The sequence below is a fragment of the Devosia sp. LjRoot16 genome, from assembly GCF_964252795.1.
Classification (GTDB): Bacteria; Pseudomonadota; Alphaproteobacteria; order Rhizobiales; family Devosiaceae; genus Devosia_A.
In genome coordinates this window covers 57,155-112,624 of the sequence record NZ_CAXUPH020000004.1, presented here as the reverse complement: position 1 = coordinate 112,624, position 55,470 = coordinate 57,155, and the positions used below count along the sequence as shown (strand labels likewise).

Sequence of the window (55,470 nt, the reverse complement as noted above, 5' to 3'; positions counted from 1 at the left end):
GTCGGTGCGGAACTGCCCGACGAAACCGGTGATCGCCAGCGGCACCGTCTTGAGGTTGTTGTCGAAGATGAAGATCAGCGGGAAGAAGAAGTCATTCCACACCGCGATGGTGGTGAAGATGGCGACGATCGATACCGCCGGCGCCACCACCGGCAGGATGATGCTGAACAGGATGCGCAACTCGCCCGCTCCATCCAGCCGCGCTGCCTCCTCCAGCTCGCGCGGCAGCACCCGCATGAAGTTGGCGAAGATGAAAATGGCGAACGGAATGCGGATCGCGACATAGACCGAGATCAGCCCGAGATGGCTGTCCAGCAGCTCGAGGTCGCGCATCAGCGTGAACAGTTCGACCGAGGCGAGGCGGATCGGCAGCATGATGCCGGCAAGAAACAGCGCCAGCATCCAGACGCCCCATTTGAGGCCGTAGCGGCTCAGCGGGTAGGCCGCCATCGCCGCGACGACGATGGTGACGATCACCGCGCCGCCGGTGACAATGAGGCTGTTGATCAGGTTGCGCCCCAGGTCGGCGCGCTGCCAGGCGTTGATGAAGTTGTCGAGGATCAGGCTCTGCGGCAGGCCCAGCGGATCGGCATAGATCTGCTGCGTGGTCTTGAAGCACGAGACTACCAGCGCATAGAGCGGCAGCAGCACCACCACGGTCCAGCCGAGCAGCACCAGCCAGCGTGGCAGGCGGGCGAGGAAACCGGCCGGAGTCATGGCTGCACCGTCGCGCGGTCGAAGGCGCGCAGCAGCAGCAAGGTGCCGACGCTCAGCAACAGGAACAGCATGGTGCCGAGCGCCAGCGCCAGACCGATATCGGTGATGCCCACCGCGCCCTCGGCGCCGAACGCCAGGCGGTAGAAATAGGTGACCAGCGTGTCGGTCGAAAAGTTCGGGTTCCCCTGCACGCCCTGCATCACATAGACGATGTCGAACTGGTTGAAAGTGTTGATGAAACTCAACGTCGTCACCGACGAAATCGATGGCACCAGCAGCGGCAGCGCCACCGTGGTCAGCATGCGGGTGGAACCGGCGCCGTCGAGCTTGGCGGCCTCGAACACCTCGTAGGAGATCTGGCGCAGCCCGGCGGTGAAGATCAGCACCGGCAGGCCCATCCAGTTCCACGCATCGATGGCGATCAGCACCCACAGCGCCCAGCCGGAATCGCCGAGCACCGTCAGCCGGCCCTCATGCAGGCCAAGGCCGTTGAGCATCCATTCGACCACGCCGTTCGGCGCCAGCAGCAGCCGCCACAGCGCGCCGACGATCACCGGGCTCAACACCGCCGGAAAAAAGAATACCGACTGGAAGAAGCTCGCGCCCTTCCGCGACCAGAACAGCAGGTAGGCGAGGATCAGCCCAAAGCCGTTCTGGAACAGCATGATGCCGAAGAACCACGCCACGTTGTGCCAGAGCGCCCCGAACAGCTTCTCCGAATTGGGAAAGGAAAGCAGCCGCAGGTAGTTGTCGAACCACGAGAAATCGAGCTGGCGCAGCCCGCGCCACTCGAACAGGCTGCCCCACAGCGAGGTCAGCAGCGGGTAGAGCACGAACAGCCCGTAGATCAGCAGCGCCGGCAGCACGAAGCCGAGCGCGGCAAGGTGCCGTGACAGCCTGGCTGGTTCGGTGCGGTTGGCGGCGTCGCTCATCGTGCGGAGGTCCGGAAGAGGGGAGGGCGGCCCGCCGGGGCAGGCCGCCAGTCTTGGTTACGGCTTGGGCTTGAACCAGGTGCTGACCGCCGCATTGACGTCGGCGGCGAGCTTTTCGGGCGTGATGTTGCCCTCGACCATGTCGATCACTTCGGCCTGGATCACCGACGAGGCTGTCGGGGTTTGCCAGCGGTAGCCGACGAGGCTGAGATAGGGCGTGGTGTTGCCCTGCATCGCGATCATCGCCTTGAGCACCGGATCTTCCGAGGTCACATCGGGACGGGCCGCCGGCCAGCCAAGCTCGTCGGCGAACAGCTGCGCAAACTCGGGCGAAGCGATGAAGTTCAGCACCTTGGTCGCCGCCTCCTTCTTCTCGCTATCGGCCACCAACCCGTACGAGCCGTCCGAAAAAGCCGCGACCAGCGGCTTGTCGGTGGCGGCATCGCCCGGGAACGCGAACACCGAGAACTTCAGGTCGGGGTTCTGCGCCTTGAAGCTGCCGTTCTCCCACGAGCCGCCGAAGAACATCGCGGCCTGGCCGTTGATGAACTGCTGCGTCGAGGTGGTGTAGTCGATGCCGGCAAAGCCATCCGAGTAATAGGGCTTCAGCTCGGCGAAGCGCTTCAGCGTCGCGATGAAGCGCGGATCCTCGAAGTTCGCCTTGCCCGACATCATCTCGCCGTAGAAGTCGGCGCCGTAAATTGTCGGGCCGATCATGCCGACGCCGATCTCGAGCGCCCAGGCCGAGCCCTGCGCCCCACCGCTGGCGATCGGGGTAATGCCGGCGGCCTTCAGCTTCTCGCAGGCCGCGAGGAACTCGGCGTAAGTGGTCGGCACCGCAACGCCATTCGCTTCGAACAGGGCGGTGTTGTAGAACACGCCGAGCACCGGCACCGAATACGGCACGCCGTAGAACTTGCCGTCGGCAACGCTGATCACGCCACCGGTGGCGGTCTCAGGCATCTCGGCAATAGCCGGCACGCTGTCATTCAGCGGCTCGAGATAGCCGGCCTCGACCAGCGGCTGCAGCTCGCCATAGGCCTTGAGCTGGGCGATGTCGGGGCCCTTGCCGCCGCGCAGCGCGGTGGCCAGCCGGTTCTGGTAGTCGGCGTCGGGGGTGAACTGCAGGTCCACCTTGATGTCGGGGTTGGCCGCCTCGAAGGCCGCGAAGATGCGACCCATGGCGGCCTGGTCCTCGGTGCGCCAGCTCCACAGCGTGACGGTTTCCTGTGCGGCGGCAAAGGACATGAACGGGGTGCTGGCGGCGAGCGCCAGCCCGATGGCGAATAGTCTGCGAGACAACGGCATCTATCAAAGAGCTCCCTGGACTCATTGGGTGAGATCGGCGGAACGCAAACCGACCCGGAAAGCTAAGCAGCAATGCTGAAACAGGTAAAGAGGTTATAACGTCATTTCGTTATATCCACATGCAGCCACTCATCCCTTCACCCCCGAACTGACGACGGAATCGACGAAAAAGCGCTGCAGGATCACGAACAGCAGCACCGGCGGCAGCACCGCGAGTGTGGCTCCGGCCATCACCAGGCCGGTATTCATGGCGCCGCGGTTGTAGCTGAGGAGCCGCGAGAGCGAGATGACGATCGGGTACTGGTCGGCACTCCCCTGCAGCACCGTCAGTGGCCAGAGATAGCTGTTCCAGTGGTAGACGAAGGCGAACAGCACCAGCGCTGCGATGGCCGGCATCACCGCTGGGGCGACGATCTGGAACAGCACCCGCAGCTCCGAGGCGCCATCCACCCGCGCCGCCTCGATCAGTTCATCGGGCACACCCTTGATGAACTGCCGCATCAGGAAGATGCCGAAGGCATTGGCGAGGTTGGGGACGATCACCCCGGCGAGGCTGGCGTTGAGCCCGAGATAGCCGGTGATCCGATAGAGCGGGATCAGCGTGACGATCGGCGGCAGGAACATCGTCGCGATCAACAGCGCGAACAGTGCTTCCTTGTAGCGGAACTCGTACTTGGCGAAGGCGTACCCGGCCATCAGGCTGGTGACGATGATGGCGACGGTCGTCACCACCGCGATCACTGCCGAGTTGAGGAATGAGCGCCCGAGGCTCACCACTTCGGCGACCTGCGTGTAGGCGTCGAGGTTGGGTGCGCCGGGCAGCCATACCGGCGGCACCTGCATGGTCTCCTGCGGCGTCTTGAGACTCGTGAGGATCATCCAGGCCAGAGGAAACGCTGCGATCACTGCCACGACGATGATCACCAGCACCAGCACTGCACTGGCCGGCGTCGCCTTGAAGCGCGGGCCCTCGAGCCGGCGGCGGTCTGCAACTGCGGTGGTCATGCGGACTTTGCCTCCCGCGAACGGGCGAAGGCGAACAGCAGCGCGATCGCCACGACCAGCGCCAGCATCAGCGTCACCGCCATGGCCGAGCCGAGCCCGCCCTGCGCTCGTTCGATGCCGACGCGACGGATGTGATAGGTGAGAACGTTGGTGGCATTCACCGGCCCGCCCTGGGTGATCAGCGCCACCGGCTCGAACACCTGCACGGCGTTGATGATGGCGATCACCGACGAAAACAGCAGCGTATTGCCGAGCAGCGGCAGGGTGATCGAGAAGAAGCGCTGGATCGGGTTGGCGCCGTCGATCTTGGCTGCCTCGTAAAGTGAATCCGGGATCTGCGTCAGCCCTGCGACCGCCAGCACGGTGAAGTAGCCGACCTGCTGCCAGACATTGAGGATGACGATCGCGAACAGCGCCGTCTGCGGCGCACTCAGCCAGGTCTGCGGCGGAATGCCGACCCAGCCGAGGATCTGGTTCAGCGGCCCTTCGGTCGGCGAGTAGAGCTTTGAGAACACCAGCGCCACCGCGATCATCGGCACCATGTAGGTGGAGAACAGCACGGTGCGGAGGAACACCCCGCCTGGCGCGATCTTCTGGTGCACCAGCAGCCCCAGCAGCACCGACAGCGGCAGGATGATCGCCACCGAGCCCACCGTGTAGAGCGCGGTATTGACCAGCGCCGCCTTGAAGTCGCGGCCCACCGAGTTGTTGGCGAAGATATCGATGAAGTTCTGTACGCCGACGAACGTCGCCGTCTCGAACCCGGTCTGCGTCGACCAGTTCTGGAAGCTGAGCCAGATCGTCAGCAGCATCGGGATGATGATGAAAACTGCCAGCAACCCGGTCGCGGGCGCCAGCATGAAGACCGCTGATCGGTGCTGAGTGTTGGTCATAGGCAAGAGTTCGTCTCTAACGGTGCTCAAAGATGCCCCCACCCCTGTCCCCTCCCCGCAAGGGGGAGGGAGACGATAGAGCCGCCGCGACCGCGCCGTTGGCCGCGATGGGAGTGGGAGGGTCTCCCTCCCCCTCAGGGCGCTACCGCGTCCCTTGCGGGGAGGGGACAGGGGTGGGGGTTGTTTCCCGCACCGGTGATAGAGGAGGGCGGGTCGCCCCGCCCCTCCACCATTACTTCGCGTTACGCTCGAGGATCTCGGTGGCGTCGGCCTGGGCCGTCGCCTGCGCATCGGCGGCCGAGAGCTGGCCGAACTGCATGGCTTCCAGCGTCTTCTGCAGCGATTCCGAGAACTCCTGGCCGCCCAGCACCACCGGGAACGGCTTGGCATTGGCCAGCGTGCCGGTATAGCCGGCGAGGAACGGATCGCTCGACAGCCGCTCGGCGAACGCCGTGCCGTCAGAGGTGCGCGACGGCAGGATGCCCATCGACATCAGGATATCGCCCATTGCCGAGGCGCCGTTCGGACCCGATTCCGGCCCGTTGAGCCAGTTGAGGAAATCCCAGGCCGCAGCCTGCTCCTCGGCCGAAGCCTTGGCATTGACCACGGTCATCCACGAGTACGAGATCGAGCGGGCGGTATCGCCCGACGGCCCCACCGGGATCGGAGCGGTGGCGATATCGGCGAAGTTGTCGCCCATGCCGGCCTTCAGCGCCGATTCCCACCAGTTGGCCATGATGATCATGCCGGTCTTGCCGGAAACGAAGCTGTCGAGGAACGGCCCAGTTGTGTTGGCGTCGGCCGTGGCCATCGCCGGGTCGGAATAGCCCGATTTGATCAGCTTCTCGTAGAGCTCGAAGGTCTGCTTGGCTGCCTCGCTGTCGAGCACCGGCTTGCCGTCGACCACCAGATCGCCGCCGTTCGACACCAGCAGCGACGAGAACGGGTGGAGGACGCCCGCCGCCCACGAGTTGATCAGCCCGAAGCCCTGCTGGCCCTTGGATTTGTCGGTCAGCTTCTCGGCTGCGGCGAGGAATTCGTCCCAGGTCTTGGGCGCCTCGGTGATGCCGGCAGCTTCGAACAGCTTCTTGTTGTAGTTGAGCGCATAGACGTCGATCTCGTTCGGGATGCCGTACAGCGTGCCGCCGATCGAGGCCGCGCCGATCACGCCGGCCGGCCAGTTGGCCTTGGTGTCGGCGGCAATCGCGTCCGGCACCGCTGCGACCAGCTGGTCCTTGGCGAGATCCGGCAGCCAGGCATCATAGATGCCGGCAATGGTCGCCCCGCCGGCGCCGCCGCCCGAAGTGCGGAGCGTCGTCAACAGGTCGCCGAACGGCACGGCGCGGACGGTGATCTTGGTATCGGGGTGGGCCTCAGTATAGGTCGCGGCGGCCGCCTCCAGCTTGGCCACCGTATCCGGTGCCCAATGGGTGAGGAACGACACATCCGCGGCCTGGACCAGTGCGGTGCTCGAAAGCAGGACCGCGACCGCCCCCGCGGAGCGCGTGAAAGCCTGGAACAGCTGCATGTTTGAATTCTCCCTGTGGCGCCAGTGAGCTCTATGCCCGCCTGACGTCATAGAGTTATGACGTTATAACGACATTGGTCAAGAGCCATGCCAAGGCTGTGGAAGCGTATGGGTGCGGTGAGGAATGAGGCGAGGATCCTTGCGCCCAGGGTTGAGCTGGTTCGGCTTTGCCGAAGCGCACTTTCCGGGGAGCGATGTCACCTGGTGATGCCCGGTCTGGGCGGCCAACAGAAGCGGCCCCGCGCTGCGCGCCGGGGAGACCGCCGTCGGGCGAGGGGCGACAGGCCGGACAAGCCGGCCCATCGCGGAGTCGTTAATCAGTCGGCAAGCAGCGCGTCGATATACGCCTTGACCGCCGGATCGTCGGACTTGGTGATTGCCGCCAGCGCCGCATCCCGGTCGCCGACCGCCTCGTCCAGCGCCGCCTGGGCGGCTGCCAGCGCCTGCCCCTCTGGGCTATCCAGCGCTTCGGCCTGCTCTTCCTCAGTAAGGTCGTCGAAGTCCGGATAGGCGTCGTCGAAGTCAGTCTGCGCGTCGGTCACGGCCTGCTGCAACTCGCCCGATTCCACTGCGGCGTCGAGGGCCGCATAGGCACGAACCTTGCCGACCATCGATTTGTCGCTGGCATGCGCCAGTCCTTGCTCGGAGGCATGCGCCGCATTGCCGCCGCCGGCCTTGGAGGCGACGCTGCCATTGCCAGTGCCATTGCCATTGCCGTTGCTGTTCTCGCTGCCGGCGTTTTCATGCGCGGATTCCGAGTTGCCGGGGCTTTCGGGGCGGCCGGCGGCGACTGCGCCGCTCAGGTTGGCGGCGACCATCGGCGACAGGGCGAGCAGCCCGACCAGGGCGAATTTCGACAGGGATTTCATGAGTGTGGCCTCATCTGCAAAGGGATGCCCGTTCCTGCGGGCGGCTCTCTGGTACCACTGGCGCCCTGATCTCCGGCTGAGCCGCCGTGTCAGCGCAATTACAGGAACGGCCGCCCGTCACAGGCCCCCGAGCCAATTACACGCTAATCGTCCAGAGGCTTACAGGGTTTCGGCAACTGCGGGCTGCCATGCTGACCCGATCCGGACGCCTCACGCACCCAGCGCTTTCCCGGAACGCCACGCGTGAGGAGACGTTTGATGCGAGAATTCGTCTGCCCCGTCGTTGCCATTCTCGTCGCCGGCCTGCCGCTCACGACACCCGCTGCAGCCCAATACTGGAACAACGACTACAACTACGGCCGGCTCGCCAACCCCAACAACCCGAACTTCGATCCAGCGGCCGCGGCCATCAACGCGCTGAACACCTCGTTCCCGCGCCAGCGAGGCTACTCCACCCCGATCGATTTCAGCCTGATCGACGCCATGGAACGCGGCGACACGCGGACCTACTCCACCCACCGCGGCCGTTGCGCCGCGCGCTTCGTCACCTACAGCCTCCACCGACAGCTATGTTGGCAACGACGGCAGGTCAAAGCGCTGCAAGCTCTAGGGGCACAGCAGTCGAAACATCGGCAGTATCAGAAGGAGAGGGCTGGCTGGGGAACCTGGATTCGAACCAAGATTGACGGAGTCAGAGTCCGCAGTTCTACCATTGAACTATTCCCCAAGCGCTGAGCCTGGATGCTGTCCGGCGGAACCGTCAGCATTCGGTGCGCCTTCTAGCGGCAATCGATCGTCTGATCAACACCCCTTTTCGGCATTCTTCAGCCTTTGCGATCCGGCCCGCCGCCGTTCAAGTTTGCGGCAGATTCAGGGCGTTGCGTTGGCGGGTATCATCCTCTACCCTCATTGGCGACACTGAGATATGCCCGTGTCGGGCGCCCACGGCTTCGGCCGGATGCCGGCGACTGCGCGGGGAAATGGAGCAAGGTTGACCGATCAAGATCGGTCCGCCGCCGCAGCCGGGGCCGAGAGCCTGGAGCGGCACCGTGACGGGCAGGGCCGTAGCCCTGCCCAGACCACCGCGAATCCTGGGGGGCAACCTGGGCCTGGCGGAGCGGAGCGGCGGACGCACCCCGCAGGGAATCCCTCTTCGCGCCGGTCGCGAGGGCCGCTCTATGCGGCGCTCGATCTCGGCACCAACAATTGCCGCCTCCTTATCGCCCGCCCGCACGAGAACAGCTTTCGCGTGCTCGATGGCTTCACCCGCATCGTGCGCCTCGGTGAGGGCCTGTCGACCACCGGAAAACTGTCCGTCGCCGCCATGGAGCGGACCATGGAGGCGCTCCGCCTCTGCCGCAACAAGCTGCGCGAGCACGAACCGACCCGCATGCGCCTCATTGCCACCGAGGCCTGCCGCTCGGCCTCGAACGGCGCCGAGTTCATCGCCCGAGTCGAACGCGAGCTCGGCCTCGTGCTCGAGATCGTCGACCGCCAGACCGAGGCCTCACTCGCGGTCACCGGCTGCGCCGACCTGATCGAGGAAGAATCGTCGGGCGCCCTGATGTTCGATATCGGCGGTGGGTCGTCCGAACTCGCCTGGCTCGATTTCCGCGGCGGTCGGCCGCGCCGGCAGGGGCGCATGTCCTCGTCCATCCGCTCCTGGCAGTCGCTGCCGGTCGGGGTCGTTTCGATCGCCGAAAAATTCGGCGGCGTGAACGTCACCCCCGAGACGTTCGAGGATATGGTGGCGTTCGTCGCCGGCCAGCTCCGCCAGTTCCGCGGCCGCGAGAAACTTCGCCAGATGATCGCCGAGCACCCGGTGCACCTGATCGGCACCTCCGGCACCGTCACCACGCTTGCGGGCCTTCACCTCGGCCTCGAGCGCTACGAGCGCCAGAAGGTCGACGGCCTGTGGATGACTCGCGCCGATGTCGACGCCACCATGACGGCGCTGCTCGGCATGAGCTTTGACCGTCGCGTCGCCCACCCCTGCATCGGCAAGGACCGTGCCGACCTCGTGCTGCCCGGCTGCGCCATCTTCGAGGCGATCCGCCGCGAATGGCCGACCGAACGCGTGCGCGTCGCCGACCGCGGCCTGCGCGAAGGTATTCTCATCTCGCTGATCGACGCCGACCGGGCTGATCGCGCCAATAGTCGCAGGAGTCGCTGATGGCCAAGGGAACAGGGCAGGGAGCGGGACGCAAATCGGCGACCGGTCTCAAGGTTCACGTAAAGACCGCCAAGGGCCGCAAGATTGGCTCGACGATCTGGCTGCAGCGCCAGCTCAACGATCCCTATGTCGCCAAGGCGCGGACCGAGGGGCTGCGCTCGCGCGCCGCCTACAAGATCAAGGAACTCGACGAGCGCTACCACCTGTTCAAAAAGGGCATGCGCGTCGTCGATCTCGGCGCGGCTCCCGGCGGCTGGTCGCTGGTGGCGGCGCCCATCGTCGGCACCACAGCGGATAAGCCGCTGATCGTCGGTATCGACTATCTCGAGATGGATGCGATCGAAGGCGTCATCCTGCTGCAGAAGGATTTTAACGACGAGGATGCCCCCCAGGCGCTGATCGATGCGCTGGGTGGGCACAAGGCCGATATCGTGATGTCGGATATGGCGGCGCCGACCACCGGGCACCGCGCCACCGACCATATCCGGATCATGCAGCTGGTCGAACTCGCCGCCGATTTCGCGGTCAAGGTCCTGGCGCCAGGCGGGACCTTTGTCGCCAAGGTGTTCCAGGGCGGCACCGAGCACGAGCTGTTGCACTTGCTGAAGCAGCACTTCACCACCACCATCCACGCCAAGCCCAAGGCCAGCCGCGCCGATTCCGCCGAGACTTACCTGCTGGCCCGCGGCTTCAAGGGCAACGCGCCGGAGTAAGTGCTTTGGTGCGCGGTGGTCGAGCGACCCACTGTGATCACCCCACCTACGATGTCATCCCAGCGAAAGCTGGGACCCAACTACCCACAGGCTCGGGCTGCAAGATGGGTCCCAGCTTTCGCTGGGATGACAGCCGGTGGTAGGTTTAAGGCCGAGCCCTAATCACCGGGTTCGTGCAGCCCAATGATCCGCTGATCACTCGGCCGGCGCGCCGCTCTCGGCCCGGTGGCTGTGCATGTTGGCGCTCCGCGGAACTCGCAGGAAGATCAGCGCCGAGATCAGCGTCACCGTTGCCATGACCCAGAAGGCAACGTGGAAGTCGTTGAGCCCAGGGGCCCCGCCATGCAGCAGGTGGACGCCCTCGAAGATGCCGCCGCCGATCGCGACGCCGAAGGCGAGGGAGAGCTGCACGCTCACCTGGCTCAGCACATTGGCCTGCCCGGCATCCTTGTCGGCGACATCGGCGAAGATGAAGGCATTGGTGGTGGTCCAGAGCAGCGACTGGAAGAAGCCGGTGATCACCAGCAGCGCCAGCATCAGCGGGGTCGGGGTGTCGGGCGTGTAGAGCCCCATCGCCAGCACACCGCCGGCCGTGATGGTGCAGGCGATCACCAGCGCCCGGCGGAAGCCGAGCCGCGCGATGAAGCGCTCGGCCATGAACTTCATGGTGAAGGCGCCCACCGCCGAGGCAAAGGTCACCATGCCGCTCTCGAACGGGTTCAGGCCAAAGGCGAGCTGCAGCATCAGCGGGAACAGGAACGGCATCGCCCCGGTACCGAGCCGGAAGATGGTGCCGCCGATCATGGTCAGGCGGAACAGCGGCTGGCGGAAGATCCTCAGATCGAGCAGCGGGTACTCGGTCCGGCGGAAGTGGAACCAATAGGCGATAGCGGCGACGACGCCGAGGAACAGCGAACCATAGCCAAAGCTAGCTGGCAGGGCCGGCAGCGTCAGCACCGAGATACCGAAGACAAGGCCGGCAAAGCACAATCCGGCCAGCAGGAAGCCGGTGAAGTCCAGCTTGCGCGGCTCGTTCCGATGCCACTCCGGCAGGTACTTGTTGACGAGGATGATTCCAAGGATGCCGATCGGCACGTTGATCAGGAAGATCCAGTGCCAGCTGGCAAAGGTGGTGATGAAGCCACCGATCGGCGGCCCGACGATCGGGCCGACGAGCCCGGGGATCGACAGCCACGCCATCGCATCGACCAGTTGTTGCCGCGGCGTCACCCGCACCAGCACCAGCCGCGCCACCGGCGTCATCATCGCTCCGCCCATGCCCTGCAGGAACCGCGACAAGACGAACGTCAGCAGCGAGTTCGAGATGGCGCAGCACACCGATCCCAGGATGAACACCACGATCGCCCAGGCAAACACCCGCTTGGCGCCGAACTTGTCGGCCATCCAGCTCGACACCGGGATGAAGATCGCCAGCGCCACCATGTAGGTGGTCAGCGCCAGCTTCAGCGCGATCGGCTCGGTGCCGATATCGTGCGCGATGGCCGCCAGCGACGTCGCGATCACCGTCGAATCCATGTTCTCCATGAACAGCGCCACGGCGAGGATCAGCGGGGTCAGGCGGAGCGCGGACATCGGAGCTTTCGAGGCGTCAGAGTGTTGCCGGAACCGGCTTGGCGATGGGCTTTGCCTTGTGGCCCGACACGTCGCTACCTGCGTCGGGTGGCAGCCGCATGAACGGGATAGCGCTGCAGATGGCGACCGCAGCGACGACGAACCAGGCGATGTGGAAATCGGCCAGCACCAGCTCGCCACCATGCATATTCGAGGCGATTTCCAGCGCGCCACCCGCTACCGCGACACCGGCCGCGACGCTGAGCTGCTGGCTCACCGCGTTGATCGCCGTGGCCTGGCTGGCATGCGCCTCGTCGACATCGGCAAACACCAGGGCGTTGACGCCGGTAAAGAAGAACGAGCGGGTGAGGCCGCCGAACAACAGCGAACCCATCAGCAGCCAGTGCGGCACGGCGGGGGTGAAGAAGCCGTTGATGGCGAGAAAAGTGCAGCCGAGCAGCGCCGTGACCATCAGTGTCCGCGGGAAGCCGAAGGCGGCATAGAGCTTTTCAGCGCCGAACTTCGAGAGGATCGCCCCGATCGCCGCGATGAAGGTGGTGAGGCCGGATTCGAATGGTGTCAGCCCGAAAGTCAGCTGCAGCATCAGCGGCATCAGAAACGGGAAGGCGCCGATGCCGATGCGGAACAGGGAGCCACCGATGATGGCGTTGCGGAACAGTGGCAGCCGGAACATCCTGGGGTCGAGAATCGGAAACGGCGTGCGCTTCGCATGCCGCAGGTAAAGCAGCCCCGCGATCACCCCGACGACAATCGAGCCATAGCCGGCGACGGTCGGGATGGCGGGGAGGCTGATCACCGAGAAGCCGAACATGATACCGGCAAAGGTGATGGCCGAAAGAATCAGCCCCGGCACGTCCACCGGTCGCTCGTTCCGGCCATCGGCCGCATTGAGGTATTTGGTGACGAGGACCAGCCCGATAAGGCCGATCGGGATATTGATCCAGAAAATCCAGTGCCAGCTGAGATAGGTGGTGAGGAAACCGCCCAGCGGCGGGCCGGTGATCGGGCCGATCAGCGCCGGGATGGTGAGCCAGGCCATGGCCGAGACCAGCTCATTGCGCGGTGTGGCGCGCACCAGCACCAGCCGCGCCACCGGCGTCATCATCGAGCCGCCAATGCCTTGCAGGAACCGCGACAACACGAAGGTCAGCAGCGAATCCGAGAAGGCGCAGCAGATCGAGCCGGCCATGAACACCACGATGGCGACGCGGAAAATGTTCTTGGCGCCGAACCGGTCGGCCATCCAGCCCGACAGCGGGATGAAGATGGCGAGCGCCACGAAGTAGGCGGTCAGCGCCAGCTTCAGCGAAATCGGCTCGGCCCCGATATCCGCCGCGATCGCCGGCAGCGAGGTCGCAATAACCGTCGAGTCCATGTTTTCCATGAACAGCGCGACCGCGAGGACGAGGGGGATGATGCGCACGGAGGGGAGCCTCGATCGAGGCACTGTTAGGATTGAAACTATCGGCGTGAGCTTTACGGCGCGTGGGACCGCAACGCAACACGTCCCTTAGTCGTTAATCGCTTGGGGCCTAACCGATTGACCCCTCAAGCCAACACGTGGCTTATTGAGGCCACATTTTGTTTGGGTTGAATCATGAAGAGCTTTTCGTCGTCGAGCTTCGCCAGCAATCATGCCGAGGCGCTCGACCTTGCCTTTGCAGCAGTGCAGAAGAACCCACAGGCGCTGTTCACCAATTTCCAGTGGTTCCTCTACACCGGCAAGGACACGATCTTCTTTACCGCCTTCTCGAAAGAGAAGTTCGATAAGCAGAAGCTGAAGGAACTGGTGGCGCAGGTGGTGGCGCTGGCGCCGCAGCTGACGCACGGCTTTGTCGGGGCGCGTCCGGGGCACCCGTTCACCGAGAGCCAGCTCGACGCCATCACTTCGGTGGAGCTGGTTGACAGCTTTGACGGCTACCCGGACAAGTGGCTCGGTAAAAGCGCCGACATCTTCGATCACCCCGACCTGCCGCTGTTCCGCTTCATGGCGGCGACGCTGAAGGACGGCCCGGATGCCGAGGGGCGCATCTCGGTGATCCAGGTGCGCGCCGCGCACTGCGTGCTCGAGGGTTCGGATTCGGCGCTGCTGTCGCGCTCGCAGACCGCCAATCACGGCATCCAGTCCAACAAGGACAACAAGGTCAGCTTCGGCGCCCGCTTCAAAGGCGCGCTACAGGCCGGTATCGGCGTGTCGCTGCACCTGTTCTTCGCCCACATCATGTCGCCGCCCGACAAGCCGTTCGGCTTCAAGACCCTGCCTTTGCGCCGCGACCGGCTGCGTCGCCTCGCCAATCGGCTGGGGGTGCGGCAGCGCTCGCTCTACTTTGCCATCGTCACGCATGCACTTCATTCCGATACCGACCGGCGCCTCAACGAGGCGGTGATCGCCGCGGCTTACACGATGCTGGATACCCGGCGCACCGATGCCGACGACGACTTCTTCCGGGTGCGCGCCCTGCAGGCGAAATTCCCCTACAAGGAGGATTTCGTCGAGTATGTGCGCTCGGTCGACGATGTCGTCAGCCAGATCGAGAACAAGGACATTACCTCGTTCCAGACCCAGATCATGGCCCTGTTCGCCATGCACCGGAAGCTCCATAGCTGGTTCCCGTTCCTCTATGGCCCGCGCTTCTGGCGCTTTTCGGGCCGCGTCGACACCGTGCTGACCCTGGTACCGCCGCACCGCACACTGGGTCCGGTGACCCAGTGGATGATGGAACCGATCTATTGCGGCGCCTACCACCCCGCCTCCAACATCGCCACCTTCTGCCCCGGCCGCGAGTTCATGACGGTGAACTTCGTCATGGAACAGCGCCACATCGACGCGGTCGAGCGGATCGAACCGCTGATCGCGAGGATCGAGGCACTGGATCTGCCGGAGCCGGTGAAGGGCGCAAGCGTCGAGGCTTGAGGCTCGCCACGGCCCCCTCTCTTGCGAAAACTAGGGACTTAGCTGCGCTAAGCCCAAGTTTTCGCTTTCTCCCCCGCCGAGGGGGAGAGTCCCGACTGATGCTCCGATGCGAATGGAGGCCACCGATCATCTCCCCCTTGGCGGGGGAGAAAGCGATTTCTAGGTTTAGCCGTTTGGCTAAGCCTTAGAAATCGCAAGAGAGGGGGCCGTGGAGGGCACTGTGTCTCCCCACGCCCCGCTGTGCCACCCTAAGCCACCTGCCTCCCATACTTGCTCGCCACTTCCTCGGCCAACCGTCCGCCGATCTCCGCCAGGTGGTCGAACTCCTGTTCGAAGCTGCCGACCCCCGCTGTCGCTGACCGGAGTTCGATGATCAGGTCCTGCATTTCGGAAGCCGGGACGTAGGCGTGGATGTCGTCCCAGCCGTCCCAGCCCTCGCGGGTGTCCGAGCCGACGATCTGGCCGCGGCGGCGGGGCAGGATGGCGTTGATGCGGGCCGTGGCCTCGCTCGGGCAGTGCACCGTCACCTCCATCACCGGTTCCAGCAGCACCGGCTCGCATTGTGGCATGCCTTCGCGCATGCCGATCTGCGCCGCCTGCCGGAACGCCATGTCGGAGGAGTCGACCGTGTGGTACGAGCCGTCGGTCAGCGTCACCGCCACATCGACCACCGGGAAGCCCAGCGGGCCGCCCATGCCGAAATACTCGCGGACGCCGGCCTCCACCGAGCTGATATACTGCCGTGGCACCACGCCGCCGGTGATCTTTTCGTCAAAGCCCAGCCCGCCGCCGCGCGGTAGCGGCTTGATGGTCAGCACCACGTCGCCGAACTGGCCGTGCCCGCCAGACTGCTTCTTGTGCCGGCCGCGTACATTGGCCGACTTCTTGATCGTCTCGCGATAGGCGATACGCGGCACCGAGGTGGTGACCGGCACGCCGTAGCGTCCGGTAATCCGCTCGACGACCACCCGCAGGTGCATCTCGCCATGCCCTTCGAGCACGGTCTCGCCGGTCTCGGGCACATGCGTGAGATGCAGTGAGGGATCCTCCTCGAGGATGCGTTGCAGCGCCGTCGACAGCCGCACGTCGTCCTTGCGCTCCTTCGGCGACACGGCGATCGCCATCATCGGCATGCTCTCGGGCGGCGGCATCAAGTCCGGCACCATGCGGCCGGCCGAAAGCGTATCGCCGGTGCGGGCGGCTTCGACCTTGCCGAGCGCTACTGTTTCGCCCTCCTGCGCCGCCTCGCGCTTCTGCGTTTCCTGGCCCATCACTCGGAAGATGCCCGACACCTTGCTTTCGCGACCGTCGGCAGAGCGGAGCGTCGCGCCATCGGCAACGCTGCCACTGAGCACCCGTGCGACGCACATCTTGCCGCTGCGCGCGGTCTGCATGGTCTTCATGATCTGCACCACGGTGCCGGTTCCGTCGGCGAGCCCGAGCCGGGCTCGGGTTTCCTTCACCGTCGGCGCCTCGTGACGGATCGCCTTCAGCAGTCGGGTGATGCCGTTGCCGTGCTCGGCCGAACCGATGAACACCGGACAGATCTTGCCGGCCCGCATCTCCTCGACCAGGTCCTTGAAGATCAGGTCCTTTTCCGGCTGCACATCCTCGAGCAGCTGCTCCATCAGCACGTCGTCGAAATCGGCGATCTGCTCGAGCATGGCAGTGCGTGCAGCAACTTCGTCAGCCTTTTCGCCATCGGGCAGGGCGATGATCTCGCTCTCCTTGGCCTCGTGGTAGACATGCGCCCGCTCGAGCGCCAGGTCGATGCAGCCGGTCACCACGCCGGCCTTGGTCATCGGCAACTGCCGCAGCACCAGTGGCACCCGGCTCGCCGGCTGCAGCATGGTGAGGATGTCGCGGACCTGGCCCGAGAGCTTGTCGATCTTGTTGAGGAAGATCAGGTGCGGAAGTTTCCGCGCTTCGAGATCCCTGAGGATCAGCTGCAGCGCCGCGACCTTTTTGGGGTCGGCTTCCGCCACCACCACTGCCATGTCGCAGCCGGCGAGGACGGCGAGGGATTCATACTGGAACTCGACTGAACCGGGGCAGTCGATAAAGCTGTAGCGGTCGCCCATGAACTCGGTCTCGGCGACGTTGACCTCGACGCTCATGCCGTTCGAGCGGGCTTCCGGTGCGGCATCGCCCACCATGTTGCCATCCCTCGCGTGGCCTTGTCGGGTAATGGCCCCAGTGCGCATGAGGATCGCTTCGAGCAGCGAAGTCTTGCCGCTCGCGAACGGCCCCACCAGCGCGATGCACCGGGGCCCGGCTTGTCTGCCGTTGTCGTTTGCCATCTACTCCTCCTCGTTCGTGATTTGTTCCTCTGGCGACGTCCTCCCCGGTGCGTGGTCCTCGCACCGTTGAGGCGCGTCCGCCGCGATACTGTAGCGCTCTGGGAGAGCGGAGCCAATCGGGCGATGCCGCCTGTGGAAGGTGCTGAAGCCGGTGGCTGCGGACCCCCACGCTTGATCGCTCCCCGCAAGGGGGAGGGAGACGCATACTGAGGTGCCGGTGGTTTGGTCTCCCTCCCCCTCGGGGCGACATCTTGTCGTCCCCTCGCGGGGAGGGGACAGGGGTGGGGGGCGGCGCACACCAGCTTTGCTGCGATCGCCCTTCCCAAACCCGGGGGGCGGTGGTAATCACCCTCGCCAACCCGTGAGCCGGCGACGAGTCGTTCCGCTCACGGGCTTCCGTTTTTCTGATGCTCAGAAGGGAAGGGCCCGACCCTTGGCGAAGATCATTACTTCCATCACCGGCGATAGCGCACTGACGTTCGACGACGTGCTGCTGCAGCCTGCGCGCTCCGATGTGCTGCCGACCGATGTCGACATCCGCACCCGGGTGACCAAGGATATCTCGCTCAATATCCCGATCCTGTCGTCCGCCATGGACACGGTGACCGAGAGCCGCATGGCCATCGCCATGGCGCAGGCCGGCGGCATGGGCGTGATCCACAAGAACCTCGATATCCTGGTGCAGGCCGAGCATGTCCGCGCCGTGAAGAGCTTTGAAAGCGGCATGGTGGTGAACCCCATCACCATCGGACCTGACGCAACGCTCGCCGACGCGCTGGCGCTGATGGAAGCCAACCACATCTCTGGCATTCCGGTGGTGGAGAATGGTGGGCAGGGCGGACGCAAGATCGGCAGGCTGGTCGGTATCCTCACCAACCGCGACGTGCGCTTTGCCAATAACCCGCGCCAGCGCATTGCCGAACTGATGACGCATGAGAACCTGGTAACGGTGCGTGACGGTGTCAGCAAGGACGAGGCCAAGCGCCTGCTGCATGCCCACCGCATCGAAAAGCTCCTCGTGGTCGATGACGATCGCCGTTGCGTCGGGCTGATCACCGTCAAGGATATCGAGAAGGCCCAGCTCAACCCGCATGCGGTGAAGGATGCGCAGGGTCGCCTCCGCGTCGCGGCGGCCACCGGTGTCGGCGACGCTGGCTTCGAACGCTCGCTGGCGCTGATCGATGCCGGCGTTGACCTCCTGGTGATCGACACGGCGCACGGTCACTCGACCGGCGTGCTGAAGTCGGTGGAGCGGGTGAAGCGCGAGAGCAATTCCACCCGCATCGTCGCCGGCAACGTGGCGACTGCCGAAGCCACCCGTGCGCTGATCGAAGCGGGCGCGGATTCGGTGAAGGTCGGCATTGGTCCCGGCTCGATCTGCACCACCCGCATCGTCGCCGGCGTCGGCGTGCCGCAGCTTGCGGCGGTGATGGCCTGCGCCGAAGAGGGGGACAAGCACGGCATCCCGGTGATCGCCGACGGCGGAATCAAATTCTCAGGCGACCTGGCTAAGGCATTGGCCGGCGGTGCGTCTTGCGCCATGGTCGGCTCGTTGCTGGCCGGTACCGACGAGAGCCCGGGCGAGGTCTACCTCTACCAGGGCCGCTCCTATAAGTCGTATCGCGGCATGGGCTCGGTGGGCGCCATGGCCCGCGGTTCGGCCGACCGCTATTTCCAAGAGGAAGTGAACGACAGCCTGAAACTGGTGCCCGAGGGCATCGAGGGCCAGGTGCCGTACAAGGGCGCCGCCGGCAACGTGCTGCACCAGCTGGCCGGCGGTCTTCGCGCCGCCATGGGCTATACCGGCGCGCCCAACCTGCAGGCTTTCCGCGACAATTCGGTGTTCGTGAGGATCTCCGGCGCCGGCCTCAACGAAAGCCACGTCCACGACGTGTCGATCACCCGCGAGAGCCCGAACTACCGCGGCGGCAACTAAGGCCGGCCTGTCACGTTGCTGCCAACTCCACCGGGTCATTCCCGCGAAAGCGGGAACCTCCGTTGGGGATGGCGCAGCAGGCGCAAAAACCGAGGTTCCCGCTTTCGCGGGGATGACTCCGTGGTTCCCGGAAGCAGCGAGGCTATCGGTTGACCTCATTCTGGCTGATCGCCGCCATCCTCGCCCAGGGCGCGCTCGCCCTGGGGCTGCTCTGGTACCTCGGCACCATTCGGCTCCCGATGGTGATGAAGGGCGAGGTGCGGATCGACGACATCGCGCTCGAGCGTAAGGCTTGGCCGAAGCGCGAATGGCAGGCGTCCAACGCCTTCGACAACCAGTTCCAGCTGCCGGTGCTGTTCTATGTCGGGGCTGGGCTGGCGCTCTACTTCGGCCCGACCCCTTTCGAGATCGTGCTGGCCTGGCTGTTCGTCGCGTCCCGCTACGTACATGCCTTCGTGCACATCACCGACAACCATGTGGTCCGGCGCTTTGCCGCCTACCTGGTCGGGCTGCAGCTGCTCTGCGTGTTCTGGCTCGACCTGGTGGCGCGGCTGCTCCTCACACTGTAGCGAGCTTGATCCGCGTGCCGCATCGTGGCACGGACGCGGCTGACGAGAAGAGGATCTTCGCATGAGACTGCCCGGCCGGATTGCCGCCGCCATCGCTGTGCTCGCCGATATCGATGCGCACAAGCGCCCGGTGGCCGAGGCGCTGAAGGCCTGGGGGCTCAACAACCGCTTTGCCGGCGCCGGCGACCGCGCCGCCATCGGCAACCTCGTCTACGACGCGCTGCGCCGCAGGAGTTCGCACGCCTTCGCCATGGGTACGGACGCACCGCGCGCCCTGGTGCTGAGCGTCGTGGTGCGCGAGTGGGGCGAGAACATCGATGAGCTCAACCAGAGCTTTGGCGGCGATCGCTTCGCCCCTGCGCCGATAGATGCCGAGGAGGCGGCAAAGCTTACCGCCGCCGATCCGCTCGCTGGTGCGCCCGACCACGTGCGCGGCGATGTGCCCGAATGGGTCGCGCCGCACCTCGCCGAGAGCTTTGGGGAGGACTGGGTCGCCGAAGCGCACGATCTCTCCGGCCGACCGCCGCTCGACCTGCGCGTCAACACGCTGAAGGCCAACCGCGACAAGGCGCTGCGGGCCCTCGGGCGCTTCGCTCCCGATGCCACCGTCACCATCCCCGAGGGCATCCGCTTTCCCGCCGGCGAGCGCGACAGCCGCACGCCGAACGTCCAGAGCGAGGAAGGCTACATCAAGGGCTGGTTCGAGGTGCAGGATTTCGGCAGCCAGATCGTCGCCGCGCTGGGCGGCGCGCGCGGCGGCGAGCAGGTGCTCGACCTCTGCGCCGGAGCAGGGGGCAAGACCCTTGCCATGGCCGCCGCGATGCAGAACCGCGGCCAGATCTTCGCCTATGACAGCGACCGCACGCGCCTTGCTCCGATCTATGACCGCCTGAAGCGCGCCGGCGCCCGCAACGTACAGGTCCGCGCCCCGGGCGAGGGCGTGCTCGATGATCTCATCGGCAAGCTCGATCGCGTCGTGGTCGATGCGCCATGCACCGGCTCGGGCACCTGGCGCCGCCAGCCGACCGCCAAATGGAAGCTGACGCCCGACCAGCTTGCCCTCCGCGTCGAAGAGCAGCGGGCCATCCTCATCGAGGCGGCGAAGTATCTGAAACCAGGTGGCACACTGGTCTACATTACCTGCTCGGTGCTGCCCGAGGAGAACGCCCGGCAGGCCGCGTCCTTCCTCGAAGCCAACCCGGAATTCAAGGCTGTTGCCGGCAACAAGCTCTGGATGAGCCACTTCTCCGGCGCCAGGCTGCGCGCCCGCTTCTCGCCCGAAGGTGGCGTGTCCCTCACCCCGCACCTCACCGGCACTGATGGCTTCTACATCATCGCCATGCAGCGAGGCTGAGGATGATCCGCGATGATGCCGGCGGCTTGTCGCCCCTGTTCATCTTCACCGTCGGCTCGATCGCCTTCCTGCTGATCGTCGGGGCAGTGGTCTGGTTCGCCATTCCGGGCGTCAGCGCCAAGCACCATTTCGTCTCGCCGTCGGGGCGCGTCGCGCTCGACATCGGCGAGACGTGTGGCGAGGCGAGCTGCGAGCGCCGGATCATCGCCGAGACCATCGCCGCTGACGGCAGCAAGTGGCGCCGCGGCTGCCGGGTCCCACTGACCGATACACATCTCGTGCTGCTCAACGCCTTCCCGCTCTGGGCCGCCGACGAGCAGACGGTTGAGATCGTCTATGCTGATGCCGCGGGGCAGGGCGGCAAATTCCCGCTGAACTTCGCCGCCGACTGTACCGCGACCGAGTGAAACTTGCCTTCGCCTCGCACGTTACTCGAGGCATGAGCACCCTAACGATATCCGACCTCAAGACGCCGCGCGCATTAATCCTGCTGGCGGTTTTCCTTGCCGTAGTGATCGGCGTCGGCGCAGTCATCGGCATCTCGACCGCCCCCGGCGAATGGTACGCCGGCCTCGCCAAGCCGCCGTTCAACCCGCCCAACTGGCTGTTCGGGCCGGTGTGGTTCGCCCTCTATGTGCTGATCGCCATCACCGGTTGGCGCACCTTCCTGAGCGAGCCTGATGGTACCGGCATGAAGCTCTGGTACGGGCAGATGGGGCTCAACTGGCTGTGGTCGCCGGTGTGGTTCTCGCTGCACCTGCTCTGGCCGGCCTTCATCGTGATCATCGCCATCTTCGCGCTGATCCTCATGTTCATCGCCAATCGCTGGGGCCGTGACCGTGTCTCGGCCTGGCTGTTCGTGCCCTATGCGGCCTGGGTCGGCTTTGCCAGTCTGCTGAACCTCGCCATCGCCACGCTGAACTAGCCGGCCTAGTGCAATTCCCGCGAGATCGGCTCACCCAGCGCCAAGCGGGTGAAGCTGACCTCGAGCCCCTCGCCCGTCGGTGAGCAGGTCATCGGGCCGACCTCCACTGTCTCACCCATGCGGAGGAAGCACAGCCGCACCAGTTGCCAGCTGCCATCCGGCTGAAGCAACTGCACCCGCAGCGCTTCGGCATGCCGGGTGAGCCGCAGCGTCACGGCAGCGTCGACCGGTCGATCGAGCTTCAGCACCGACCAATCCGACTGGTCATCGCGGGTCACCACGACCGAAAAGTGCATCGCCCCATCGGTGAACTCGACCCCGCATTTCAGCCAGTTGTCGCCGTCGACGAACAGCATCGCTCCGGCCTGGTCATAGAGGCGCTGGTAGTTGGCGCTGAAACTGAGCTCGAAGCTGAAATCCCCGCTCACCTCGGTGGCGCGAAAATGCCCGTCGGCGTGCTTGAAGCCGTAGAAGGTGTTATTCCAGTAGTCGGTCTCCGGGCCCGTCCGCACCGTCAGCGTGCCGCCGCGCTCCTCGTAGAACGGCGGTTGGTTGCGCCAGAAGGTCTTGCCGGTTTTCATCAGGTCATTCCGCCGCCGCAGTGATTGTCGCCGAACCGGTGCTGCGCCGCTCCTTGCCGCGCGCCCACTGAATCATCGGGTTCTCGACCAGATGATACGACAGGTGCGCCACGGTGAAAGTGATGACCGTGATGATGGTACAGGTAACGATGAAGCGGACGGGATCGGACGACTGCCCGTGGTCGATCTGCGGATCCCAGTAGACCCGCACCAGTTCCAGCACCGGATAGTGCCAGATATAGATGCCGAACGAGATCTTCGCGACATAGCGCGTCACCGGGTTGTCGAGCAGTTGGCCGAGCAGCGCGCTCGATGGCGAGGACGAGAGAAACAGCCCGACCGCCAGCACGAACCAGGGGAAGCCATAGGGCACACCCAGCCAGCCCCAGCCATCGGCGGTCTTGGCCGAAAGCTGCACTTGCATGAGGTAAATGCCCCAGGCGAACGCTGCGAATGCGACAAGGTCGAACAGCGCGTGCCGGTACTTCGCCCAGCGCACCTGTAGTCCGCCGGCCAGCGCGCCGACGGCGAACATGGCGAAGAAGGCGAACGGGTTGAAACGCGGCATCCAGTACTTGGCGCCGCCGATCAGCCCGTAATCCCAGCCGCGCTGGTGCGTGTCGACGCGATAGTAGCGGGCGAACAGCCAGTGCGCGGCGAGCGCCAGCCCGATGACCCCCAACCATATCAGGCGCGATTGCCAGCCCTGGCCGCTCCACCGTCCCAGCAAGAACAGCGCCGCGAAGCCGGCCGGCAGCAGCAGGTATGACGTGACCTCGAAGCTGATCGACCACAGCGGCCCGTTCACCTCGACCGGAAACAGCGTGATCCAGTGCCAATCGGCGACCGTGAAGATGCCGGCGACCAGCCGCAGCACCAGCTGCCCGTCGAGCACCGCGCCGAACACCGTGATGCTGAGGACGAAGGTGACGAGCAGCGCCAGCCAGAAGCCGGGCAGGATGCGGGCAGCGCGCCGCATGGCGTAGACCCGCAGCGATGGCGCCGGCTCACCGCGATCCAGCGCCTGCCAGAACGGCCGCGACAGCAGGAAGCCCGAGAGGACGAAGAACATCGCCACGCCGAACGTGCCGATCTGCGCGAATACCCGAAACCACTCGACGCCGCCGAGCTGATCCTGCCAGCTCATGCGTTGCGCCAGATGGTGGAACAGCACCGTGAGGCACGCAGCCGCGCGTACGAAATCGGCGCCATTCAGGCGGTTATCAGTCATCGGTTCCCCTCGCGTGGCACGCCGCGTCTGCCGCGCGGTAGTTCGTGCAATCGATTTCATTTGGCACCGCCAAGGGTTGCTGCGCAACCCCCTTGCGCTCGCGCAGACGCGTCAGCGACAGGCGCGGCACAAGCGGAGGTAGCGGTTGACGCGAGGCTGTCGCTGCGTCCTACTGGCGCAATACTTATCGTGTAGAGGCCAAATGACTTTTCAGGATTTTGTCACACGGATGATGGATCCAAGTCATCTGCTGACTCACGTGCCGTATGCTCTACTTGTCATCTCTATGCTGATGAACGATATGGGCTGGCTTCGTGCTATTGCCATTGCTGCAGGCATAATACGTATTATCAATCGCGCCTTCTTTGAGATCGACCCGATCATCGTGTTCTGGGAAGTGATCTTCGTCGCGGTGAATGTCGTTCAACTGTTGATCCTCTGGTACTACGCCAGGCGGCATCGGTTTTCCGAGGACGAGCAGCGTTTCGCCTCGATCATGCCCGCCAGCATCGATCGACGAACCGTCCGCCGCTTGCTGCGCCTCTCCAGGCTTCGCCATGCCCACGAGGGCCAGAAGCTGACTGAAGAGGGCAGGGCCGTTAGCGAGCTGGTGTTCATCGCCGATGGCGTGATGCAGATCGAGCAGGCCGGACGAATCGTCGCCGTGTGTGGACCGGGGGATTTCGTCGGCGAGATGAGCTTCGTCACCGGCGCCCCGGCTTCGGCCACTGCCATCGCTGCCAAGCCGGTGCGCTACCTCGCTTTCGAACAGACGAGGCTGCGCGCCGCTGTCGAGGCCGACAGTGATCTTCGCCAGGCGCTCGACGCCAGTCTCAACCACAACCTCGTCGGCAAACTGGCCAAGGCCAACGCCGCCCGTCCTGAGCAGGTCGCTGCAGCCTAGAACATCGAGCCCCTTGTTTGTGACAGTGGGACCGGGCTAGGCCCTCGGTCTCAGTGTTTCCTTTTGTGGTGCACCATGTCGGGCCTGGTTGATCAGTTGTTCGTGGGTTTCACCAACCCGGTCATCCTGTTTGGGCACTTCACCTACTTCCTGCTGATCGTCTCGATGCTGATGCGGCGCATGGTGTGGCTGAGAAGTTTTGCCGTAGCGTCGGGCGTCGCCAAGATCGTCTACCGGGCGTTCTTCGTGTTCGATCCGGTGAGCGTCCTGTGGGAAACAGTGTTCGTGCTGGTGAACATCGGCCAGCTCCTGCTGATCTGGTACTACGAGCGCCACCACCGCTTCACCGACGAGCATCGCCATTTCGTCGACAGCATGCCGCCCAGCGTGGAGCGGCGCGCCCTGAAGCGCCTGCTGGCCTTTGCCACAGTGCGTGAGATCCCAGCCGACGAAGTGCTGGTGCGCGAAGGGGAGGTGGTCAAGGACCTGCTCTATGTCGCCAGTGGCGTCGCGCGGATCGAGAGCGCCGGCCGGATCATCGCAGTGTGCGGGCCGGGCGATTATCTCGGTGAGATGAGCTTCCTCAGCGGCGAGCCGGCGACCGCCACCGTAGTGGCATCCAGGCCGATGCGCGTGCTGGCCTTCGACCAGCAACGGCTGCACGTCGCGGTGGCCTCCGACGCCGCCATCCATCGCGCCATGGAAGCCGGATTGAACCGCAACCTCGTTGGCAAGCTGGTGCGCGCCAACACGACCAGGGTGGCACCCCTCTCGGCATAGGTGCCTTGACCGGGAGGAGGCTTGCACAATCCCCGTCCGGGCTTTATTTCCCCGCCATGACAGACATCGCCGCCGCCCCCGCCGAGTCCATTCTCATCATCGATTTCGGGTCCCAGGTGACCCAGCTGATCGCGCGCCGCCTGCGCGAGACTGGCGTCTACTGCGAAATCCATCCGTTCCAGAGCGCCGCCGAGGCCTTCGCCCGGCTGCAGCCGCAGGGCGTGATCTTTTCGGGCGGTCCTGCCTCGGTGACCGACGAGGGCAGCCCCCGCGCGCCGCAGGAAGTGTTCGATTCGGGCGTGCCGATCCTCGCCATCTGCTATGGCCAGCAGACCCTGGCGCTGCAGCAGGGCGGCAAGGTCGAGGGTGGCCACGCCCGCGAGTTCGGCCGCGCCGATGTCGAGATCAAGGAACAGAGCCCGCTGTTCGATGGCTTCTGGAAAGTCGGCGGGCGTTATCCGGTGTGGATGAGCCACGGCGACCGCGTCACCGAGCTGCCCGAGGGCTTTACCGTCATCGGCACCTCGGAGAACGCGCCGTTCGCCATCGCGGTCAACGAGCGCAAGCGCTACTACACCACCATGTTCCACCCCGAGGTGGTGCACACTCCCGATGGCGGCAAGCTCCTCCAATCCTTCGTGCACAACATCGTTGGGCTCAAGTCCGACTGGACCATGTCGGCCTATCGCCAGCGCGCTGTCGACAAGATCCGCGCCCAGGTCGGCAAGGGCAGGGTGATCTGCGCGCTCTCGGGCGGCGTCGACAGCTCGGTTGCGGCGATCCTGATCCATGAGGCGATCGGCGACCAGCTGACCTGCGTCTTCGTCGATCATGGCCTGATGCGGATGAACGAGGCCGACGAAGTCGTCTCGATGTTCCGCGACCACTATAATATCCCGCTCGTCCATGTTGACGCTGCCGACAAGTTCATCGGCGCGCTCGAAGGCGAGGCGGACCCCGAGACCAAGCGCAAGACCATCGGCCGGCTGTTCATCGAAGTGTTCGAGGAAGAGGCCAAGAAGCTCGGCGGTGCGCAGTTCCTGGCGCAGGGCACGCTCTACCCCGATGTGATCGAGAGCGTCAGCTTCTCGGGCGGCCCGTCGGTCACCATCAAGTCGCACCACAATGTCGGCGGCCTGCCTGATCGTATGAACATGCAACTGGTCGAGCCGCTGCGCGAGCTGTTCAAGGACGAAGTCCGGGCGCTCGGCCGCGAACTCGGCCTGCCCGACCGCTTCGTCGGCCGCCACCCGTTCCCCGGCCCCGGCCTCGCCATCCGCCTGCCGGGCGGCGTGACGCGCGAGAAGCTCGATATTCTCCGCCGCGCCGACGCTATCTATCTCGACGAGATCAGGAAGGCCGGGCTCTACGACAAGATCTGGCAGGCCTTCGCCGTGCTGCTGCCGGTGCAGACCGTCGGCGTGATGGGCGATGGCCGCACCTACGAGTTCGTCTGCGCGCTGCGCGCCGTCACCTCGGTCGACGGCATGACGGCGGATTTCTTCCCCTACGACATGAACTTCCTCGGCCGCGCCGCCACGCGCATCATCAACGAAGTGCGCGGCATCAACCGGGTGGTCTACGACGTGACGTCGAAACCGCCCGGCACCATCGAGTGGGAGTGAGTTCGCTAAGCCGCATCGCCGCGGCCTCCGCCGTTCGGCCGACGCCGCGGCAACTGGCCTGGCAGCAGCTGGAATTCTACGGCTTCATCCATTTCGGCATGAACACCATGACCGATCGGGAATGGGGCCTCGGGCACGAGGATCCCGCCCTGTTCGATCCGGCGCAGCTGGATGCGGACCAGTGGGTCGAGAGCCTCGCCTCGGCCGGCATGCGCGGGCTGATCCTGACCTGCAAGCACCATGACGGGTTCTGCCTGTGGCCGAGCGCGGTCACGCGACACTCGGTGGCGTCCAGCCCATGGCGAGGCGGTCAAGGGGATCTCGTCGCAGAAGTCTCGGCGGCCTGCGCGCGTCGTGGCATGAAGTTCGGCGTCTACCTGTCCCCATGGGACCGCACCGAGCCTGCGTACGGCACCGGGGTCGGCTACGACGACTTTTTCGTCGCGCAACTGCGGGAACTGCTCTCGGGCTATGGCCCGATCTTCTCGGTCTGGTTCGATGGCGCCAACGGCGAAGGCGCGGCCGGGAGGAAGCAGTACTACGACTGGGACCGCTACTTTGCCGTGGTCCGGGAGTTGCAGCCCGATGCGGTGATCAGCGTCTGCGGTCCCGACGTGCGCTGGTGCGGCAACGAGGCCGGACACACCCGGCCCAATGAGTGGAGCGTGGTGCCTGCCTCGCTGCGCGATGCCGAACGCACCGCGTCCAATTCGCAGCAGGTCGATGACGGGAAGTTCTCGCGTCAGGTCCGCTCGGACGAACAGGATCTGGGGAGCCGGGCGGCCATCGGCGCCTCGAGCGATCAGCTCGTCTGGTACCCCGCCGAGGTGAATACGTCGATCCGGCCGGGCTGGTTTCACCACGCCAAGGAAGACGCCGAGGTCCGATCCGCCGGCGAGTTGTTCGACATCTACCGCGCATCCGTCGGCGGCAACGCCACGTTCCTGCTCAACGTACCTCCGGACCGCGCCGGCCTCGTCAGTGCGGCAGATCGGCTCGTACTGTCGCAATTGGGAAAGCGCATCGCGGGCCTCTACGATGCCGATATCGCCCCAGCGGCCACCGCGTCGCCCGCTGGTGCGCTGGACCAGGAAGGCGCATGGATCATCGACTCCACCGGCGCCAGCCTCGTTCTGTCGTGGCCGGAGCCGAGGCGGATCGCTGGCGTGATCGTCGATGAGGACATCGCCCTGGGCCAGCAGGTCGAGCATCTTCTGGTGGAGGTCCGAACATCAGGTGATCGCTGGCTTCCGGTCGCCGAATGCGGCTCGGTCGGCTATCGCCGGATCATCTCGTTCCCCGCCGTGGAGGCCGACGCCGTCAAACTGTCGGTCACCGCCGCGCGGGGGGCGGCACGACTGCGAAGCCGGGTCTTGCAGGCCGGGGAGGCTGGCTGATCTCATGGAGCAGGACCGTCCAGACGGGGTCTCGGCCCGCATGGTGCGCCTAGGGTATCTCGTCGCCGGCTTCGCCCTTCTCGCGCTCGGCATCATCGGCGCTTTCCTGCCGCTGATGCCGACGACCATCTTCGTCATTCTTGCCGCCGGCTGCTTTGCCCGCTCCAATCGCCGGGTCGAGGCATGGTTGCTCAATCACAAGAGTTTCGGCCCGACCATCAAGGCCTGGCGGGCCGAGGGCGCCATCTCGCGGCGCGGCAAGTCGCTGGCCACGGGCGGCATGGTGCTCGGCTATGTGCTGTTCCTGATCGGCGCGCGCCCCGACCTGCCGCTGGCGCTCTTCGTCCTCGCCGTCTTCGGCGCCTGCGCCTGGTACGTGCTGTCGCGGCCGGAGCCGTCGTGATGCCCGAGGGCGCAGCCGGGCTTTAGCACGCGGCCACATAGACAGAGTGTTTCACGGCCCTCGGGGCACCGTGAGGCCTCAGCAGCAGGGGCCATCGTCGGTAGGTGTCCGGCTATGCGTCCTTCCTCATCAGTGTGCGTCCTGGCTCGTCAGCGGCCCGAAAAAGCCGATGACGCGGGTTACTCGCTTCTGGTTGGGGTCGAGGAAGGCGATGTCCAAACCCTCGGGGAAAGACGATCCGTCGGGCATCACAAACTTCCAGGCAAAGCGCGCGACCCCATGATGAGCATCCACATCGCTCGTCCGAACAATCCGGGCGCCGGGATGCCTGGTCTGAATGCTGGCGATATGCGCGAGCAGCTCTTCCGCGCCAGCGGCATGGACCGTGGGATCGGTGTAAGTGGCCCCATCGCCCCATATCGGCAGCAGTAACTCTCGTCGCTGCTGGGCATCTTCTCGAGACCACGCGGCGCAGTACCTATCGATGAGCAGCGGCAACGACATTCTGTGTGCCTCCAGACTTTCCCATGAATTGCGATAACGCCGCGAAATCGTCCTGCAGGTGGCCAGCAGCAATCGCCCTCTGGAACATCGCGTCGTAAGCGTCGACCACCGAGCGGTCGATCGCGCGGGCGTCCATCACCTCCAGCAGGTGCTGGAATGCGCTGTAGTGCGGGGAGATCGACGAGAGCGTCTCGTCGTCGCTGGCAAAGCGGCCGGCTTTCGTCCGCCTGATGAGGTCGGCGACGAGGCCATCGACAACAGGCGCTGTTGCGGTCCACTGCCTCGCCAGCTCGCTGAGGTCGATCTCTTCGGCCTGGCTCACCGCGATTGCATGGAGAGTTCCGAACAGCGCGCCCCACATCAGCGCCAGCAGCGCGCTGTCGAGTGCATTGGCCCGCCCCGGGTCGTCCCCGACATGCTGAACATTGCCGCCCAGGGCACGAAACATGTCCGGGTTCGCGTCGAAGCTCGGCCTTGGTCCCGAGATCAGGATCGTGCCGGCCTCGGTGCCGATGAAATCCGGTGTGGCCATCATCGCGCCGTCGAGGTAGCTGGCCCCGTGCCCAGCAAACCAGTTATGGGCCTCGCGTGCTCCACCCGGCGTTCCGGAGGTGAGTTGCACGATCAGCTTGCCGCGCAGGGCCGAGGCAACGGCATCGTCGCGTAGGAGTGCGGCAGCCGCCTCATAGTCGGTTACGCACACGATGATGATCTCAGCCGCACTGACGACCTCCGGGATGGACGCCGCGACGGTGGCGCCGAGCGCGGCCAGCGCTTCCGCCTTTGGCTTCGTCCTGTTCCAGACCGTAGTCTGGTATCCTGACTGAAGCAGGGCTCGGGCGAGAGCCGATCCCATGCGACCCGTTCCTACGACACTGATTGAAAGCTTCATTGCAACACCCCATCTCGATTGCTTGCCGGTGACGCAGAGCTGGGGTGCGGGGCGATGAGCGCCAATACGCACGGCGGCGTAAGTGGTTACCTCTGGGTAAGGGAGGATGAGATGCCTGCGGAAAATGGATTCTCGACGGCGATGAGGATGGTTTCCGGCAAGTGGAAGATAGATATCCTCTGCGAACTCGGAGCAGCGCCACGCAGGTTCGGCCGGTTGCGGCAGTCGATTCCGGCGATCAGTGAAAAGGTGCTGACGCAGCACCTTCGGGAACTGGAGGCTGACGGGCTGGTGCACCGAACGGTCCATCCCGGATCGTCGATAAAAGTGGTCTATTCGCTGACCGAGAGCGGAGCGGCGCTCAATGCCGGAGCGGCGGGGCTATGCAGCTGGGGTGAGCAATTCCCTTCCCCCACCAGTGTTGCGCAATCCGGCAACGTCGAGGCGCCCTCGAGCTGCTCGGTCCGCTAGCAATCGCATCGGGCAGCGGTGCGTGCACCCGCGCCGACTACTGCGGTCAGCCCTTCACCCGGATGCTCACATTGCCGCTGCCGTGCTGCAGCACCAGGTTGTAGAGCCGGCGGGCGTTCTCGGGGGAGAGGCGGACGCAGCCATGCGAGGCGACGCGTCCCAGGCGCTTGGTGTCATAGGTGCCATGAATGGCGTAGCCGCCGCGAAAGAAGATCGAATACGGCATCGGCGACCAGTCGTATTTCTTGGAATAGTACTCCTTGTACATCCGCTGTACGCCATAGCTGCCTTTGGGTGTGGTGTAGCCTTTGCGGCCGGTAGAAACGTCGAAACTGTATTTCGGGGCGCCGCTTACCGACACCCGCATGTGCTGATCCGATAGGTCGATGACGATGGAGACGTTGGCGGCGGTGGCGGGTGTTGCAATGGCGAGAAAGGCAACAAGCAGTAAAACGCGGCTGAACATCTTGATGAACTCGAACTGGCGCTGTCGAAAGCTTCGCGCCAGCCCGTTGCAGACAGATTAATTTGCTCGCTTGCATCTGCAACTTCACGCGCTCGTGACCCCTGGTGAGCATGGCGTGTCCGTTGGGAACACCCGCGTCTGCGGGTTTGCATTCGCGCGGACGCCTCACTATGGTGCGCCGAAATTCGACCCCGTTTCACTTGAGCTTCATGTCCAACGAAAACATCATTCGCGAAATCGACGAGGAACTGCGCAGCGACCGCGCGCGCAACCTGTGGCGTCGGTTCGGCCCCTATGTGATCGGCGCGGCCGTAGCCATCGTCCTTATCGTGGCGGTGAAAGAGGGCTGGGACTGGTGGCAGAACTCGAACTCGGCCCAGTCGTCGGACCAGTTCTATGCGGCGCTGCAGCTGGCCGACGGCACCGATGCCGAGGCAGCCAAGAAGGCGCTCGACGAGGTGATCGCGGCCAACCACGGCGGCTATCCGGTGCTCGCGCGCTTCCGCGAAGCCGCGCTGCTGGCCAAGGATGGCAAGACCGCCGAGGCGGTGGCGGCCTATGACGCCCTCGCCGCCGGCCAGCCCAACAAATATCTGCGCGAACTGGCGCTGGTGCTCGCCGCGAACCTTTTGGTCGACGGCGGCGATGTCGCCCAGGTCGAGCAGCGCGTCGGCGGCCTCGTCGGCTCCGCCAGCCCGATGCGCAACGCCGCCCGCGAGGCGCTGGGTCTCACCAAGTACAAGGCCGGCGATCTTGCCGGTGCCCGCCAGAGCTTCGAAGATGCGGCCAACGATCCGCAGGCGAGCCAGGAGCTGCGCAGCCGGCTGACCGTCTATCTGGCGCAACTGGTGGCCGAGGGCGTCGCCCCGCCGGTGGCGGAAGCGGCCGCGACCGAGACGCCTGTGGTCGTTGACCCTGCTACCGCCGCGCCGGCTGCGACTTCGGTCGGCGACGGACCGGCGCTCGATACCGCTCCGGCGCCCGAGGCCGCTCCCGCCATGGAGGCGCCGGCGATGCAGGCTGCTCCCGCGATGGAAGCCGTCCCGCCCGCCACTACGGACGCACCCGCGTCCACGGACGCACCCGCGTCCACGGACGCACCCGCGTCCACCGAAGCACCTGCCGCGCCCGCGAACTGAGGTTCGCGTCCGGCTCTAAATACTGGGGTCTCGCTTGACCGTTACCGTCGCCATTGTCGGCCGTCCCAATGTCGGCAAGTCGACGCTGTTCAACCGGCTCGTCGGGCGTAAGATCGCGCTCGTCGACGATACGCCGGGCGTCACCCGCGATCGTCGTGAAGCCGAGGGTCGCATCGCCGACCTGCGCTTTAAGGTGCTCGACACCGCCGGCTACGAAGACAAAACCGACGGTTCGCTCGAAGATCGGATGCGCCAGCAGACCGAGATCGCCATCCGCGATGCCGACGTCATCCTGTTCATGATCGACGCGCGGGCAGGGGTGATGCCGCTCGACGAGCGCTTCGCCCAGGTGTTGCGCCGCGCCGGCAAGGACGTGCACCTGATCGCCAACAAGGCAGAAGGCAAGGCCGCCGATCCGGGCCTGCTGGAGGCGTACAATCTCGGCTTCGGCGAACCCGTGGCGCTCTCTGCCGAACATGGCCTTGGTCTCTCCGACCTGCACGCCATTGTTTCGAAAGCCGTGGATGCGGCCGCCGAGAAGGCTGAGGCCAGGGCGCCGTCACTGGATGTGATGCCCGAAGTCGATGTCGACCTGCCGGTCGATGACGGCTCGACCGAGGAGGGCCCGGTCAAGCGCTGGGATCCCAAGCGCCATCTCAACGTGGCGATCATCGGCCGCCCGAACGCCGGCAAGTCCACGCTGATCAACCGCATGGTCGGCGAAGATCGGCTGCTGACCGGGCCGGAAGCCGGCATCACCCGCGACTCCATCCTGGTGCCGTGGGAGTACGAGGGCCGGACCATCAACCTGGTCGATACCGCCGGCATGCGCCGCAAGGCGCGGATCGAACAGAAACTCGAAAAGCTCGCGGTCAGCGATTCCCTCCGCTCGATCCAGTATGCCGAAGTGGTGGTGCTGCTGCTCGATGCGCAGATCCCGTTCGAAAAGCAGGACCTGACGCTGGCCGATCTGGTTGAGCGCGAAGGCCGCGCCCTGGTGATCGCTGTCAACAAGTGGGACACCATCGAGGACAAGAATGCCAAACTCGCTGAGTTGCGCGAGCAGTGCGAGCGCTACCTGCCGCAGCTCAAGGGCATCCCGCTGGTCACCATCTCGGGCCTGCAGGGCCGCAATATCGACAAGCTGATGTCCGCGATCTTCGCCATCGAGCGCAAGTGGAACAGCCACGTCTCGACGGCGCGGCTCAACCGCTGGCTGAGCGGCATGACCGAAAGCCATCCGCCGCCGGCCGTCTCGGGGCGTCGCCTGAAGCTGCGCTACATGACGCAGGCCAAGATCCGGCCGCCGAGCTTCATCCTGTTCGCCTCGCGCCCCGAAGCCGTGCCGAACGCCTACCAGCGCTACCTGGTCAATGGCCTGCGCGACGCCTTCGACATGCCCGGCACCCCGATCCGGTTGTGGCTGCGGGGCGGCAAGAACCCGTTCGACAAATCCGATAAGTAGCGGCGGCGGTCGCCGTGACGGCCGCCGCCACCTGGCCTAAATCCACTGCGGGACCACACTCGCGTAGCGTGCACCAACGCCGCCGTCCGGGAGGATCTCCCTGATCCGCGCGAGATCTTGGGCGCTTAGGGTCAGATCCGCGCTGGCAACATTCTCCTCAAGCCGTGCGATCTGTCGTGTGCCCGGGATCGGCACAATGTCGTCGCCCTGCGCCAGCAGCCAGGCCAGGGCCAACTGCGATACCGTGGCGCCCTTGCTGGCAGCGAGATCGGTCAGCTTCCGCACCGCCGCGACGTTCTTCTCGTAGTTGCCGGGCTGCCAGCGCGGGTCATGTCGGCGCATGTCGTTCTCCTCGTACTCGGCGGCCGGCTTGACCGCGCCGGTGAGGAAGCCGCGGCCGAGCGGCGAGTAGGGAACAAAGCCGATCCCCAGTTCGCGGGTCAGCGGCAGCAGCGCCTCCACATCGCGCTCGAACACCGAGTACTCGGTCTGCAGCATGGTCACCGGGTGCACCGCGTGCGCCTTGCGGACCGTCTGCGGGCCGGCCTCGCTCAGCCCGAAATACTTGACCTTGCCTTCGCCAATGAGATCGCTGACGGTGCCGGCGACATCTTCGATCGGCACGTTCGGATCGACGCGGTGCTGGTAGAGCACGTCGATGACCTCGACGCCGAGGTTGCGCAGGCTGTTCTCTGCGACCTCGCGGATGTGTTCGGGGCGGCTGTCGGTGCCGTAGGAGCGGGTGAAGCCGAACTTGGTGGCGATGACGATGTCGTCCCGGAATCCCTTGACCGCGCGCCCGATGAACTTCTCGTTTTCGCCCCAACCGTATAGCTCGGCTGTATCGAAGAAGGTGACGCCAAGTTCGTAGGCGCGTTGGATCGTCTGCAGCCCGGCCGTTTCGTCGGCGGCTCCATAGGCGAGGTGGAAGCCCATGGCACCGTAGCCAATGGCGGAAACTTCGGGGCCGTTGGCGCCCAGGGTGCGTTTTTGCATGCTGCGGTTCCTCTCGTGATGGCAGGCCCGGAATGTAGGGTGGCGCAGGGCCGAGCCGATGCCCGATGGTCCCGAATGATTGCCTGATCCTGCCGGTCGCTTGATCTTTCCGGGCAATCGGCGTCCGGTACTCAGATGATCGAACTCGCTGAACTGCGCGCCACCGCCTTCAGGCATGCCGGCTCCATCCATCCCGCGTTGCCGAGGCTGCGCGTCTACCGGCTCGACCAGCCGACCGAACCGGCGGCGCTGGTCTACGATCCCGTGGTTTGCCTGGTGCTGCAGGGCGCCAAGCGCACCTTCATCGGCAACCAGGTGCTGGAGTACGGCGCCGGCGCCTGCATCATCGTCGCCGCCGAACTCACCGCTATGGGCCAGATCAGCGAGGCTTCGCCGGCCGAACCCTACCTTGCGGTCAACCTCAACCTCGACCCGGCGGTGATCTCCTCGCTGCTGCTCGACATGGGCGGGATGGCCGAGCCGACGGCGGCCCCGGGCTTTGGCGTCAGCCAGGCGAGCCCGGCATTGCTCGATACCTGGCGGCGGCTGGTGGACCTGCTCGATCGGCCAGAGGAAATCCGCGTCATGGGGCCCAACCTCGAGCACGAGCTGATGTTCCGCCTGCTGACCGGACCGCAGGGCGCGCTGCTGCGGCAGATCGCCGGCTCCGACTCGCGCCTTTCCCACATCCGCCGGTCGATGGCCTGGGTGCGCCAGCATTTCGCCGAACATCTGAGTGTCGAGGCGATGGCAACAGTCGCCGGCATGAGCGTTTCGGTGTTTCACCGCCGCTTCAAGGCGGTGACCGGGCTCAGCCCATTGCAATACCAGAAGCATATCCGCCTGCACGAGGCGCGCCGGCGCCTCGTCATCGAGCACGCGGAGGCGGGCACGGTGGGGTACGCTGTCGGATACGAAAGCGCATCGCAGTTCAGCCGTGAGTACAAGCGCCTGTTCGGCGCGCCGCCCCGCCGCGACGCTGATGCCCTCCAGACGATCGTCGACGCCAGCCCGTAGTCGAACCGGCGCAACAGAACATCGCATTGCGCCCAACCTGAACGCGGCTATACTCCCGGCCTCTTAAGCGACCCGATGCTGAGTGCGGGGCCGCAACCTTGAAACGACATTGTTCCTCGAAATTCTGATTGTCGCCGTCCTGACGCTGGTCAACGGCCTGCTTGCAATGAGCGAACTGGCGGTGGTCTCGTCCCGCCCGGCACGCCTCAAGGTCCTCGCCGCCGAAGGTAAGCGCGGCGCCACCGTGGCGCTGAAGCTGCAGGAAGACCCCGGCAAGTTCCTTTCCTCGGTACAGATCGGCATCACCCTCGTCGGGGTGCTCTCCGGCGCCTTCTCCGGCGCGACGCTGGGTGAGCGCCTCGGCGACACCCTGATCGGCGCCGGCATCAATCCCACCGTCGCCGCGCCGCTCGGCGTCGGCATCGTGGTCATCATCATCACCTACCTGTCGCTGATCGTCGGCGAGCTGGTGCCCAAGCAGATCGCGCTGCGTGATTCCGAGGGGGTGGCGACCCGAGTTGCGCCGGCGATGGCGCTGATCGCCTCGATTGCGGCGCCGCTGGTCTGGCTGCTCGACATCTCGGGCAAGCTGGTGCTGCGCCTGCTCGGCCAGAGCGGCGAGACCGACGAGCGGGTGACCGACGAGGAGGTAAAAACCCTCATTGCCGAGGCCGAGCATGCCGGCGTGCTCGAGACCGAAGAGCGTCACATGATCTCGGGCGTCATGCGGTTTGCCGACCGTTCGGCCCGCGGCCTGATGACCCCGCGTCTCGATGTCGAGCTCATTGACCTGAGCGAGACGCAGGAAGAAATGATCGAAAAACTCCGCGCCACCCGCCACTCGGTGCTGCCGGTGCAGGACGGGGCGGTGGATACGATCGTCGGCGTGATCGTCCGCAAGGACCTGGTCGAGAACGTCCTGGCCCGCGAGCCGCTGGACATGCGTACGCTGGTCAAGCAGGCGCCCGTGGTGATGGATCGCTCCAGTGCGCTCGATGTGCTCAAGGCCATCCGTGGCTCGCTGGTGCACATGGCGCTGGTGTTCGACGAATACGGCCACTTCGAAGGCATCGTCACGCCCGGCGATATTCTCGAGGCGATCACCGGCGCGTTCCAGGAGGAAGAGGGCGACGAGAAGGCCTATGTCACCCGCGAGGATGGTTCATACCTCGTCTCGGGCTGGATGCAGGTCGACGAGTTCCAGGCGCACCTCGGCGTGCCCGTTCCCAAGGACGCCAAGTTCGAGACGGTCGCTGGTTTTGTGCTGGCCGAGCTTAATCACCTGCCGGCGGTGGGGGAGGTCTTTGATCGCGGCCACTGGCGCTTCGAAGTGCTGGACCTCGACGGTCGTCGCATCGACAAGATCCTGGTGACGCGGCTGAACTAGCCGCCCGCTGGCACGAGCCGTTAGCTCCCCTCCCCCTTGAGGGGAGGGGTTGGGGGTGGGGGTCCATCGGTGATCACAGAACCACCCCCTCCCTCAATCCCTCCCCTCAAGGGGGAGGGAAGCAGGGCCTAGAGCGGCCGCAGTTCCGACTTTTCCCAATCGAACAGCATACGGTTCTCGGTGAACTCCGGCGCGATCATGTCGATCAGCTTGGGGGTCAGCGCCGCGGGGCGGGGCAGGGTGTCGGGGTTCTCGCCCGGCATTGCCTTGGCCCGCATCGCGGTGCGCACGGCGCCTGGGTAGAACACGTTGACCCGCACCGGCGTGATGCCGCCGACTTCGGCGGCATAGCTCTTGGCCAGCGCTTCGACCGCCGCCTTGCTCGCCGCATACGGGCCCCAGTTGGCGCGCGCCGAGCGCGCCGACGACGAAGAGATGATCACCACGCGGCCCGCCACCGACTGGCGCAGCAGCAGGTCGAGCGAGCGGATCAGCCGGTAATTGGCAGTGACGTTGAGGCCCATCAGCTTGTCGAACTCTTTGGGCTCGACATGCGCCAGCGGGCGCAACTCGCTCAGCATCGCCGCATTGGCGACGAACCCGTCGAGGTGTCCCCAGCGCTCGAAGATCGCATGCCCGAGCCGGTCGATGCCGTCGAAATCGCTGAGGTCCATCGGCACCAGCGTGGTGCTGCCGCCGGCTTGCTGGATCTCGTCATCGAGTTCTTCCAGCCCACCGATGGTGCGCGCCACAGCAATCACATGCGCCCCGCGCCGCCCCGCTTCGAGCGCCGCCTGATAGCCGATGCCGCGCGACGCGCCGGTAACGAGGACGATCTTGCCGGCAAGCGAGTTGGTGGTCATGCGTGAGATTCCCTGGAGTTTCGGCCCGGGTTCTAGCGGGGGAGCTGAATGTGGGGAAGGGCAAAGGTGTCACAGCGATGGCCGGTAGGCCGGTGGACCCCACTCTTGTCCCTCCTCGCAAGGGGGAGGGAGACGACAGTCTCAATGTCAGTGTAGGGGGTCTCCCTCCCCTCGGGGCGCTACCGCGTCCCCCTTGCGGGGAGGGAACAGGGGTGGGGGTCAGCGCGGGCCGGATTTCTGGATCATTCCAGAACCCCGTCAGCTCGCTTCCTTCATTAGCGACAGCGTCTTGGGATCGTTCTTGCTGCGGCCATTGAGGTCGGTGAGCTTGGTCGGATAGTCGCCGGTGAAATGGTGGTCGGTGAACTGCGGGCTGAGCGGGTTGCGTTTCACTCCGCCGACCGCGTCGTAGAGCCCGTCGATCGACAGGAACGCCAGTGAATCCGCGCCGATGAACCGGCACATCGACTCGAGGTCGGGGTGCTGGTTGGCGAGCAGGTTCTCGGGGTCCGGCGTGTCGATGCCGTAATAGTCGGAGTAAAAGATCATCGGCGAGGCGACGCGGATATGCACCTCGCGCGCGCCGGCTTCGCGGATCATCTGCACGATCTTCACCGAGGTGGTGCCGCGCACGATGGAATCATCGATCAGGACGACGCGCTTGCCTTCGATCTCGGCACGGTTGGCCGAGTGCTTCAGCTTCACGCCAAAGGCGCGGATCGACTGGGTTGGCTCGATGAAGGTGCGGCCCACATAGTGGTTGCGGATGATGCCGAGCTCGAACGGGATGCCGCTCGCCTGCGCATAGCCGATCGCCGCTGGCGTGCCGCCATCGGGCACCGGCACCACGACGTCGGCTTCGACCGGCGCTTCCTTGGCGAGGTTGATGCCCATGCGCTTGCGCGCCGAATAGACCGGGCGGCCGGCGACGATCGAGTCCGGACGAGCGAAGTAGACATACTCGAACAGGCAGATGCGCTCGGGGCGGGGGGCGAACGGCTTCACCGAGTCGATGGTGATGGTGCCATCCGGCTGGGTCTCGCAGATCACCACTTCGCCGTTCTCGACATCGCGCACGAACTTGGCGCCGATAATGTCGAGCGCGCAGGTCTCCGACGCAAAGATCGGCTTGCCGTCGAGGTCACCCAGCACCAGCGGGCGGATGCCGTTGGCATCGCGTGCGCCGATCAGCTTGGTGCGGGTCATCGCCACCAGCGCGAACGCGCCCTCGAGATGCATCAGGGCATCGATGAAGCGATCCGAGGAGGCGATTTTCTTGGAGCGGGCGATCAGGTGCAGCACCACCTCGGTGTCCGAGGTCGACTGGCAGATGGCGCCCTGTGAGATCAGTTGCTTCCTGAGCGTCAGGCCGTTGGTGAAGTTGCCGTTATGGGCGATGGCGATGCCGCCGACTTCCAGTTCGGCGAACAACGGCTGCACGTTACGCAGGATCGTCTCGCCGGTGGTCGAGTAGCGCACATGGCCCATGGCGAGGTGGCCGGGCAGGCGTCCGACAGTCGCCGGGTCGGTGAAGTGATCGCCGACGAGGCCGAGCTGGCGTTCCGAATGGAACTGTTTGCCGTCGAAGCTGACGATGCCCGCCGCTTCCTGTCCGCGGTGTTGCAGCGCGTGCAGGCCGAGTGCGGTGAGGGTTGCGGCCTCGGGGTGGCCGAGGATGCCGAACACGCCGCACTCCTCGCGCAGCGTATCATGGTCCCATTCCGCGATCGGTTTGGCGTTCTGGGTCATCGGGCACCTCCAGGGTTCAGGTCGGGCCAAACAAGACGGGACCGCAGATGCGGCCCCGTTCACAAATATGCAATGCGCTCACCCGAATTTCATCAGGCGTTAGGCGCGGCCCCCTCGGCCGGCGGCTCCAGCGGCGCGTCGTTCTCGAGCTGGTCGGTGCCCTCTTCGTTGGGCACGTCAGCATCCGGCGTCGGCACGTCGTCAGGCGACGCATCCTCGCCCGTGCCGCCACCGGCGCCACGCTGCAGGATGTCGGTGACCTGCTTCTCGAGATCAGGCGGCAACAGCGCTATCAGGCTGTCGCCGAAATTGCGAAGGATCGGCAGCGAGCGCGACTCGGCCGCCCAGGAGGGCAGGTTCGAGGGCATCAGCCACAGCCCGAAGATCACCACGATCACCGCAATCAGCACCCCACGGGCGACGCCGAAGATGAACCCCAACGTGCGGTCGAGCGGCCCGACGCGGCTGTCGACGACGAAATCGGCGATCCGCATGGTGATCAGGTGGAGGATGATCAGCGCCACGATGAAGGTGCCGAGCACCGTCACGATGTCGGCCACGATCGGCTCAGCGATATAGCCGCGCGCGATCTCTTTGTGGTTGAAATAAGCATAGGCGGCAATCGCCGCGGAGCCCGCCCAGGTCGCTAACGACAGGATTTCACGCGTGAATCCACGGGCCGTAGCCAGGATCGCCGAAATCAGGACGAGAACGCCGATGCCGACGTCAAATGCAGTCAACATAGAGAAAATCCGCCCCTGGGACCCGCTTCAGGGTCCCGTGTAACCATTAATCGTGGCAAAGCCAAGCACGGAGGATGAGGTGCATGGCCGATGTTCACGGAAAGCAGATGGCGTGGCCAAAGCGCTACTCTGCCGCCTGCCGCTGACCACGGGCCGCGATACGTCCGATGAGCTCGGCGAGCTCGGCATACTCGCCCACGGCGATGCCGTTGGGCACGTCGCCCTTGCCCAGCCGACCGGTTACCGCGCCCAGGAAACCGAGCTTCTGCGCCTCGCGCAGGCGCTGCGCCGCATGGGCCACCGGGCGTACGCCGCCGGCCAGCGAGATCTCGCCGAAATAGACATTGGACGAGGGGAGAGGCGAGCCGGTCAGTGACGAGATCAGCGCCGCCGCCACCGCCAGGTCGGCCGCCGGCTCGTTGATTTTCAGCCCGCCCGCGACGTTGAGATAGATGTCGTTGGCGCCGATCCGCACCCCGCAGCGCGTCTCCAGCACCGCCAGTACCATCGACAGCCGCGACGAATCCCAGCCGATCACCGCGCGGCGCGGCGTGCCGAGCGGCGAGGGCGAGACCAGCGCCTGCACTTCGCACAGCATCGGGCGTGTGCCTTCCATGCCGGCGAACACGGCGGAGCCTGCCGCGTCCTTGTCGCGCTGGTCGAGGAACAATGCCGAGGGGTTGGCCACTTCGCGCAGGCCCAGCGTCGACATCTCGAAGACGCCGATTTCGTCGGTGGCGCCATAGCGATTCTTCACGCCGCGCAGAATGCGGAAGGTGTGGCTGGAGTCGCCCTCGAAATACAGCACCGCGTCGACCAGGTGTTCGACGACGCGCGGCCCGGCAATCTGCCCATCCTTGGTGACGTGTCCGACCAGCACCACGGCGGCGCCGGATTTCTTGGCGAAGCGGGTCAGCGCCTGCGCCGAGGTGCGCACCTGCGTCACGGTACCCGGGGCGCTCTCGACCCGATCGGTCCACAGCGTCTGGATCGAATCGATGATCACCAGGTCCGGCGGCGGGCCGTTCTGCAGCGTGGCGAGGATGATCTCGACATTGGTTTCAGACGCCAGCAGCACGGGACGATCGCCCAGCTCCAGCCGCTGCGCCCGGAGCCGGATCTGCGCCACCGCTTCTTCGCCGGAGACATAGACGATGCGCCGGCCGCGTTCGGCCAGCGCGGCCGCCGCCTGCAGCAACAGGGTGGATTTGCCGATGCCCGGATCGCCACCGATCAGCACCGCCGAGCCCATGACGAAGCCGCCGCCGGTCACCCGATCGAGCTCGCCGATGCCGGTCTCGACCCGCGCCGCCGTCTCGGTTTCACCGGCCAGCGGCAGCAGCTCGATCGGCCGGCCGCCGGCGATTGCCGATTTCGGCCCGGCGCCGACGCCCGAATCGACGATCTCCTCGACGATGGTGTTCCACTCGCCGCACGCCTCGCACCGCCCCTGCCACTTGGTGGTCAGAGCGCCACAGGCCTGGCAGACATAGGAGGTTTTGGTACGCGCCATGAGATGCCCCGGAGGAGTCGACGACAGGTAGCCGACTATACGGGCAAAGGCAAGAACGAAGAGTGAACAACCAGCGGCCGCAGTCACCGGTCTCGTCTCCCCTTTGCGGGGGAGAATTCCAAGGGGCCCATGGTGGGCCCGACCTTGCCATCTCACCGGCTGTCATCCCAGCGAAAGCTGGGACCCACTTCGTCGCCCGCACCAGCTGAGAGTTGGGTCCCAGCTTTCGCTGGCATGACACGCGGTGGGAGCGGAGGCCCTGTGCCTCCCATCGGCGCCAACGGGGAGATGGGCTGGTGGAGCGTCCGTGCCTTCACCGCCGTGGCCACTCCCCGATCACCTCATACCGTCCCTGCCCATAAAAACTGCGGACCAGCGCGAACCCGTCCACCCGCAATGTCGGCGGCCGCTCCAGCACCACCTCGGGTGCGTGCACCCGGTCGTAGCAGAGCGTCAGGTGGAACGCCTCGCTGGGGGCCGAGCGCACCTCGAAGCCGCGCTCCAGCATGCCCCAGCGCAGCAGCCGGGCCAGCTCCACCAGCGGCGTGTCCGAACCGGGGCGCAGCACCAGCGGCGGCGAGCCCACCTTGCGACGGAAACTGGCGAGCCGGGTGAGGGCAATATCGAACGGCTGAAAGCCGATCGCCTCACCGGTCGCCATCGCCACCGCGAGGTCGCTGCCGCTCAGTTCCTGGTAGAAGCCGACGCCGACCAGCGAGATATGGAGCGTCGTCGCCGGCAACAGCGCCGCCGTGATGCCGTAGAGGCGCCGCTGCTCGTCGACGATCTCCTGCAAGACCGGGCGGATCCCGCCACCGACCAGCACCGCGAAGAAGACCGGGTCGCGCCCCTGTCGTGGCGGCACCCTGATCGACTTGAGCGGCCGCGTGTCCTCAGCGAACATCGACAGCTGTGGCAGATCGGTCATCTCATCGGTCCTCCGGCTTAGGGACACACAAGGAACCAGTGAGGCTGAACGGTAGTCAAGAACAAAAAGAGAACAAATTGCACCGAAGCGGTGCGCTCGACCTTCGCCCAACTTGCCTCCGCCGCCGCTGGTTGCGAAGCTCACCTCCTCGCGACTCCGAACGGCCCGACCAGCGGCCGGAACAAGCAGACATAGGGAAGAGATGACCAAGATCACCGGGATCGAGACGATCCGCACGCGCGCCGACGGCACCTGGCTGTTCGTCAAGGTTCTGACCGATCAGCCCGGCCTCTACGGCATCGGATCGGCCTCCGACCACTACCGCGCCAAGGTGGTAGAGGCGGCGATCGAGAATGTCACGCCCCTGCTGATCGGTCGCGACGTCAGCCGCATCGAGGACATCTGGCAGTCCGTCTATACCCAGAGCTACTGGCGCAACGAGGCCATCGGCAACACTGCCCAAGCCGGCATCGACATGGCGTTGTGGGACATCAAGGGCAAGGAAGCCGGCATGCCGGTCTACCAGTTGCTCGGCGGCAAGACCCGCAGCGCTGTCGCCGCTTACGCCCACGCCCAGGGCGACTCGCTCACCGAGCTCGAGGACGATGTCCGCCGCTACTGGGAGGAGGGCTACACGGTCATCCGCTGCCAGCTGGGCAATTACGGCGGCGGCGGTTTCCTCGATCGCGCCAATGCCCGCGGGCCGAAAGATCACTGGCCGCAGGACAAGGCCTTTGACGACGACGCCTACCTGCAGGCCATCCCCGAGATGTTCGCGCACCTGCGTGACAAGCTCGGCTGGGGACCGAAATTTACCCACGACGTGCACGAGCACCTGGCGCCGACCAATGCCGTGCAGCTGGCCAAGCTCCTCGAGCCCTATCGGCTCTACTTCCTCGAGGATCTGCTCTCGCCCGAACAGGTCGGCTGGTACCGCCAGGTGCGCCAGCAATGCGCCACGCCGCAGGCAATGGGCGAGCTGTTCGTCAACCCGCACGAATATCTGCCGCTGATCACCGAGCGGCTGATCGATTTCGTCCGCGTCCGTATCTCGAAGGGCGGCGGCATCACCCAGGCGCGCAAGATCGCGACGCTGTGCGAATGGTTCGGCGTGCAGACCGCCTGGCAGGAAGGTGGCGACAACGACCCGGTGAACCAGATGGCGGCAATGCATGTCGATCTCGCCTCCACCGCCTTCGGCATCCAGGAGGAGAACCACTTCAAGCCCGAGGAGTACGAACTGTTCCCCGGCCATGCGCTGCTCGAAGGCGGCTACCTCTACGGCAACGAGCAGCCCGGGCTTGGCATCGATATCGACGTGAAGAAGGCCGAAGCGCTGCTCGATCCGGACAAGGCGGCGAAGTCGCATTACATGGCCGAAGACCGCCGCCGCGATGGCGGCATCGTCCGGCCGTAGCGAGGGCCGGCGGGCGGACTCGATTGAGGGAGGCGGACCATCGAAAGCTCCACTGACTGGCAGGCCGACCTCGCTCACCTGGCCGAAGGGATCGTCACCCGGCATCGACAGCCGTTTCATCTCATCTCGCAGGCGGCGTTCGAGGCGAAGGTGGCCGAGCTGTCTGCTCGGCTGCCCTCGCTATCCGATGCCGCGGCGGTCGTTGCCTTGCGCGGTATCGCGGCCAGCATCGGCGACGGCCACACCTTCGTCGCCGCGCCGCCTCGGCCGAAATTTCCGGTCGAGTTCTGCTGGTTCGGTGATCAACTTGCGGTGGTTCGCGCCACGGCTGCCCACCGCACGTTGATCGGCACTCAGCTGGTGGCGATCGGCGAGCAACCGGTGGCGGATGTCCAGGGTCGGTTGCAACAGCTCATTCCGCAGGGCGAGAACGCCGGCTATGTGCTGGCGCAGAGCGTCGAGCTTATGCGGGAGCCCGAGGTGCTCTCGGCTCTGGGCATCCCACCGCGGTTTCGCCTCATCGATACCGCCGGAACCGAGGTGGCTGTCACCCTGGGCCCAGGCGACGAGCCGCTGCTGACCGCCGAGCACGCTCCGCTCTCGATGCAGCGGATGGACGAACAGTTCTGGTTCTCGCATGTAGCCGAACGGGATGCGATCTACGTGCAGTTTCGTTCCTATGGCGGGCTCGAGGCCAATGCCATCAGGCTGTTCGACACCCTCAAGCAACAACCGGCGCGACGGCTCATCGTCGACCTCCGGCGGAACGGTGGCGGTAACTTCCTCGCGGGCCGGCAGTGGCTGCTGCTCCCCATCGAACTGCTGGGGCTGGTCGCTGGCCAACTGTTCGTGCTGGTCGGCCGCCGCACCTTCTCCGCGAGCATGGTCAACGCCATCGATTTCCACCGCGAAACCGAAGCCATCCTCGTCGGCGAGCCGATCGGCGCCCGGCCATTCGGCTACCAGGAGAACGGCTGGTTCACGCTGCCCGGCTCCGGGCTGCGGGTCTCGGCCGCGACCCGGCTCTACCGCTTCGGTCCGGAGGACGCCGACAGCTTTCATCCGGACCAGCAGATCGATACCAGCTATGCCGACTTCGTCGCCGGCCGCGATCCGGTACTCGAGTGGGCGCTCGGCGCCTAGAGGTCCGGCATGCCGCTGAACACCTCGAGGATCACCCCGATATCGGGGGCGCTGTCGAGATAGTGCACCGCGATGCCGGTGAAGGTGCCGCTGAGGGTGGATTGCCCGCCACGCGCCGCCTGGTCGGCCAGCGTCTGCCGGAAGTCCGGCGTCTGTACCGCGACATGGTGGACGCCGCCGACCCCGCCGCGCTGGGCGAGAAACTTGCCGAACATGTCGTTCTCGTCTCTCGGCTCGATCAGCTCCCACATCACATCGCCGATCATCGTCATGGCGATGCGCGAGCGCCACTCGGCCGGTTTGCCGTCGACCAGGACATTCTCGGCGTTCTCCGGCCCGATCTCCATAAACTCCCACGGCCCGATGCCATACTGCTCCTCATAGGCACGGACCGCCGCCTCGAGGTTGGGCACCACGATGCCCAGCTGCATCGTCTTGGTGAAGGTTGGCTGCTTTGCCGGCATATTCGGGCTCCTGTATTCAACAAAAGTGTTGATCAACAGTATTGTTGAATACGAGTGAGCATCCTCTGTCAAGCCGGTGGGTTGGTCGACCTCGCGACTGCCGCTAGGGTGCCCGCCCACGTGAACACCAGGGAGTACGGGATGCGGTTCGAGGGCCAAGCGATTTATGTCACTGGGGCAGGGCACGGCATCGGCCGCGCCACTGCGCTGCGCCTCGCCGCCGAAGGTGGCTCGATTGCGGTCTCCGATATCGATGGCCCCGCGGCGGAGGCCGTCGCCGCCGAGATCGCCGCGACGGGCGCGCGGGCCTTCGCTAGCACGTGCGACGTCACCAGCCGTGACGCCGTCGATGCCTCCATCGCCGATACAGTCGGTCGTTTCGGTAGGCTCAACGTTCTCGTCAACACCGCCGGTGGCGATTGGAACGAGCCGGCGCTCGGCGAAATTCCCGATGAGCTGTTCGACCGCAAGATCGACGTCAACCTCACCGGCGTTTTCCGCTGCGTCCGCGCCGCCCTGCCGGCGCTGATCGCGGCCGGACCGGGCAGCAACGTTGTCAGCATCGGCTCGATCAATGGCAACTGGGCCTTTGGTGGCTACGCCTATTCAGCGGCGAAGGCCGGGCTCGAAATCCTCACCAAGAATTTTGCGGCCCGTTACGGCAGCCAAGGCGTCCGCTTCAACCTGATCAGCCCCGGCACCATCCGCACCCGCAACTGGACGGTGCGTGAAGACGATGGCGGCAAGCGTGCCCGCAAATATCCGCTCGGCCGCCTCGGCGAACCGGAGGACATCGCCGCCGCGGTGGCGTTTCTTGCCTCGGCCGATGCCGCATGGATCACCGGCATCAACCTCCCCGTCGAAGGCGGCATCATGACCGGCGGCCTGCACGACCTGATCATGGAGGGCTGATCGGTCGCGGCCGGTGTGTGGGGCGCCTGCCGCGACCGATGACGTTACGCCGTTCCGGTCAACCGGTCGCGGATCTCGGTGTCGGATTGCGGAATGTTGCCACCCGGGGTCAGCCGGTCAACCGACTCGGGAATTGCAGTGGCGAGACGCTTCAACAGTTCCTCGCGTGACAGGCCGGTGCGCTGCGACAGCTCGGCCAGGTTCTCTGCGCCCACCGCCTGCTCGACCTGCGCGGGCGACAGGCCCTTGGTAGGAACGCCTACAGTGACCCAGGAATCGGCAGTTTCCGCTTGGCCCGAGTTGCGGAAGCTGTCCATCAGGTCGCCGAGCCCGCCGGTGAGCACGTTGCCGTTCCCGCTGCCAGCGGGCCGGCTCGCGTCTGGGCCATTGCCGCCACCACCGAACAGGTCGCCGAGGCTGCCCAGAATGCTCGAAAGCCCATCCTGGGCCGGAGCTCCGTCGGGGCCGGTGCTCGATCGGTTCTGAAAGCCCTTCAGCGCTTCGGCAATCTTGTCACGGTTCTGGTAGCCCGCCACGGCAAGCAACCCGAGCAGGGCGACCATTGAAGGCATTGCGTTCTTGGCCATGTGACTGGTCCTTTCAGGGATGGATTGGGTCGTCAGGTGCGACGGCGCATGAATGCGCCCCAGGCGAACAGCACGATCACGGCACCGACGACGGCGCCGATCAGCCCGGCACCTTCGCCGGGCGCGTACAAACCAAGGGCCTGCCCGAGGAAGGAAGCGACGAACGCGCCCACGATGCCGAGCACCGCTGTCATCACAAAGCCCGACGGTCCGCCGCTGTTGGGCAGGATGAGTTTTGCCACGATGCCGGCGACAAGACCGATGATAATGGTCCACAGAATGTCCATAGGCGAAGTCCCCTAAGCCCTCGCGCAAATGCGCGGAGGTCTCGGACAACGCCCAGTTGCTGACAGTGTTCCGGTCGTGGGGAGATTCGGGTCGAGATCACCAGTGCACCGGCAAGCCAGGTGCTAGCGACAGGAGGGGGATGGTGTTGCTGAAGGCCGGACGCAGCAAGGTGACGCGCGACTCGGGCGGTTTCGTCATCCGCCTCAACATGCCCGGCTGGATCTTCCCGCGTCCCACCGATCATGGGCACGGCGCGTTGGCGCTGGTGGTCGAGTCGTTCCTCGCGCCGGGCCGTCTCGTTGCCCTGCATCAGCACCGCAACGACGAGATCATCTCGTGGGTCCCTGACGGCGTGATGCGCCACCACGATGACGTCAGCGGCGACCTGGTCACCGACCCCGGCCACCTGCTGGTGATGAATGCCGGCCGCAGCTTCTGGCACTCTGAGCGGACGCTGCCGACCGACCCGCCCTTGCGCATGCTGCAGATCATGGTGCGTCCACATAGCATCGACCTCGAGCCGAACATCCAGCACGGGCCGCTTCCAGCCTGGATGCCGAACGTCTGGCGGCACCTGTTCGGACCCGAAGGCAGCAGCGCTCCCTTCTTCGTGCGCAACACCATCGACTTCTTCGATATCCGGCTCACTGTCGGTGCTCGTGTCACGCTGCCGGATATCCCCGGCCGTGACGTCTATTTCTACGTGTTCACCGGCGACATCGAAGCCGGCGGCCAGAGCTTTGGCGAAGCCGAGCAGGGCCTGTTGCTCGCCGGCGAGACGCTGGAGATCGAGGCAAAGACTGCCGCGGTGGTCGTGGCCTTCCTCATCGATCCCACCGCGCAACTGGTCCGCCAGGGGACCATCGGCGATAGCCCAAAGATTCCGCCGCCCTCACGTGCACGGTTGCTGCTCTGGCTTCTCGGCGTGCTGCAATGGTTCCGGCGGCGAACGTGATCCATCACCGGAGCCCGACGAACTCATCTATCTCACCGCGGTTGCCAAGCACGTACTTCGTCCCCTCGAAGCCATCCCACAGCCGCTGATGCGCCTGCCGCGAGTTGGCGTTGCTCCTCGTCGGATACTCGGTAACCCAGGCCAGCAGCGCCGCGAACGAGGCTTCGCTGCCGCCGCCCTGGTTGCCGCGCCGGCGCACATTGTCGAGACACTCTTCCACCGGCAGATCGAGGAAGATGAACTCGGTGGCGCGGGGCAGGGCGGCCGGCAGCAGCCAGCCATAGACGCCCTCCATTACCCACGAACCCTCGGTGGCGCGTTCGACCACCTCGTCGAACACCACCCGCTTGTCCCGCTCCTTGCCGCCATACGCGCCGTCCCAGTAGAGGTCGTCGAGCCGCACCAGCGGCACCGACAGGCGCTGCGACAACCGCTCGCCCAGCCAAGTCTTGCCAGAGCCGCCATTGCCGGTGATCAGCACGCGCACGGCGTCAGCCATCGATCGGTACCCCGCCCTGGCTCATACGGTCGGCGCGGCGCTTTCCATGTAGTTGCGCGAGTAACGACCCTTAAGGCTGGTCAGCACTTCGTAGCCGATGGTGTTGGCGATGTCGGCATGGTCGTCGACGGTGATCTGCCTGCCGATGATCTCGGCCATCTCGCCCGGCGCCGGTGGCCGCGGCAGGTCGGTGACATCTACCCCGATCATATCCATCGACACGCGCCCGACCACCGGGCAGGGCTGGCCATTGATCACCACATGCGTGCCGCGGTGGTTGTTCGACGAGCTCAGCGAGCGGAAGAAACCGTCGGCATAGCCGATGGCAACGATGGCGAGGCGGCTGTCGCGCGACATGGTCTGCAGCGCGCCATAGCCGACCGTCTCGCCGGTCTTGACGTCCTTGGTCATCAGCACCGGCGCCTCGAGCGTCACCACCGGCGCCATCGGGTTGCGCCGCCCGGCGACCGCCCGCCCGCCATAGAGCGCGATGCCCGGGCGCACCATCTGGAAATGGTTGTCCCGGTTGCTCATCAACCCGGCCGAGTTCGAGAGCGACGCCGGAATGCCAGGGAACTGCGCCATCACCGAGGTGAACAGCGCCAGCTGTGTGCGGTTCTTCTCGTGCGCCGGCATATCGGCGCAGGCGAGATGGCTCATGATCATCTGCGGCGCATAGCCGATCGAGTCGATCAGCCGCTTGACGATCGAGGTCTCGTTGAGCCGGAAGCCGAGCCGGTTGATGCCGGTATCGAAATGCAGCGCCGCCGGCAGCGCCTGATTGGAAGCGGCGCAGGCCGAGAGCCATTCCTCCAGCATCGGGATCGAGGCCAGACACGGCATCAGCCGTTCGCCGACATAGAGCGGCGCCGACCCCGGATAGAGCCCGGAGAGGATGAAGATGTGGCTGTCCTCGGGCAGCGCCGCGCGCACCGCGATGCCTTCGTCGGGCGTTGCCGCAAAGAAGAAGCGGGCGCCCGCCTCGTAGAAGGCGCGCGAGGCCTGGGCGATGCCTGTGCCATAGGCATCGGCCTTCACCACCGCGCCGGTCAGCGCGCCGCGGCTCACCTTGTCGAGAGCTTGCCAGTTGCGCTTCAGCGCGCCCAGGTCGACCGTCAGCCGCCCGCCGTAACCGGTCGCAATGGCCGGTGCCGCCATCACTATTCCATCCTTTCGGGAAGGTATTCGGAGCGCGCCAGATTGCCGAAGCGCGTGAACTGCGCTTCAAAGCTCACCTGCACGGTACCCGTCGGGCCGTGACGCTGCTTGCCGATGATCACTTCGGCCTTGCCGTGCACCTGTTCCATCTCGCCCTGCCACGCCATGTGTTCCGGCGTGCCCTCCTTGGGCTCCTTGTTCTTGAGGTAGTACTCCTCGCGATACACGAACAGCACCACGTCGGCGTCCTGCTCGATAGAGCCGGATTCGCGCAGATCCGAAAGCTGCGGATGCTTGTCGTCGCGGTTTTCCACCTGTCGGCTGAGCTGGCTGAGCGCGATGATCGGCACTTCCAGCTCCTTGGCCAGCGCTTTGAGCGTGGTGGTGATTTCGGTCAGTTCCTGCACGCGGTTCTCGCTCGACTTCTTGGACGAGCCGCTGAGCAGCTGCAGGTAGTCGACGATCAACAGGTCGAGGCCTTTCTGCCGCTTCAGGCGCCGGGCGCGGGCGGCCAGCTGCGCCACCGAGATGCCGCCGGTATCGTCGATATAGAGCGGCACCTGCGCCATCAGGTTCGAGGTGTCGACGAGCTTCGAAAACTGGCTCTCGTGAATGTTGCCGCGCCGGATGTCGGACGAAGAGATCTCGGCCTGCTCGGCGAGAATACGCGTCGCCAGCTGCTCGGCGCTCATTTCGAGGCTGAAGAAGCCGACATGCCCGCCATCGATGGTCTTGCTGTGCCCATCCGCCTGCACTTCGCCGCGAAAGCTCTTGGCCACATGGAAGGCGATATTGGTGGCGAGCGACGTCTTGCCCATGGCAGGACGCGCCGCGAGGATGATCAGGTCGGAGCGCTGCAGCCCGCCCATCAGCCGGTCGAGATCGGTGAGCCCGGTCGAGGTGCCGCTGAGCGTGCCGTCGCGGCCATAGGCTTCGCCGGCCATCTTGATGGCTTCGGTCAGCGCTGCCGAAAAGCTCTGGAAGCCGCCGTCGTAACGGCCCTTTTCCGCCAGATCGAACAGCGCCTTCTCGGCCTCCTCGATCTGCTTGTTGGCCGTCGCCTCGACATCGGAGTCATAGGCGATCTGCACCATCTCCTCGCCGATCTGGATCAGGTTGCGGCGGATCGCCAGATCGTAGATCGATTGGCCGTAATCGGCCGCGTTGAGCACGGTCGTTGCTTCCGCCGCCAGCCGCGCCAGGTATTGCGGCATGGTCATTTCAGCGGTCAGGGCGTCGGCGAGGTAGGTCTTGGCGGTGATCGGCGTCGCCGTCTTGCCGGCGCGGATGATCTTGGCCAGCACCTCGTAGATGGTGCGATGGATCGGCTCGTAGAAGTGCTCGGGTATGAGGAAGTCGCTGACCCGGTAGAACGCCTCGTTGTTGACGAGGATCGCTCCCAGCAAAGCCTGCTCCGCCTCCACATTGTGGGGCGCGAGGCGGAAGCCTTTTTCGTCTTCCGGACGCAGGCGATGCACGTTGTTGTCGGCCATAGCGACTCGATACTCCCCCGCTCGTTAAGGTTTGCTTTACCAGCGGCTGTCCCGGCGACGGTCAAAAATGTGACGCCGGGGTGACCGAATCGGGTCCTCGGCGCGACGCCTGTGGTTAGTGTTGAAAGCGGGGGAAACCAAGGCGGCGCGTTTGCATTCGTGCCATCAAGCCGATCGCCGATTCGTACCCCTCATTCAGTGCCGGAATCGCGCTCCAGCGCTGCGATGATCCGGCGCATCATGCCGTAAAACACCTCGCGCTCCTCGGGCTCTAATGCATCGGTGGCGAGGCCGTTGACCTCGATGGCGGACACGAAAGCGGCCTTGGCGCGCTCGCGCCCGAGCGGCGTCAGCGACACCCGGGCGCTGCGTCGGTCGTTGGGGTCGGGCGTCCTCGCCACCAGCCCGTCGCGCTCCATGCGATTGAGCGTGTTCGCCATGGTCGGCTGTTCCACCGCGGCAAGCAGGGCCAGCTCTTTCTGCGTCATCGCCCCACCGTCCTGCAGCGCGAAGAATACCGGCATCGGCCCCGAACTGCCGCCCGCCAGTCGCCGCTCGATGGCGCGGGCGAATAGCCGCGCCGCCCAGTTGGTGAGGTAGCCGGCTGAGGTCTCGCGCACATAGCTCATTTACATAGCTTGCTATTTAAATCCATAGTGTGCTATGTAACCGCCGTTGGCCACGAAACGCAAGGAGCCTTCGATGTCCGCAACAAGCAGTTCGACGCGCTACGGCAGCGTCGCCATCGCTATCCACTGGCTTACCGCGCTGATGATCGTTGCGCTGTTCGCCACGGGCTTGCTCGCCGCCGCGCAGGCCGACCCGGCCGCCAAGCTCGTATTGTTGCGCGCCCACATTCCGTTCGGGGCAGGGGTGTTGCTGCTGACGCTGCTGCGTATCGTCTGGTGGCTCGCCATCGATCGGCGCCCGGCTCCGCCCGCCGATCAGCCCGGCTGGCAGAAGCTCGTGGCCAAAGCGGTGCACATCGCCCTCTATGCGGTGGTTCTCGTCACCGCCTCGAGCGGCATTGCCACGATCATCCTGTCGGGTGCGCTTCCCGCCATCATCGGCTCCGCCACGCTCCCCAACCTGGAGACCGTTCTGCCGCGTGCCGTCCACGGCATCGCCTCGCGCCTGATGCTGGGGCTGCTTGCTCTCCATATCGGCGCCGCTCTCTACCACCAGTTCATCCGTCGCGACCGCCTGCTGGCCCGAATGGGCGTAGGGGTCGCCTAGCGCACTTTCTAGCGCCCGGCGATCAGCGCCTCGATCCCGTCGAGCAGCCGCTCGAGGCCGAAGCGGAAGGCCTTCTCACCCCAGAACTCGCCCTGCCGTGCCGCCGTGGCAGCCTGACCCACCCGTGCCGTGAGGGGAAAGCGGCGCGGATCGACTAACCGCTCAAGCTGCGGCATGGCCTCGCGCCACCATTCCGGATCGCCCAGCCCCGTCTTCTCCCGTTCCGTCAGCAGCCCGGACTGCAGCGCGGCGGTGTGGGCCGCGTGGTTGAGCACGGCGGCCAGCGCCTGCTCCATCTCGAAATCCGTGAGGCCGATGCCCTCGAGCACTGCCAGTTCGACCTCGTTCTTCTCGATCTCGTGCGGTCCCATCGGCGAGCGCGCCGGGCGCGCTGCCTGCAGCCACGCATTGGCGAGAAACAGCCCACGGTTCGCCTCAGCGATCTCGGTCAGCCCCCGGCGCCAGTCGCTGCCATGCGGCAGTGCATCGGACGGATAGAGGCCGCGATAGCTCTGGTCGACCATCAGAGCCAGCAACGCCGCCTTGCTTGGCGCAAAGCTATAGGTCGCCATGGTCCGCACACCGAGCCGAGCAGCAATGCTGCGCATCGACAGCGCTTCGAGCCCCTCGGCCCGCACCAGCTCGGTCGCCGTCGAAACGAAGTCGTTGATGGTGTGGCCGCTGCGCCCGACTGGGCGAGAGTGGTCGCTCCACAGCAGCGCAATCGTATCGGCAGGGGAGCTATCGATGTGGTTGCCGGCCAAAATTGTCTCCGGGCTGATGGCCCTCACTCCTTAGCACCGTCACTTGGCTCGACCATAGGTTTGACGATCAGTTCTGCAGGCGATACAGTGTATCGGTACATTGTATCGAAAAGGAGTGATCATGACCACGGATAATGCGCTTCGCATCGAGGACTCGCTGGCGTGGCGGTTCGCCGCGGAGGGGAGACTTGATCCCTCGGCTCCGGTTGCCGCGTCGGGGAACATTGAGATAGCCCGTGCTCCCGAAGTGGTGTGGCGCTTGTTGCACGACGTTACCAACTGGCCCGACATCCGTGCCGATGTTCAGGACGTGGTCGTCCTGGACGGCGGCGCCTTCACCTGGTCCGCCGGCCCGATCCCGGTTCGCTCCCGCTTTGCGCTCACTGAACCAGGGCGCACGCTGACCTGGTGCACGCTGGCGGCGGGCCTCGAGGCCGTACATATCTACCACTTCGAAGCGGTTGGTTCGGGCACCCGGCTGAACGCGGCGGAATCGATGAGCGGGCCGCTTGCCGGGCCGGCAATCAGCAGCGCGCAGCTGCAGTCTCAGATTGTTTCCTGGCTTGAAGGCGTCAAAGCGCTTGCCGAGGCGCGCTGAAAAGCAAAGGCCGGGATCGCTCCCGGCCTTGTATTCACTGCGATTGTATCGGCTTAGAAGCTGAAGGTCAGGCCAGCCTGCAACACGTGCGAACCGATGTTGACGATGGCATCGTCGCCGCCGCCTTCGAGGTCTGCATCAACGATGGCCTTGTAACGATAGCCAAGGTCGAGCGCGATGTTGTCGGAGACGTCGACCTTCACGCCGGCGCCAACCTGGTATGCCCAGCCCCAGCCGGACATGTCGATGCTGTATGCAAGCGGGACGGAAGTAGCTTCAGCACTGACGAAACCAGCACCGAGACCTGCGCCGATATACGGCGTGAAGCCCGAGCCAGTGTCGATGTCGAACCAGAGGTTACCGAGCAGGTAGGTGGTGCTGGCGGAGCCCTCAGCGGCGAAGGTGGCAATGTCGTCGACAGTCACGTCGTTGAGGCCGATTGCACCGGTGGAGAGTTCGACTTCACCGCGCAGGTTGTCAGTGAAACGCGCGCCCGCGGCGACGCCGACGAGCCAGCCGATATCGGTGTCGAAATTGTAAAACTGGCCGGGGGCCGAGCCATCGTCGCCCTCGACATTGTTGGCCCACACACCGCCAGCGAACACGCTGAAGTACCAGCCGGTGTCGGCAACTGAAATGGGCTCGTCGACCGGTACGTCGACGACCAGATCCGCTGCCAGGGCAGGGGTGCCGACAATCAGCGCCACAGCAGCAGCGCCGCTGAGCAGTTTGAACATGTTCATAATGGGAGCCTCCCGCAATTAAGTTGGCACCATGATTTGCAGATGAATTGTATTCGTGGAAGTAGGGAAAGCCCCTTTCAGGGCATCAATTTCGGTCGTGGCACATAATGGCAACACCAGGCAGAAAGTGAGGCAAGCAACCAGGCTGCGGCCGTTGCTGATACATTCCGGATCGGAAGAAATCTGACCTGTCCAAAAGCTGGACTCGGGCCGTGCCGCCAAGCTCTAGCGGAAGGTCGCCGCCAGGCCGGGCGCGCAAACAAAAGGGCCGGGATTGCTCCCGGCCCCTTTCTCGTATCGATGCGATACGTTCTTACTCTTCGTCGCCGAAGGCCTCGGTAGCGGCGGAGCCGACTTCGGCCTGGCCAGCAGCGAACTGTTCAGCCGCTTCGTCGTCGTAGTTGATCGCGGTGAGATCTTCACCGGCGGC

General features: G+C 65.3%; 55 protein-coding genes and 1 tRNA gene (2 of these 56 only partly in view). 24 read left to right on the top strand and 32 right to left on the bottom strand.

The window, feature by feature from the left end; all coding sequences use genetic code 11:
* The 8 genes from ACSQ23_RS18485 to ACSQ23_RS18450 form a co-directional block, all read right to left on the bottom strand.
* Positions 1-717 carry the 5' portion of a carbohydrate ABC transporter permease gene (locus ACSQ23_RS18485; RefSeq protein WP_436091475.1) on the bottom strand. The gene continues 114 nt to the left of window position 1, outside the view, so 717 of the gene's 831 nt are visible here — the first part of the coding sequence; its start codon is at positions 715-717; its stop codon lies beyond the left edge, outside the window.
* Positions 714-1,649, bottom strand: coding sequence for a carbohydrate ABC transporter permease (locus ACSQ23_RS18480; protein ID WP_436091474.1), 936 nt, complete (start codon positions 1,647-1,649; stop codon positions 714-716). The genes ACSQ23_RS18485 and ACSQ23_RS18480 overlap by 4 nt, the downstream gene beginning before the upstream one ends.
* Before the next feature lie 57 nt (positions 1,650-1,706).
* Entirely contained in the window at positions 1,707-2,951 is a 1,245-nt protein-coding gene (locus ACSQ23_RS18475) for an extracellular solute-binding protein (RefSeq protein ID WP_436091473.1), read from the bottom strand.
* A 135-nt stretch (positions 2,952-3,086) separates the two neighbouring features.
* Complete coding sequence (locus tag ACSQ23_RS18470; protein WP_436091472.1) at positions 3,087-3,962, bottom strand: carbohydrate ABC transporter permease; 876 nt, start codon at positions 3,960-3,962, stop codon at positions 3,087-3,089.
* The gene (locus ACSQ23_RS18465) at positions 3,959-4,855 is read right to left on the bottom strand and encodes a carbohydrate ABC transporter permease (RefSeq protein ID WP_436091471.1); all 897 of its coding nucleotides are present in this window, start codon (positions 4,853-4,855) and stop codon (positions 3,959-3,961) included. The genes ACSQ23_RS18470 and ACSQ23_RS18465 overlap by 4 nt, the downstream gene beginning before the upstream one ends.
* A gap of 232 nt (positions 4,856-5,087) precedes the next feature.
* The gene (locus ACSQ23_RS18460; protein WP_436091470.1) at positions 5,088-6,383 is read right to left on the bottom strand and encodes an ABC transporter substrate-binding protein; all 1,296 of its coding nucleotides are present in this window, start codon (positions 6,381-6,383) and stop codon (positions 5,088-5,090) included.
* Between the two features lie 317 nt (positions 6,384-6,700).
* Positions 6,701-7,252, bottom strand: coding sequence for a hypothetical protein (locus tag ACSQ23_RS18455; protein ID WP_436091469.1), 552 nt, complete (start codon positions 7,250-7,252; stop codon positions 6,701-6,703).
* A 653-nt stretch (positions 7,253-7,905) separates the two neighbouring features.
* Positions 7,906-7,979: transfer RNA gene (locus ACSQ23_RS18450), tRNA-Gln, on the bottom strand.
* A 522-nt stretch (positions 7,980-8,501) separates the two neighbouring features.
* Here ACSQ23_RS18450 and ACSQ23_RS18445 point away from each other — a divergent pair.
* Positions 8,502-9,425, top strand: a complete 924-nt coding sequence (locus ACSQ23_RS18445) for a Ppx/GppA phosphatase family protein (protein ID WP_436091468.1) — start codon at positions 8,502-8,504, stop codon at positions 9,423-9,425.
* The gene (locus ACSQ23_RS18440; protein ID WP_055879430.1) at positions 9,425-10,138 is read left to right on the top strand and encodes an RlmE family RNA methyltransferase; all 714 of its coding nucleotides are present in this window, start codon (positions 9,425-9,427) and stop codon (positions 10,136-10,138) included. Before ACSQ23_RS18445 ends, ACSQ23_RS18440 begins: the two co-directional genes overlap by 1 nt.
* 195 nt (positions 10,139-10,333) lie before the next feature.
* Here the strand turns inward: ACSQ23_RS18440 and ACSQ23_RS18435 are convergent, their stop codons facing one another.
* Positions 10,334-11,731 carry an MFS transporter gene (locus ACSQ23_RS18435; protein WP_436091467.1) on the bottom strand — a complete coding sequence of 466 codons (1,398 nt, stop codon included), beginning with the start codon at positions 11,729-11,731 and terminating at the stop codon, positions 10,334-10,336.
* Between the two features lie 16 nt (positions 11,732-11,747).
* Entirely contained in the window at positions 11,748-13,154 is a 1,407-nt protein-coding gene (locus tag ACSQ23_RS18430; RefSeq protein WP_436091466.1) for an MFS transporter, read from the bottom strand.
* A gap of 174 nt (positions 13,155-13,328) precedes the next feature.
* Here ACSQ23_RS18430 and ACSQ23_RS18425 point away from each other — a divergent pair, with 174 nt between their 5' ends.
* The gene (locus ACSQ23_RS18425; RefSeq protein ID WP_436091465.1) at positions 13,329-14,645 is read left to right on the top strand and encodes a hypothetical protein; all 1,317 of its coding nucleotides are present in this window, start codon (positions 13,329-13,331) and stop codon (positions 14,643-14,645) included.
* A 248-nt stretch (positions 14,646-14,893) separates the two neighbouring features.
* Here the strand turns inward: ACSQ23_RS18425 and ACSQ23_RS18420 are convergent, their stop codons facing one another.
* A complete protein-coding gene (locus tag ACSQ23_RS18420; RefSeq protein ID WP_436091464.1) occupies positions 14,894-16,945 on the bottom strand; it encodes an elongation factor G in 2,052 nt (683 codons plus the stop codon).
* Positions 16,946-17,378: 433 nt separating this feature from the next.
* On the opposite strand from ACSQ23_RS18420, the gene guaB reads away from it, so the two are divergent.
* The 5 genes from guaB to ACSQ23_RS18395 all read left to right on the top strand — a co-directional run bounded on the left by guaB (position 17,379) and on the right by ACSQ23_RS18395 (position 21,729).
* A complete protein-coding gene (guaB, locus tag ACSQ23_RS18415) occupies positions 17,379-18,881 on the top strand; it encodes an IMP dehydrogenase (RefSeq protein WP_055879419.1) in 1,503 nt (500 codons plus the stop codon).
* Positions 18,882-19,030: 149 nt separating this feature from the next.
* Positions 19,031-19,450 carry an MAPEG family protein gene (locus ACSQ23_RS18410; protein ID WP_436091463.1) on the top strand — a complete coding sequence of 140 codons (420 nt, stop codon included), beginning with the start codon at positions 19,031-19,033 and terminating at the stop codon, positions 19,448-19,450.
* A 61-nt stretch (positions 19,451-19,511) separates the two neighbouring features.
* Positions 19,512-20,804, top strand: coding sequence for an RsmB/NOP family class I SAM-dependent RNA methyltransferase (locus ACSQ23_RS18405; RefSeq protein ID WP_055879413.1), 1,293 nt, complete (start codon positions 19,512-19,514; stop codon positions 20,802-20,804).
* 2 nt (positions 20,805-20,806) lie between these two features.
* Entirely contained in the window at positions 20,807-21,211 is a 405-nt protein-coding gene (locus ACSQ23_RS18400) for a hypothetical protein (protein WP_436091462.1), read from the top strand.
* Between the two features lie 32 nt (positions 21,212-21,243).
* Positions 21,244-21,729, top strand: coding sequence for a TspO/MBR family protein (locus ACSQ23_RS18395; RefSeq protein WP_055879408.1), 486 nt, complete (start codon positions 21,244-21,246; stop codon positions 21,727-21,729).
* A gap of 5 nt (positions 21,730-21,734) precedes the next feature.
* On the opposite strand, the gene ACSQ23_RS18390 is transcribed toward ACSQ23_RS18395, so the two are convergent.
* A complete protein-coding gene (locus tag ACSQ23_RS18390) occupies positions 21,735-22,310 on the bottom strand; it encodes a DUF1349 domain-containing protein (RefSeq protein ID WP_055879406.1) in 576 nt (191 codons plus the stop codon).
* A 4-nt stretch (positions 22,311-22,314) separates the two neighbouring features.
* Positions 22,315-23,541, bottom strand: a complete 1,227-nt coding sequence (locus ACSQ23_RS18385) for an acyltransferase family protein (RefSeq protein WP_055879403.1) — start codon at positions 23,539-23,541, stop codon at positions 22,315-22,317.
* A 202-nt stretch (positions 23,542-23,743) separates the two neighbouring features.
* On the opposite strand from ACSQ23_RS18385, the gene ACSQ23_RS18380 reads away from it, so the two are divergent.
* The 5 genes from ACSQ23_RS18380 to ACSQ23_RS18360 all read left to right on the top strand — a co-directional run bounded on the left by ACSQ23_RS18380 (position 23,744) and on the right by ACSQ23_RS18360 (position 28,650).
* A complete protein-coding gene (locus tag ACSQ23_RS18380; protein ID WP_082528115.1) occupies positions 23,744-24,445 on the top strand; it encodes a cyclic nucleotide-binding domain-containing protein in 702 nt (233 codons plus the stop codon).
* Positions 24,446-24,520: 75 nt separating this feature from the next.
* Complete coding sequence (locus ACSQ23_RS18375) at positions 24,521-25,225, top strand: Crp/Fnr family transcriptional regulator (RefSeq protein ID WP_436091461.1); 705 nt, start codon at positions 24,521-24,523, stop codon at positions 25,223-25,225.
* A 56-nt stretch (positions 25,226-25,281) separates the two neighbouring features.
* Positions 25,282-26,850 (top strand): glutamine-hydrolyzing GMP synthase, encoded by a 1,569-nt coding sequence (gene guaA, locus ACSQ23_RS18370; RefSeq protein WP_055879397.1) that lies wholly within the window; start codon positions 25,282-25,284, stop codon positions 26,848-26,850.
* A complete protein-coding gene (locus tag ACSQ23_RS18365) occupies positions 26,847-28,247 on the top strand; it encodes an alpha-L-fucosidase (protein ID WP_436091460.1) in 1,401 nt (466 codons plus the stop codon). Before guaA ends, ACSQ23_RS18365 begins: the two co-directional genes overlap by 4 nt.
* A 4-nt stretch (positions 28,248-28,251) precedes the next feature.
* Positions 28,252-28,650 (top strand): YbaN family protein, encoded by a 399-nt coding sequence (locus ACSQ23_RS18360; RefSeq protein WP_055879395.1) that lies wholly within the window; start codon positions 28,252-28,254, stop codon positions 28,648-28,650.
* Between the two features lie 129 nt (positions 28,651-28,779).
* On the opposite strand, the gene ACSQ23_RS18355 is transcribed toward ACSQ23_RS18360, so the two are convergent.
* Together ACSQ23_RS18355 and ACSQ23_RS18350 are read right to left on the bottom strand one after the other, a co-directional pair.
* Complete coding sequence (locus ACSQ23_RS18355; RefSeq protein ID WP_436091459.1) at positions 28,780-29,154, bottom strand: hypothetical protein; 375 nt, start codon at positions 29,152-29,154, stop codon at positions 28,780-28,782.
* Positions 29,129-30,046, bottom strand: coding sequence for an NAD(P)-dependent oxidoreductase (locus tag ACSQ23_RS18350; RefSeq protein WP_055879389.1), 918 nt, complete (start codon positions 30,044-30,046; stop codon positions 29,129-29,131). Before ACSQ23_RS18350 ends, ACSQ23_RS18355 begins: the two co-directional genes overlap by 26 nt.
* Before the next feature lie 54 nt (positions 30,047-30,100).
* Here ACSQ23_RS18350 and ACSQ23_RS18345 point away from each other — a divergent pair, with 54 nt between their 5' ends.
* On the top strand, positions 30,101-30,517 hold the full coding sequence (locus ACSQ23_RS18345; RefSeq protein ID WP_436091458.1) for a winged helix-turn-helix transcriptional regulator: 417 nt from the start codon (positions 30,101-30,103) through the stop codon (positions 30,515-30,517).
* A gap of 46 nt (positions 30,518-30,563) precedes the next feature.
* Here the strand turns inward: ACSQ23_RS18345 and ACSQ23_RS18340 are convergent, their stop codons facing one another.
* Entirely contained in the window at positions 30,564-30,983 is a 420-nt protein-coding gene (locus tag ACSQ23_RS18340) for a L,D-transpeptidase (RefSeq protein WP_055879384.1), read from the bottom strand.
* Between the two features lie 209 nt (positions 30,984-31,192).
* On the opposite strand from ACSQ23_RS18340, the gene ACSQ23_RS18335 reads away from it, so the two are divergent.
* Together ACSQ23_RS18335 and der are read left to right on the top strand one after the other, a co-directional pair.
* A complete protein-coding gene (locus tag ACSQ23_RS18335; RefSeq protein ID WP_436091457.1) occupies positions 31,193-32,122 on the top strand; it encodes a tetratricopeptide repeat protein in 930 nt (309 codons plus the stop codon).
* Between the two features lie 34 nt (positions 32,123-32,156).
* Positions 32,157-33,587 carry a ribosome biogenesis GTPase Der gene (der, locus tag ACSQ23_RS18330; RefSeq protein ID WP_055997562.1) on the top strand — a complete coding sequence of 477 codons (1,431 nt, stop codon included), beginning with the start codon at positions 32,157-32,159 and terminating at the stop codon, positions 33,585-33,587.
* A gap of 36 nt (positions 33,588-33,623) precedes the next feature.
* On the opposite strand, the gene ACSQ23_RS18325 is transcribed toward der, so the two are convergent.
* Positions 33,624-34,583 (bottom strand): aldo/keto reductase, encoded by a 960-nt coding sequence (locus ACSQ23_RS18325; RefSeq protein ID WP_436091456.1) that lies wholly within the window; start codon positions 34,581-34,583, stop codon positions 33,624-33,626.
* 135 nt (positions 34,584-34,718) lie between these two features.
* Here ACSQ23_RS18325 and ACSQ23_RS18320 point away from each other — a divergent pair, with 135 nt between their 5' ends.
* The gene (locus ACSQ23_RS18320) at positions 34,719-35,600 is read left to right on the top strand and encodes an AraC family transcriptional regulator N-terminal domain-containing protein (protein WP_436091455.1); all 882 of its coding nucleotides are present in this window, start codon (positions 34,719-34,721) and stop codon (positions 35,598-35,600) included.
* 124 nt (positions 35,601-35,724) lie between these two features.
* On the top strand, positions 35,725-36,987 hold the full coding sequence (locus ACSQ23_RS18315) for a hemolysin family protein (RefSeq protein WP_436091786.1): 1,263 nt from the start codon (positions 35,725-35,727) through the stop codon (positions 36,985-36,987).
* Positions 36,988-37,115: 128 nt separating this feature from the next.
* Here the strand turns inward: ACSQ23_RS18315 and ACSQ23_RS18310 are convergent, their stop codons facing one another.
* From ACSQ23_RS18310 to ACSQ23_RS18290, 5 genes are all read right to left on the bottom strand, one after another.
* Positions 37,116-37,850 carry an SDR family NAD(P)-dependent oxidoreductase gene (locus tag ACSQ23_RS18310; RefSeq protein ID WP_436091454.1) on the bottom strand — a complete coding sequence of 245 codons (735 nt, stop codon included), beginning with the start codon at positions 37,848-37,850 and terminating at the stop codon, positions 37,116-37,118.
* A gap of 258 nt (positions 37,851-38,108) precedes the next feature.
* Positions 38,109-39,599: an amidophosphoribosyltransferase gene (gene purF / locus ACSQ23_RS18305; protein ID WP_055879366.1), complete on the bottom strand. Its 1,491-nt coding sequence runs from the start codon at positions 39,597-39,599 to the stop codon at positions 38,109-38,111.
* Positions 39,600-39,691: 92 nt separating this feature from the next.
* A complete protein-coding gene (locus ACSQ23_RS18300) occupies positions 39,692-40,342 on the bottom strand; it encodes a CvpA family protein (RefSeq protein WP_055879363.1) in 651 nt (216 codons plus the stop codon).
* Positions 40,343-40,466: 124 nt separating this feature from the next.
* Complete coding sequence (radA, locus tag ACSQ23_RS18295) at positions 40,467-41,855, bottom strand: DNA repair protein RadA (protein ID WP_055879360.1); 1,389 nt, start codon at positions 41,853-41,855, stop codon at positions 40,467-40,469.
* Between the two features lie 313 nt (positions 41,856-42,168).
* A complete protein-coding gene (locus tag ACSQ23_RS18290; RefSeq protein WP_436091453.1) occupies positions 42,169-42,783 on the bottom strand; it encodes a 2'-5' RNA ligase family protein in 615 nt (204 codons plus the stop codon).
* 202 nt (positions 42,784-42,985) lie between these two features.
* Between ACSQ23_RS18290 and ACSQ23_RS18285 the strand changes: the two genes are divergently transcribed.
* Together ACSQ23_RS18285 and ACSQ23_RS18280 are read left to right on the top strand one after the other, a co-directional pair.
* Positions 42,986-44,200, top strand: coding sequence for an enolase C-terminal domain-like protein (locus ACSQ23_RS18285; RefSeq protein WP_436091452.1), 1,215 nt, complete (start codon positions 42,986-42,988; stop codon positions 44,198-44,200).
* Between the two features lie 150 nt (positions 44,201-44,350).
* Entirely contained in the window at positions 44,351-45,343 is a 993-nt protein-coding gene (locus ACSQ23_RS18280; protein WP_436091451.1) for a S41 family peptidase, read from the top strand.
* Here ACSQ23_RS18280 and ACSQ23_RS18275 read toward each other — a convergent pair.
* Complete coding sequence (locus tag ACSQ23_RS18275; protein WP_436091450.1) at positions 45,340-45,807, bottom strand: VOC family protein; 468 nt, start codon at positions 45,805-45,807, stop codon at positions 45,340-45,342. The two genes, ACSQ23_RS18280 and ACSQ23_RS18275, sit on opposite strands and share 4 nt — an antisense overlap.
* 141 nt (positions 45,808-45,948) lie before the next feature.
* On the opposite strand from ACSQ23_RS18275, the gene ACSQ23_RS18270 reads away from it, so the two are divergent.
* Positions 45,949-46,719 (top strand): SDR family NAD(P)-dependent oxidoreductase, encoded by a 771-nt coding sequence (locus ACSQ23_RS18270; RefSeq protein ID WP_436091449.1) that lies wholly within the window; start codon positions 45,949-45,951, stop codon positions 46,717-46,719.
* 44 nt (positions 46,720-46,763) lie between these two features.
* Here the strand turns inward: ACSQ23_RS18270 and ACSQ23_RS18265 are convergent, their stop codons facing one another.
* Complete coding sequence (locus ACSQ23_RS18265) at positions 46,764-47,306, bottom strand: YidB family protein (protein WP_436091448.1); 543 nt, start codon at positions 47,304-47,306, stop codon at positions 46,764-46,766.
* 32 nt (positions 47,307-47,338) lie between these two features.
* A complete protein-coding gene (locus ACSQ23_RS18260) occupies positions 47,339-47,593 on the bottom strand; it encodes a GlsB/YeaQ/YmgE family stress response membrane protein (RefSeq protein ID WP_436091447.1) in 255 nt (84 codons plus the stop codon).
* 143 nt (positions 47,594-47,736) lie between these two features.
* Between ACSQ23_RS18260 and ACSQ23_RS18255 the strand changes: the two genes are divergently transcribed.
* Positions 47,737-48,549 (top strand): pirin family protein, encoded by an 813-nt coding sequence (locus tag ACSQ23_RS18255; RefSeq protein ID WP_436091446.1) that lies wholly within the window; start codon positions 47,737-47,739, stop codon positions 48,547-48,549.
* Between the two features lie 4 nt (positions 48,550-48,553).
* On the opposite strand, the gene ACSQ23_RS18250 is transcribed toward ACSQ23_RS18255, so the two are convergent.
* The 4 genes from ACSQ23_RS18250 to ACSQ23_RS18235 all read right to left on the bottom strand — a co-directional run bounded on the left by ACSQ23_RS18250 (position 48,554) and on the right by ACSQ23_RS18235 (position 52,328).
* Positions 48,554-49,048, bottom strand: coding sequence for an AAA family ATPase (locus ACSQ23_RS18250; protein WP_436091445.1), 495 nt, complete (start codon positions 49,046-49,048; stop codon positions 48,554-48,556).
* 21 nt (positions 49,049-49,069) lie between these two features.
* A complete protein-coding gene (gene alr, locus ACSQ23_RS18245; protein ID WP_055879333.1) occupies positions 49,070-50,206 on the bottom strand; it encodes an alanine racemase in 1,137 nt (378 codons plus the stop codon).
* 2 nt (positions 50,207-50,208) lie between these two features.
* Positions 50,209-51,699: a replicative DNA helicase gene (locus tag ACSQ23_RS18240; protein WP_055879330.1), complete on the bottom strand. Its 1,491-nt coding sequence runs from the start codon at positions 51,697-51,699 to the stop codon at positions 50,209-50,211.
* A 191-nt stretch (positions 51,700-51,890) separates the two neighbouring features.
* Positions 51,891-52,328, bottom strand: coding sequence for a MarR family winged helix-turn-helix transcriptional regulator (locus ACSQ23_RS18235; RefSeq protein WP_436091444.1), 438 nt, complete (start codon positions 52,326-52,328; stop codon positions 51,891-51,893).
* Between the two features lie 73 nt (positions 52,329-52,401).
* Between ACSQ23_RS18235 and ACSQ23_RS18230 the strand changes: the two genes are divergently transcribed.
* Positions 52,402-52,935 (top strand): cytochrome b, encoded by a 534-nt coding sequence (locus tag ACSQ23_RS18230; protein ID WP_436091443.1) that lies wholly within the window; start codon positions 52,402-52,404, stop codon positions 52,933-52,935.
* Between the two features lie 8 nt (positions 52,936-52,943).
* On the opposite strand, the gene ACSQ23_RS18225 is transcribed toward ACSQ23_RS18230, so the two are convergent.
* Positions 52,944-53,699, bottom strand: a complete 756-nt coding sequence (locus ACSQ23_RS18225; RefSeq protein ID WP_436091442.1) for a TetR/AcrR family transcriptional regulator C-terminal domain-containing protein — start codon at positions 53,697-53,699, stop codon at positions 52,944-52,946.
* Positions 53,700-53,820: 121 nt separating this feature from the next.
* Between ACSQ23_RS18225 and ACSQ23_RS18220 the strand changes: the two genes are divergently transcribed.
* A complete protein-coding gene (locus tag ACSQ23_RS18220; RefSeq protein ID WP_436091441.1) occupies positions 53,821-54,297 on the top strand; it encodes an SRPBCC family protein in 477 nt (158 codons plus the stop codon).
* 53 nt (positions 54,298-54,350) lie between these two features.
* Here the strand turns inward: ACSQ23_RS18220 and ACSQ23_RS18215 are convergent, their stop codons facing one another.
* Both ACSQ23_RS18215 and rplI read right to left on the bottom strand, forming a co-directional pair.
* Positions 54,351-55,040, bottom strand: coding sequence for an outer membrane protein (locus ACSQ23_RS18215; RefSeq protein WP_436091440.1), 690 nt, complete (start codon positions 55,038-55,040; stop codon positions 54,351-54,353).
* A 313-nt stretch (positions 55,041-55,353) separates the two neighbouring features.
* Positions 55,354-55,470, bottom strand: the end of a protein-coding gene (gene rplI / locus ACSQ23_RS18210) for a 50S ribosomal protein L9 (RefSeq protein WP_055879315.1). It continues 462 nt past the right edge of the window; only the last 117 of its 579 coding nucleotides appear in the window; the start codon falls outside the window, past its right edge — the gene reads right to left on this strand; it ends in the stop codon at positions 55,354-55,356.

Bases quoted from the DNA above. Each gene is read 5' to 3' on its own strand.
- ACSQ23_RS18480 (WP_436091474.1), bottom strand. From the start codon at position 1,649: ATGAGCGACGCCGCCAACCGCACCGAACCAGCCAGGCTGTCACGGCAC.
- ACSQ23_RS18470 (WP_436091472.1), bottom strand. From the start codon at position 3,962: ATGACCACCGCAGTTGCAGACCGCCGCCGGCTCGAGGGCCCGCGCTTC.
- ACSQ23_RS18465 (WP_436091471.1), bottom strand. From the start codon at position 4,855: ATGACCAACACTCAGCACCGATCAGCGGTCTTCATGCTGGCGCCCGCG.
- ACSQ23_RS18460 (WP_436091470.1), bottom strand. From the start codon at position 6,383: ATGCAGCTGTTCCAGGCTTTCACGCGCTCCGCGGGGGCGGTCGCGGTC.
- ACSQ23_RS18455 (WP_436091469.1), bottom strand. From the start codon at position 7,252: ATGAAATCCCTGTCGAAATTCGCCCTGGTCGGGCTGCTCGCCCTGTCG.
- ACSQ23_RS18440 (WP_055879430.1), top strand. From the start codon at position 9,425: ATGGCCAAGGGAACAGGGCAGGGAGCGGGACGCAAATCGGCGACCGGT.
- ACSQ23_RS18435 (WP_436091467.1), bottom strand. From the start codon at position 11,731: ATGTCCGCGCTCCGCCTGACCCCGCTGATCCTCGCCGTGGCGCTGTTC.
- ACSQ23_RS18425 (WP_436091465.1), top strand. From the start codon at position 13,329: ATGAAGAGCTTTTCGTCGTCGAGCTTCGCCAGCAATCATGCCGAGGCG.
- ACSQ23_RS18420 (WP_436091464.1), bottom strand. From the start codon at position 16,945: ATGGCAAACGACAACGGCAGACAAGCCGGGCCCCGGTGCATCGCGCTG.
- ACSQ23_RS18405 (WP_055879413.1), top strand. From the start codon at position 19,512: ATGAGACTGCCCGGCCGGATTGCCGCCGCCATCGCTGTGCTCGCCGAT.
- ACSQ23_RS18400 (WP_436091462.1), top strand. From the start codon at position 20,807: ATGATCCGCGATGATGCCGGCGGCTTGTCGCCCCTGTTCATCTTCACC.
- ACSQ23_RS18395 (WP_055879408.1), top strand. From the start codon at position 21,244: ATGAGCACCCTAACGATATCCGACCTCAAGACGCCGCGCGCATTAATC.
- ACSQ23_RS18390 (WP_055879406.1), bottom strand. From the start codon at position 22,310: ATGAAAACCGGCAAGACCTTCTGGCGCAACCAACCGCCGTTCTACGAG.
- ACSQ23_RS18385 (WP_055879403.1), bottom strand. From the start codon at position 23,541: ATGACTGATAACCGCCTGAATGGCGCCGATTTCGTACGCGCGGCTGCG.
- ACSQ23_RS18380 (WP_082528115.1), top strand. From the start codon at position 23,744: ATGACTTTTCAGGATTTTGTCACACGGATGATGGATCCAAGTCATCTG.
- ACSQ23_RS18375 (WP_436091461.1), top strand. From the start codon at position 24,521: ATGTCGGGCCTGGTTGATCAGTTGTTCGTGGGTTTCACCAACCCGGTC.
- guaA (WP_055879397.1), top strand. From the start codon at position 25,282: ATGACAGACATCGCCGCCGCCCCCGCCGAGTCCATTCTCATCATCGAT.
- ACSQ23_RS18360 (WP_055879395.1), top strand. From the start codon at position 28,252: ATGGAGCAGGACCGTCCAGACGGGGTCTCGGCCCGCATGGTGCGCCTA.
- ACSQ23_RS18355 (WP_436091459.1), bottom strand. From the start codon at position 29,154: ATGTCGTTGCCGCTGCTCATCGATAGGTACTGCGCCGCGTGGTCTCGA.
- ACSQ23_RS18350 (WP_055879389.1), bottom strand. From the start codon at position 30,046: ATGAAGCTTTCAATCAGTGTCGTAGGAACGGGTCGCATGGGATCGGCT.
- ACSQ23_RS18345 (WP_436091458.1), top strand. From the start codon at position 30,101: ATGAGCGCCAATACGCACGGCGGCGTAAGTGGTTACCTCTGGGTAAGG.
- ACSQ23_RS18340 (WP_055879384.1), bottom strand. From the start codon at position 30,983: ATGTTCAGCCGCGTTTTACTGCTTGTTGCCTTTCTCGCCATTGCAACA.
- ACSQ23_RS18335 (WP_436091457.1), top strand. From the start codon at position 31,193: ATGTCCAACGAAAACATCATTCGCGAAATCGACGAGGAACTGCGCAGC.
- ACSQ23_RS18325 (WP_436091456.1), bottom strand. From the start codon at position 34,583: ATGCAAAAACGCACCCTGGGCGCCAACGGCCCCGAAGTTTCCGCCATT.
- ACSQ23_RS18320 (WP_436091455.1), top strand. From the start codon at position 34,719: ATGATCGAACTCGCTGAACTGCGCGCCACCGCCTTCAGGCATGCCGGC.
- ACSQ23_RS18310 (WP_436091454.1), bottom strand. From the start codon at position 37,850: ATGACCACCAACTCGCTTGCCGGCAAGATCGTCCTCGTTACCGGCGCG.
- purF (WP_055879366.1), bottom strand. From the start codon at position 39,599: ATGACCCAGAACGCCAAACCGATCGCGGAATGGGACCATGATACGCTG.
- ACSQ23_RS18300 (WP_055879363.1), bottom strand. From the start codon at position 40,342: ATGTTGACTGCATTTGACGTCGGCATCGGCGTTCTCGTCCTGATTTCG.
- radA (WP_055879360.1), bottom strand. From the start codon at position 41,855: ATGGCGCGTACCAAAACCTCCTATGTCTGCCAGGCCTGTGGCGCTCTG.
- ACSQ23_RS18290 (WP_436091453.1), bottom strand. From the start codon at position 42,783: ATGACCGATCTGCCACAGCTGTCGATGTTCGCTGAGGACACGCGGCCG.
- ACSQ23_RS18285 (WP_436091452.1), top strand. From the start codon at position 42,986: ATGACCAAGATCACCGGGATCGAGACGATCCGCACGCGCGCCGACGGC.
- ACSQ23_RS18275 (WP_436091450.1), bottom strand. From the start codon at position 45,807: ATGCCGGCAAAGCAGCCAACCTTCACCAAGACGATGCAGCTGGGCATC.
- ACSQ23_RS18270 (WP_436091449.1), top strand. From the start codon at position 45,949: ATGCGGTTCGAGGGCCAAGCGATTTATGTCACTGGGGCAGGGCACGGC.
- ACSQ23_RS18265 (WP_436091448.1), bottom strand. From the start codon at position 47,306: ATGGCCAAGAACGCAATGCCTTCAATGGTCGCCCTGCTCGGGTTGCTT.
- ACSQ23_RS18260 (WP_436091447.1), bottom strand. From the start codon at position 47,593: ATGGACATTCTGTGGACCATTATCATCGGTCTTGTCGCCGGCATCGTG.
- ACSQ23_RS18250 (WP_436091445.1), bottom strand. From the start codon at position 49,048: ATGGCTGACGCCGTGCGCGTGCTGATCACCGGCAATGGCGGCTCTGGC.
- alr (WP_055879333.1), bottom strand. From the start codon at position 50,206: ATGGCGGCACCGGCCATTGCGACCGGTTACGGCGGGCGGCTGACGGTC.
- ACSQ23_RS18240 (WP_055879330.1), bottom strand. From the start codon at position 51,699: ATGGCCGACAACAACGTGCATCGCCTGCGTCCGGAAGACGAAAAAGGC.
- ACSQ23_RS18235 (WP_436091444.1), bottom strand. From the start codon at position 52,328: ATGAGCTATGTGCGCGAGACCTCAGCCGGCTACCTCACCAACTGGGCG.
- ACSQ23_RS18230 (WP_436091443.1), top strand. From the start codon at position 52,402: ATGTCCGCAACAAGCAGTTCGACGCGCTACGGCAGCGTCGCCATCGCT.
- ACSQ23_RS18220 (WP_436091441.1), top strand. From the start codon at position 53,821: ATGACCACGGATAATGCGCTTCGCATCGAGGACTCGCTGGCGTGGCGG.
- ACSQ23_RS18215 (WP_436091440.1), bottom strand. From the start codon at position 55,040: ATGAACATGTTCAAACTGCTCAGCGGCGCTGCTGCTGTGGCGCTGATT.